This is a genomic window from Endozoicomonas sp. ALE010, from assembly GCF_049310165.1.
Lineage (GTDB): Bacteria > Pseudomonadota > Gammaproteobacteria > Pseudomonadales > Endozoicomonadaceae > Endozoicomonas.
This window is the reverse complement of record NZ_JBLYNV010000002.1, coordinates 173,015-230,685: the sequence shown is the minus strand read 5'-3', so window position 1 is coordinate 230,685 and position 57,671 is coordinate 173,015. Positions and strand designations below refer to the sequence as shown.

Genomic DNA, 57,671 nt, shown 5'->3' with positions numbered 1-57,671 from the left:
CTGGTCGGCCTGTAGAAACAGTAAGCCCACAAGCTTCCGTCAAAGCAGATACACCTGTTCAGGAAATTACCGTAACCACAACAGCACAAGATGTCACTCACGCCATCAACCCAGACCGGGCCTTACTTCACCGGCCAGCACAAGATGACATCATCGACCAAGAAACGGCCTACTGTTACGTGCTAGTGGCACACCGGAGGTATCAACAACAGGAAACAGGTCATAATGGCAGCTCAGCCCCCTCAGCAAACGGTGGAGAACCGCTGATGAGCAACCCTGCTTCCACCAATGATACTGAACAGCCCGAGCTTGAACTGTCTGACTTGCTGGAAACGTTGATGAGCAATATGGCTGCCATCAATGAAACTGAAAAGGCCAGGCGTGAATTGTATGACTTGTCGGTAAATTTCTATCGTGATCCTTCAGAAGCTAAATTTCGCCAGTTTGAAAAGCTTACAGACCTCCATTTTGATCATCTCGACACGGGTGAAGGATGCCTGAAGCATAAGCTTCCTTTTGTAATTGCCCTGATATCTGAAAAAAACAACTGGCCAATTCAATCAGCTAAATGTGGTGCGCTGGCCTCTGAGATTATCGAAGGGAGTTCTGAACTGGCCAAATGGATTAACAGTAACAGAGTGTGCCCCGAAAAGCTTGATTTTTGGTGGTCAGGTTTCTTTGCAACCGGAGAAGAGAAATATCTTGAGAAAATACTAAAGGTTATTGGACCAACAACAAGCCAGACAAAAAACGTAATCAAGGCAACGAAAGGGGCTGCAGAATGGTCTCTCAAAACATATTGTGAGGACCATCAGGCAGTACAGGATTTTGCTCGTCGAATGAGAGACGATAGCTCACTTTCAGACTATCAAAGAGAATATTTGCGCTTTATCACTGGAAGAGGATATTTGCAATCTATCACTGATTTACTACCCAGGTGTAATATCCTCTAGGAGGCTGACCGAGAATAGCGGGTCTTGGGTTCTTTTAAACCATTGCTTTGTGGTTATCCATCACAGGAAACTATTTCTGACAACTGATGTCCAAGGGAGCTAAATACGATAGCATCGATAGGAAACAACCTTGGACACAAGACTGACCGCCAGCAGAACGGCCACGCCGCCTGATCCTGCCAGTATCGGAACTGACCAGCAAAGCACCGACCTCATTAAAAGATGGTCCACTGCTGGCCGACCTGTAGCAATAGTGCGCCCACTCGTTTCTGTCAAAGCAGATACACCCGTTCATGCAATGACCGGAACCACAACAGCACTAGATGTCACCATCGACCACGAAACGGCCTACCGTTGGGTGCTAACGGCACTCCGGATGAGTGAACAACGGGCAACAGGTTATAATGGAAGCTCAGCCCCCTCAGCAAGCGGTGGAGAACCGCTGATGAGCAACCCGGCTGCCATCAATGATACCGAACGGTCTGACTTGTTGGTAACGTCGGTGATTGATTTACCCCCCAGGTGTAATATCCTTTAGTCCCCTTTTTTATCTGACAAAAGTCGTTCAGGCTTTATTTTTCCCATGGATTGGGAGTAACCTGCTACAGCATAAAATTAGAATTTCTTATAGCCATTATAAGAACACAACATGGCAGGTTGTTTGAGCGCCCGGCAATTCCTTACTTCCATATCGCCGGGTGCTTGCACTGGATGAAGCAGGAGCACCATGCAGTTTCAGGTTATTCTTCCCATTTTGGGCATTTTGTTAATTTTGTTCAGTACGTCCAGCCTTCCTCCGATTGTCGTGGCACTGCTTTATCAAGAGCAGGAAATGTCCATTTTCATCTATACCTTCCTATTGACACTAATGCTGGGCGTTCTCCTCTGGTTCCCTTTCCGGCATATCAAGGATGAGTTGCGCACTCGTGAAGGGTTTCTGGTCACGGCGCTGCTCTGGATTGTTCTGGGTGCAGTGGGCTCACTGCCATTTCTATTGATGGAAAGCCCGGCACTCAGTATCACTGACGCACTGTTTGAGTCCATGTCCGGCTTAACAACCACGGGAGCCACTATTCTGACCGGCATTGAGCATCTGCCCCGCTCTATTCTGTTTTACCGCCAGCAGCTGCAATGGCTTGGTGGCATGGGGATTATTGTGCTGGCAGTGGCCATTCTGCCGATGCTGGGGATCGGCGGTATGCAGCTGTATCGAACAGAGACTCCCGGACCGGTTAAAGATTCAAAACTAACGCCCAGAATTACCGAGACCGCCAAAGCACTCTGGTTTCTTTACCTTTTTCTAACGGCCGCCTGTGCCCTGGCGTACTGGTTAGCGGGGATGAACCTGTTTGACGCGATCTGCCACAGTTTCACCACCATCGCCATCGGCGGTTTTTCTACTTACGACGCCAGCATGGGCCACTTCAACTCCCCCATGATTATCTCTGTGGCCATCTTTTTCATGCTGATTGCCGGGATCAATTTCGCCCTGCATTTTACCGCCTGGCGCAATAAGTTATTGACCCACTATATTCAGGATCCGGAAGTTAAGTGGTTTCTGGCCATTTTGGGTGTTGTTGGCGCAATCACCGTTACCACGCTCTATCTTTCTGATACTTATCCCCTTGCCAAGTCCTTCCGCTATGGTCTGTTTGAAGTGGTATCCGTAGCCACAACCACTGGCTACACCTCATCCTCCAGCTTTTCTGCCTGGCCAACGTTTCTGCCCCTGCTGTTGTTTTTTACCAGTTTTATGGGGGGGTGTGCAGGCTCTACCGCAGGTGGAATGAAAGTCATCAGGGTTGTTCTGATTGCCAAACAGGGAATGAGAGAACTTCGTCGTTTAGTTCACCCTAATGCGGTCTTAACCATCAAGATTGGTGGCAAACCCGTGAGCCCAAGGGTGGGTGAAGCGGTATGGGGGTTCTTTGCCACTTATATTTTGATGTTTGTTCTTCTCTTTCTGGCTTTACTGGCAGCGGGTTTAGACTTTACTACGGCATTTTCAACCATTGCTTCCTGCCTGAATAATCTCGGACCCGCGCTCGGCGAAGCAGCGTTCAGTTACCAGGGCCTGCCCGATGCCGCAAAGTGGATTCTTGCGTTTGCCATGCTACTGGGACGCCTGGAAATTTTTACACTTCTGGTGTTGTTTACTCCAACCTTCTGGCGTTATTAATGCCATTACAGCGGCCGGAACAAAGGTAACATATTCTAAATAAAGCAGCGGTTAAGGAGTTGTCCCGAAATAATTTCGACATTTTGAGCTCGATCTCCGTTCATCCTGAGTGCTGAGCTTGTCGAAGTATCGAAGGGTGATAGGCACAATACATGAGGCCGGAGTTCACGCCCTTCGACAGGCTCAGGACGAACGGAGTTTTGAACTCAGAAATGTGCAAATTATTCTGGGGCAATTCCTAACCGAAGGCAGCATCAATAAGAACCATGAAGAAGAGTTTCCGGTTGGAATGCAGAGGATTATAGTCCTTCCATCAGGCTCTCACCCCCCAGAACCCTGAGCCATTGAGATTCATCCAATGGATTCAAAAAATCAGCAATCTCAGACTCGTTAAACCTTACCACGCCTGATTTGAGCTTATTATCGTCTCCCTTATTTGAATAAATAAGACTGATATCTGTTTGACAGGAAACATCCCTGAAGACCAAATCCTGACGCAAGGGAGCGACATTATTGTTGTCAGGTGTCTGGGTACTATGATCTGTTAAGCCCGAAGGGCTCAATACTTTATGCGTTACCTGGTTTGGCTTAACACGGGTATGAGCAACGCTTGACGCCTTTTGCGCGATCACGGATTTCTTGTCCGATTGCCGTACGTCAGAAACAGGATTATTACCAGAACGCTGCCTTTTGGGATGGGCTACTTTCCGACTTGTTACAGTTTTGCCTTTTAACTCGCTTTCAGCATTGGATTTTTTGCGCTTTCTGGGGTGATACTTGTAATCAGGATACTTTTTTTTGTGTTCATCCTTTTCTAATGTGGCTTCCTTAACAAAACGCTCCTTCTCCTTCTCTGACATTTTTTTCCAATCTTCGGCCACCAGTTTGGAGAATTCACTTTGATGGCATAATGGCTTTACTTCCTTTGCCCTCATGCTGCGAAAAATAAAAAATGCATTCCTGGGCCTGGGTACGTGATTGTGCTTTGATTTTACAGAGGCAGTTATTTCCACCTTTTTTCTATTATTAGTTTCAGGCTCCCTCGCAGGATAAGAAAACGGCGCACCAACTGGACCAGAATTCGTTACATGCACTGTTAAAAAACCTCTTTCTTTAAAATCGGCTTGGACAACTTTTTGAGCTATTAAGTTCCCAATAGACACCCTTAATGTTTACCCACATTGTTCACAACTTATCCACAGCTTAAACTTAATCGCACAAACCGGTATACTCCCTCTCTATTTTTACAGTCGAATCCTGCGAGTGATCACTCATAGGGAAACCTGCGCCAGGTGAATAAACCGGTCATCGATAATTGCTCGCAACACAACGCTCAATGTTCAAAAAACGACCCGTTTACATTTGAGCCTCCAAGAGGTAGAAAAGTGACTTCCCAGAGCACACCAGATATCTATACATTCCAGGGGCTGATCCTCGCCCTGCAACAATTCTGGGCCCAACAGGGCTGCGTTATCATGCAACCACTGGATATGGAAGTGGGTGCGGGTACTTTCCATCCAGCCACTTTTCTGCGAGCCATCGGCCCGGAAAACTGGAACTCGGCTTATGTTCAGCCCAGCCGTCGCCCAACCGATGGCCGTTATGGTGAAAACCCCAACCGCCTGCAACATTATTACCAGTTCCAGGTGGTGATGAAGCCATCCCCCGATAATATTCAGGAGCTGTACCTGGAATCTCTCCGGCAACTGGGCATTGATCCACTGGTTCATGACATTCGTTTTGTCGAAGATAACTGGGAGTCGCCCACACTGGGTGCCTGGGGTCTTGGCTGGGAAGTCTGGATGAACGGTATGGAAGTCACCCAGTTCACCTATTTCCAGCAGGTTGGCGGTATTGAGTGTTACCCGGTTACCGGCGAGATCACCTACGGTCTTGAGCGCCTGGCCATGTATATCCAGAATGTCGATAACGTGTATGACCTGGTCTGGACGGTGGGTCCACAGGGTCCGGTCACTTATGGCGATGTGTTCCATCAGCAGGAAGTTGAAATGTCCACCTTCAACTTTGAGCACGCTGACACGGAAGAGCTGTTCAAACAGTTCGATTTCTTTGAACGCGAATCCCGGAAGCTGGTTGATACCGGCCTGCCTCTGCCAGCTTATGAGTACGTTCTGAAAGCTTCACACACCTTTAACCTGCTGGATGCCCGCCACGCGATTTCGGTGACGGAACGCCAGCGTTTTATCCTGCGCGTCAGAACGCTGGCCAGGGCGGTCGCCAAAGCATACTTCGATAAGCGTCGTGAGCTTGGTTTCCCCCTTGCGAATGACAGCATTCGTGATGAAGTTCTGGCATCTCTTGCCAAAGAAACCGCGCAGGAGGAAAAATAATGAGCACTTCCCTGAATAAAGCACATAAAGAAGACTTCCTGATTGAGCTGGGCACGGAAGAGCTGCCACCAAAGGCATTAAAAAGCCTGTCTGACGCGTTTACCCGGGGCATCCTTTCCGGTCTTGAGCAGGCCCAGATCACATTTACCGATTATGAGTCGTTTGCCGCCCCCCGTCGTCTGGCTCTGCTGATCAAAGGTCTGGATACCGCACAGCCTGATCAACAGCTTGAGCGCAAGGGGCCTGCAGTCAAAGCCGCCTATGATGCCGAAGGCAACCCAAGCAAGGCAGCCCTTGGTTTTGCCCGTTCTAACGGTGTTAATTTTGAAGACCTGGAACAGGAAGAAACACCGAAAGGTGCATGGCTGGTCTACCGTTCGATCAAACCGGGTCAGGCCAGCAAAGATTTGCTGCCGGAAATTATTACCCAGTCTCTGAATAACCTGCCCATTCCCAAACGTATGCGCTGGGGTGCCAGTCGTACCGAGTTTGTCCGTCCCGTTCACTGGCTGCTGATGCTGCTGGGCGATCAGATTATTGACGGTGAAATTCTCGGCCTGAAAGCCGGTAACACAACCCGTGGTCACCGCTTCCACGGGAACCGGGAAATCACCATCAACAACCCGGCTGACTATGCACAGGTTCTCCATGAGCAGGGCAAAGTGATTGCCAACTTTGCAACCCGTCGCGACATTATCCGTGAGCAGGTTGAACAGATGGCTGCCACGATTCATGGTCATTCGGTGATTGATCCGGACCTTCTGGATGAAGTCACCGCGCTCAATGAATGGCCAGTCGCTCTCTGTGGCCGTTTTGATGATGACTTCCTGGCCGTTCCATCGGAAGCACTGATCTCTTCCATGAAAGGCCATCAGAAATATTTCCATGTGGAAAACAGTGCAGGGAAACTCCTGCCGCACTTTATTACCGTGGCCAATATTGACAGTGCCGAACCTCACCTTGTTGTGGCAGGTAATGAGAAAGTCATTCGTCCGCGTCTTGCCGATGCCAAGTTCTTCTACGACACTGACCGTAAACACACACAAGACGATCGTCGTGAAAAACTGAAACCCATTGTCTTCCAGGCACAACTGGGTTCAGTGTTTGCCAAAACAGAACGTATCGCACGACTTGCGTCTTACATTGCGCAAACGGAAGGTGGTGATGCCTGGCTGGCTGAACGTGCCGGTCAACTGTGCAAGTCTGACCTGGTGTCTGAAATGGTGCTGGAGTTTCCCGAGCTGCAGGGCATCATGGGTCAGTACTATGCCGACAACGACGGTGAAAATCCCGAAGTCAGCAAAACGCTGTATGAACAGTACATGCCCCGCTTTGCCGGTGACCAGCTACCTTCAACACTGATTGGCTGTGCCGTTGCCATTGCCGATAAGGTTGACACCATTACCGGTATTTTCGGTATCAATCAGCTGCCAACCGGCAGTAAAGACCCTTTCGCACTGCGTCGTGCCAGCATCGGTGTGCTGCGAATCATTGTTGAGAAGAAACTCAATCTTGATCTGGAAGCATTGATCGATCAGGCAATTCTCGGCTATCAGGAGCAAGGTGTTTCTCTGCCCGCACTGGGTAACCTTAATACGACAGTCGTCAATTACATGCTGGAGCGTTTTGATGCCGCTTACCAGGAAGAAGGCATTGCGGTTGAGGTCATTAACTCCGTCAAGGCATTGCGCCCTACCCGGCCACTGGACTTTGATCGTCGTATAAAAGCCATTACCCGCTTCAATGCCATGGATGAAGCGGATGCCCTGGCTTCTGCCAACAAGCGGGTATCCAATATTCTGGCGAAAGCCGGGGATATCATTATTCCTGACGCACTGGATGAGACACTGCTCAGCGAAGTTTCTGAACGTGAGCTTGCCAACATTGTGTTTGCCAAGAAAGAGGAAATCGCCCCCGCTCTGGCAGAAGGTCGTTACGCGCTGGCCATGGAGAGTCTGGCGGCACTGAAGCAACCGGTTGACCTGTTCTTTGACCAGGTGCTGGTCAATGCTGAAGATGAAGCTATCCGCCTGAACCGCTATGCCCTGCTGAAGCAATTGCGCAGCCTGTTCCTGCAGGTAGCGGATATCTCTTTGTTACAGAAAAGCTAAGCACAACCTGATAAAGTGCGGCACTAGTACATGGTTTCAATGTGAGTGATGGGTGCCTTTATTGACCTCCAAACTCCGCTCGTCTTGAGCGGAGTCGAAAGGCGCAAACTCCATACCCTGAATACTGTGCCAATCACCCATCGTCCGTGCCTCCTGAGCGGAGCCGAAGGACGCTCAGGGTGAGCGGAGATTGTACACATCAAACTCATCGAAATGATGTACTAGCCGCACTTTTTTTATGTGTTTCAGGAGCACTATGACCAGGCTTGTTATTCTGGATCGGGATGGCGTTATCAATGAAGATTCAGACCAGTACATACGGTCTGAACATGAATGGCTTCCTATTCCGGGAAGTATTGAAGCCATTGCCCGTTTGTCATCTGCGGGCTATCGCGTCGTCGTAGCGACCAACCAGTCCGGGTTAGCCCGTGGCTACTTCACTGGCAAAGCGCTCAATGCCATGCACGACAAGCTAATCAGGCTAGTCAAAGAGCAGGGAGGTCATATTGATGGCATCTATTACTGCCCACACGGCCCGGATGACCACTGTCAATGCAGAAAGCCGGCAACAGGGCTTATTGACCAGATTTTTACCGACTACGATGCCAGCCCGGCAGAAACCTGGGTGGTGGGCGATTCACTGCGTGATCTTCAGGCAGGGGTCAGCAGTGGCTGTAAAGTTGCCCTGGTACTGACGGGTAAAGGCGTTAAAACCCACACTAAACTCATCGAACACCCGGAAGCGATTTCTGGTAGCCTATCTGGTAGCAGGGATGTAGCTGTTTATAACAATCTGAACAGCTTTGTAGAAGAACTACTTTCAGAGGGATTTTAATGTCATCAGCTGTCGGTTCTGCAACTACCCGGGCAGTGACCCGGTCAATGGCCACTACCTTTTCTGTTTTAAGGACAACTGTCTTTTATTTGTCGCTGGCAGTCTGGACCGTGTTCTGGGCAATGCTGATGATTCTGTTTATCTACCCTTTCAGGTTTAATCTCCGTCATCGCATTTTTGTCAAAACATGGGCTGTTGTATCAGTATACCTTTGTCGTTTAATTTGCGGAATTCGATGGCGTGTAACCGGAGCAGAGAATATTCCTGATTCTCCCTGTGTCATTATCAGTAACCATCAAAGCACCTGGGAAACGTTTTTCCTGCAAACCTTATTAACTCCCCAGACTCAGGTGATCAAACAGGAGCTACTGAAAATCCCCTTCTTTGGCTGGGCTTTTCAAAAAATCAGGCCCATCGCCATTAATCGTAAGGATGCCCGACAGGCACTTCAGCAGGTCAGAGAGCAGGGCAAAGCGGCACTTGCCCATAACGTCTGGGTCCTTATTTTTCCGGAAGGAACACGCGCATCTCCCGGTGAACCGGGCAAGTTTTCCCGTGGTGGCGCAGGGCTGGCGAAAGCGGCGGCAGTGGATATTCTTCCCATAGCCCATAACGCCGGGGTTTTCTGGCCGAACAGCTCCTGGATAAAACGCCCCGGAACGATTCAGGTAGAGATCGGGCCCGTCATCAAAACAAAATCCCTTTCGGTGGCAGAAGTAAATGATACCACCCGTGACTGGATTACACGTGCGCTGCAAACGATGCAATAACCGACTGCTATTTATCACTCAGTACCTTGGAGCCTGGTTGTAATACCAATCGAACTTTTTAACTCCCGTGATGAGTATGAATATTTGATACGTGCGTTCATTTTGCGATTTCAGAAAAATCCGAAGAAGCTGGTTTTGCCCTGCTATACTCAGCCGGTATCAAGTCTGATGCCATGACAATAATTATAAAATACATGTGCCTGAATTGAGTTTTTCTTTCGCGGTGGCAAACAATGTATGGGACTCACGATCTGTTATTACCACCGAGGATAAATGCTTCACCCCATACTAACGCATCCTGCGTTGCACTGAATGTGCTGAAAGCAGGAAAAAGTGTTCAAAGAATTAATACATGGATAATAATAACGCGCATCTAAAAGTTCATAACCCTTTTTTGGCCCGCCGTCATCAGGCTAATAAATACCACAGAAATAAGACAGCCCCCTATGAGAGGCCAGGCTTTAACAGATCCATAAGATACATACAAAAGCCACAAGGGGCATCCAATGCCACGTCTTATATACCCAGAAGCAAGGGTACCTCAGAAAACAGGAAGGAATTTCAACGTTTTCATCATCGTCCCCCATCCCACTCTCAACCGGGTGCAGGCTATCATCGACAGGGGGAAATTCCCGGTATTAATGAAGGGTTCAGCTCTTTAAGCGCAGGTGATAATGATCATGCCCTCAAATTAGCAGAAGATATATTAAGGAATAATACCAGCTTGAGTCGACGTAACTATCTGCGTGCAAACCTGCTTAAAGCCAGAGCCCTGTTGAATTCAGGGCTGATTAATGATTGCCTGCGATCAATAGAACAGGTAAAACCTCCCCTTAACAAATGGTTACTGATGACAAAAGGCAAAGCACTGCAAGGCAAAAAACTCATGTTTGAAGCGCTGCTTGTTTTTAAGGACATTTATAAAAATCACTCAATTAAGGACAACGATAAAAGAAATAATTATCTTACCCTTGGCATACATTACCAGCGCATGGGAGAGCATCAGGAAGCACTGACAATCTTTATCAAGCTGCGCACTGACCTCTCCGGACATGAAGCCACTCCCTGCAACGACAAGCAAGTAGAACTGGCCCTTGGCTGGCTATACCAGGACATGGGTCTGTATCAGAAGGCGCTGACAATCTTCTGCAAGCTACGTGCCGACCTCTCCGGACATGAAGCCACTCCCTGCAACGACAAAAAAGTAGAACTGGCCCTTGGCCGACTATACCAGAGCATGGGACTACAGCAGAAAGCGCTGACGATCTTTATCAAGCTGCGTACCGACCTCTCCGGGCATGAAGCCACACCTTGCAACGACAAGAAAATCGAACTGACCCTGGGTCGGCAATTCCAGTACATGGGACGATATCAGGAGGCGCTGACGATCTTTATCAAGCTGCGCACTGACCGCTCCGGGAGTGAAGACACACCCTGCAACGACAAAGAAGTTGAACTGGCCCTTGGTCGGCAATTCCAGCTCATGGGACGGTATCAGGAGGCGCTGACGGTCTTTAAGACGCTTCGCACCGATCGTTCCGGACATGAAGACAACCCCTGCCACGACAAGGACGTAGAGTTAGCCCTTGGTCGGCTTTACCAGGACATGGGACTGCATCAGAAGGCACTGGCGATCTTTAAGAAGCTGTACTCCGCCCACGCCGGGCATCCAGGGACTCCCTGCAAAGACAAGGAAGTTGCTCTGGCCCTTGGTCGGCTATACCAGGACATGGGACGGCATCAGGAGGCGCTAATGATGTTTTTGAAGCTGCGTACTGACCGTTCCGGGCATGAAGGCACACCTTGCAACGACAAGGAAGTTGAACTGGCCCTTGCCGTGCAATACGACTGCATGGGATGGTATCAGAAGGCACTGACGATCTTTTACCAGTTGCGCAGCGACCGCTCCGGGCATGAAGACACTCCTTGCAATGACAAGGACATTGAACTGTCCCTTGGTCGGCTATACCAGTACATGGGACGGTATCAGGAGGCACTGACGATCTTTATCAAGCTGCGCACCGACCGCTCCGGACATGAAGGAACGCCTTGCAACGACATGGACATTGAACTGGCCCTTGGTCGGCTATACCACGATATGGGACAGTATCAGAAGGCGCTGAAGACCTTTATCAAACTGCGCATCGCCCGCTCTGGTCATGAAGGCACTCCCTGTAACGACAAGGACATAGAGTTAAGCATTGGCCGACAATACGAGTACATGGGACGGTATCAGGAGGCGCTGACGATCTTTACCACGTTGCGCACCAACTGCGCCGGGCATGAAGACACTCCTTGCAATGACAAGGAAATTGAACTGGCCCTTGGTCGTCTATACCAGCACATGGAACTGCATCAGAAGGCGCTGGCGATCTTTAACCAACTGCGCACCACCCGCTCCGGGCATGAAGGTACTCCCTGCAACGATAAGGACATAGAGCTAACCCTTGGCCGACAATACCAGTACATGGAACGTCATCAGGAGGCATTGACAGTCTATAAGAATCTGCGCACCGACCTCTCCGGACATGAAAGCACTCCCTGCAATGACAAGGACATTGAACTGGCCCTTGGTCGGCAATACCAGAGCATGGGACGATATCAGGAAGCACTGGCGATCTTTATCAAGCTGCGCAACGACCACTCGGGGCATGAAGGCACCCCCTGCAACGACAAGGAAATCGAACTGGCCCTTGGCGACATTCATGTCGATTTAATGAACTGGCGTCAGTTTGACCAAATGCAACTTGATAAAAATGGTTTTGCCGGGCCTGAAGTGGACTTGTGTACCAGCATCCGTTACTTCAGAGAGTGCATTTATTCTGGTCAAAGCAAGGAAATTCCAGGGCTTTTGGCTAAAGCCATTGAGCATGGATGTAATGCAATAGAAAAAAGTCAGTATCTCGATGCATCATCTTTTAGTCAGTTAGGGCACTGCCTTCGTATCGCAGCATTATTACCTGTTGAGAAAACACAGTATTTCTTTTCAAAAGATGAATTGAAAAACCTGGTTTCTGAATATTTTACCGAAGCTAACAAACTGCACCCTTACCGACAGGACCGGCTAAAAACTGAAGACTGGAGGAAAATAGAGCGTACTTTTTTAGCAAGGCTTCCTGTCGGACTTAAGACTGTCCGAGAATAACCTGGGTTCCCAAAAAATTCAGCCATAGGGAACCAGAGCCAAATAAAGATGTCCTAAGGTTTTCAAAGCAGTAAAAACAAGAGATGTTATGAACGTCACTAACGGTGTTTCATGCTCTATATGTCATGACGCAGAAAACTGTGAAATCATCCAACTGAACTGCGGGCATACGTTTGGCCGATCATGTATGCGACTATGGTTATATACTTCTGACCAAAGGCACTGTCTGCTGTGTGAACAACCATTAACTGATTATGATTTGCAGCGGATAAATTATATTCCGTTGTCTGAACGTGTGGTTGCTGTTTCGACCGCAGCCACTAGCATTTTTAAACAACATTGCCCACAAGCTATTATGCGTGGCTTACATATACTCACGTCTGCAACACGTGTGGCTTGTGCCGGGCTTCTTATAGGTTATATTTCCACTGCTGATAAAGATCGCCAGGCTGAGCTCTTAGACGCTTTGCCGAATGCCATTGGTCATACTTTGGCTACTTATGTGACTGTCTGCACTATCCTGGCTCTCGGTTCTGCTGTTGGTTCTTTCGGATCTGCGGGGGGAGTTTCTAAAGTTTTCGGAACTGCTGTCGGGATGACTTCCGGAGCTTTAACATCGGCTTGTGCCTGTGACATATATAGCGATACCAATGGCATCCGGTTCCCCACCACACTTCGCAACGCCATTATAGCTTTAGGGGGGCTCATTGCAGGTACCAGTGCTTTTACCGCCTATGGTATAAAACCGATCAACCGATAAACAGGCCTGACCACAAGGCAAACCACTACCTTCCCGCAGCTACCAGTCCCCCCAAAACTGGTATGACAGTGATTTTTTTATTCCATATATTTTTCAACAAGCTGAATCATAATATGGATTGCCTTGATATGGACCTCCTGAATCCGATCCGCATAACCAAAGTGAGGCACACGAATTTCAACATCCGCCATCCCCGCCATCTGGCCGCCATCTTTGCCTGACAGCAGAATAACCTTCATCCCTTTTGCCCTGGCCGCTGCTACCGCCTTGATAATATTCCCGGAATTACCACTGGTGCTGATGCCAAGCAGTACGTCCCCTTCCCTGCCTACCGCTTCAACGTAACGTGAGAAGACATACTCATAACCAAAGTCGTTGGATACACAGGAGATATGACTGGGATCGGAAATGGCAATAGCCGCATAGCCAGGGCGATTATCGCGGAAACGTCCGGTCAACTCCTCAGCAAAGTGCATGGCGTCACAGTGGGAACCGCCATTGCCACAGGACAGTACCTTGCCACCAGCTTTAAAGCTCTCAGACAATAACCGGGCAGCAAGATCAATGGATTCAAGATTGGCGTCATCATCCAGGAATCGGCTCAGTACAACCCTCGCCTCTTCCAACTCCTGTCGAATCATTGCTTTACATTCTGGAGACATTAGCAGAGCACCTGAGAATCAAAAAAGTAAAAAAAGTGCCGGTTAAAACCGGCACGACTGAACTGGATTAAATATCGAGATTGGCAACATTCAATGCATTGCTTTCGATAAACTCTCTGCGGGGTTCGACATGATCCCCCATCAGCGTATTGAAGATCTGGTCTGCGGCAATCGCGTCTTCAATGGTGACCTTCAGCATTCTGCGGACATCCGGATCCATGGTGGTCTCCCACAGCTGATCCGGGTTCATCTCACCCAGTCCCTTATAACGCTGGATGTAATGGCGTTTGGTGGATTCACTCATCAGCCACTCAAGGGCTTCCTCAAAGGAAGCGACATCCCTCTTTCGCTCCCCTTTCTGGACAAAGGCACCCTCCTCGATCAATCCCTGCAATTTATGACCGAGGGAAACGATCTTGCCATAGTTGGCAGATGAGAAGAAATCCGCATTCCAGCGATAGTGGCTATCGACACCGTGGGCAATAATCGTCACCTTGGGCAACCAGACATTGAGCTCCCGATCTTCCTCTACCGAGAAGGTCATGGTACTGCCGGCGTCTTTCAGGTTCTCAATTCTCTCGCTCAGTTGGGCAACCCAGGACTCCATTATGCTCTTATCAGCCAGGCTCTCCGCCGTCACTTCGGGCATGTAAATCATTTCACGGAGCACCGAGACGGGGTAAATACGGGACAGCTTATCGGCCACTTTATGGACATCTCTGAACTCTTTCACCAGTTCTTCAAGGGGCTGATCGCTGATCCCGGGAGCATTTTCGTTAACATGCAGGCTGGCATTTTCCAGTGCTGACTGGGTCAGGTAACCATCCAGCGCACCATCATCTTTCAGGTACTGCTCCTGCTTGCCACGCTTAACCTTATAAAGTGGCGGCTGAGCAATATAGATGTAGCCATTTTCAATCAGCTCAGGCATCTGCCGGAAGAAGAAAGTCAATAGCAGTGTACGGATGTGCGATCCATCCACATCCGCATCGGTCATGATAATGATGTTATGGTAGCGGAGCTTGTCAATATTGAACTCCGTACGACCAATACCACACCCAAGGGCTGTAATCAGGGTTCCGACTTCCTGGGAGGAGAGCATCTTGTCAAAGCGGGCTTTCTCAACGTTCAGGATTTTACCCTTGAGAGGCAGGATCGCCTGAGTCTTCCGGTTGCGGCCCTGCTTGGCGGATCCGCCCGCCGAGTCACCCTCTACTATATAGAGTTCAGAAAGTGCCGGGTCTTTCTCCTGGCAGTCCGCCAGTTTGCCTGGCAAGCCGGCAATGTCCAGGGCACCTTTACGGCGGGTCATTTCACGGGCCTTACGGGCGGCTTCACGGGCCCTGGCAGCGTCCAGCATCTTACCGACAACCGCTTTGGCTTCCTGGGGGTTTTCTACCAGGTAGTCCGCCAGGTATTTGCCCATTTCTTGCTCTACTGCGGTTTTTACCTCGGAGGACACCAGCTTGTCTTTGGTCTGGGAGGAGAATTTAGGGTCCGGCACTTTGACAGAGATGATTGCCGTCAAACCTTCACGGGCATCATCACCAGACGTAGCCACCTTGGCCGTCTTCTGGAAACCTTCCCGTTCGATATAGCCATTCAGGCTTCGGGTCAGCGCCGCACGGAAGCCCGCCAGGTGCGTTCCACCATCGCGCTGAGGGATATTGTTGGTAAAGCAGAATACCCCTTCCTGGAAGCTGTCATTCCACTGCATGGCCACTTCTACACCAATACCGTCATCCCGGGTGATTTCAAAGTGGAAGACTTTATTGATGGTGCTTTTATTCTGGTTCAGGTGCTCAACAAAGGCCTTCAGACCACCATCGTATTTGAAGTCATCAACCTTGCCGGTGCGCTCATCCGTCAGCTGGATATAGACACCCGAATTCAGGAACGAGAGTTCACGCAGGCGCTTGGCCAGAATGTCGTAACTGAACTGAATATTTGAGAAGGTCTCCGGGGAAGGAATAAAGTGCAGTTCCGTACCGGTGACATCCGTTTCACCAATAATCGTTAATGGCTCTTCCGGAACCCCTTGATGGTACACCTGCTGATGAACCTTGCCATGTCGGCGGATGGTCAGTTTCAGCTGACTGGACAAGGCATTAACCACTGACACACCCACACCGTGCAAACCGCCGGATACCTTATAGGTGTTGTCATCAAATTTACCACCGGCATGAAGCACCGTCATGATTACTTCAGCGGCAGAAACGCCCTCTTCCTCATGAATATCCACAGGGATACCACGGCCATTATCCTTAACCGTGATGGACTCATCCGGGTGGATAATGACCGAAATCTTGTCACAGTGCCCCGCCAGCGCCTCATCGATGGAGTTATCAACCACCTCAAACACCATATGGTGCAGACCGGTACCATCATCGGTATCACCAATGTACATCCCCGGGCGCTTGCGGACAGCATCCAGGCCCTTGAGGACCTTAATATTGGATGCGTCGTAGTTTTGTTCACTCATGCTCTATCTCCAAAGACTCAGCCCGGCGAATACTTTGCTGACCAGGGTTCTCATGTGATGTAACAGTAACCTGCCCATGTTTCACGTGAAACATTTTCAATTCCGTTTCAGGCAACCAGCAATGTTCCAGTGCCTCCTTCTCAACACAGGTGATGAAGGTCTGGCAGTCCATTTTTTGAAACAATCGACAAAGCTTTTGTCGATTAGGGGTATCCAGTTCTGATGGCAGGTCATCGACCAGGAAGATGCACTGTTTGTCTTGCAGCGCTTTGTATAGAAAGCCCTGAGCGAGTTTCAGTGCACAGACCACCAGTTTTAATTGACCTCGTGAGAGGATATCAACCGCACTGCCTTTGCCAATCCGAATCCTTAAATCTGCCCGTTGCGGCCCGGCATGGGTATAGCCCGATTGGACATCCCGTGCCAGTCCGCTACTGAGTACTTCATGCAGCTCTCTCTCCCTATCCCAGCCTCGGTAATATTGGATAGAAAGATTATCCAGATCGGCCAATTCCGAAAGCACCTCATTGAAGACGGGCGTCAGTCTCTGGATATAATCGCCGCGTAACACGTCGATGGCATTGGCTGCTTTGGCAAACTCTATGTTCCACGAACTCAATTCAGAACCGTTTATTCTACCATGACGGAGCAGACTGTTCCGCTGTTTCAGCGCCTTCTGCATGCGTTTCCATAGCGGGAAAAAGTCATGATGTTTCACGTGAAACACGCCCCAATCGATAAAATTCCTTCTCAGCTTTGGGGAGCCTTCAAGCAAACGGAAGGTGTCCGGATTAATCACCTGTAAGGGCAGTAACCTGGCCAGCTCAGAGGTGGACTTCAGGTTCTCTCCGGACACCCGTATCTGCAGTGTTTCATCCCGAAGGTTTCTGGAAACACCAATCGGTATGGATCCCGATGGCACACCGATTCGACCAAACACCGTGCAGACCTCGGCATCACGATTGATCACCGGTTTAATTCGGGAGGTCCGAAATGATCGGGCGACCCCGAGAAGATGTATGGCCTCAAGCACGCTGGTTTTACCACTGCCATTGAGCCCGTAGAGCACGTTTACAGAAGGGGAAGGGGTAAGCGAAACAGAGGAGAGGTTTCTGATATCGGTTATGGAGAGCTGTTGAATCATATTCTGTTTATTTCCGAACCTGAGTAGCCCGGAAGCCGGATCAGGGCGAGTGTCTGATGCCACAACATCAGACACTGACTACTTCTGCCGACAGGCTGTTACAGCCTCATAGGCATAACAACATAGGTGGAGTCACCAGACTCAGACTCCTCAAGCAGCGCACTGCTGTTCGGGTCGGAGAGGGTCATCTTGATGGCCTCACCAGAAAGCACAGAAAGCACATCCAACAGGTAGCTGACGTTAAACCCGATCTCCATGGAGTCACCATGATAAGCCAGGCTCAACTCTTCTTCGGCTTCCTCCTGCTCCGGGTTGTTAGCCATTACCTTAAGCTGACCATCGGAAAGAATCAGGCGGATACCCCGGTATTTCTCATTGGACAGAATAGACGCACGCTGGAATGCCTGACGCAGTTCCTGGCGATCACCAATAATGATTTTATTGCCGCCTTTGGGAATTACCCGCTCATAGTCAGGGAACTTACCGTCCACCAGTTTGGAGGTGAACATAAAGTCGCCGGTTTTGGCTCTGATATGATTCGCACCCAGGGTAATATGAACACTCTCTTCCCCTTCGGTGAGCAGACGCGCCATCTCAAGAATACCTTTACGGGGCACGATGACCTGATGCTTGTCCTGCTGGTTGATATCGGCATCCACGCTGCACATGGCCAGACGATGACCATCGGTAGCCACCGCACGGAGACAGTTCTGGCTGACTTCGAGCAGCATGCCGTTCAGGTAGTAACGAACATCCTGCTGGGCCATGGCAAAGCCGGTACGATCAATCAGGCGACGAAGACGTGACTGGCCAATGGTAAAGGATACCGATCCGGCCTCCTCTTCAATACTGGGAAACTCATTGGCCGGTAGCGTGGAGAGGGTAAACCGGGACCGGCCAGCCTTTACCTTGACCTTCAGATCATCCTGATGCACTTCAATCAGGGTGTTTTCAGGCAGGGACTTACAGATATCCATCAGTTTTCTGGCCGGTACCGTAATCTCTCCGGCCTCCGCAACATCTTCCAGGGCGACACGGCCAACCAGTTCGACTTCCAGGTCAGTACCGGTTAACGAGAGCTGGTTTCCATCGACTACCATCAACACATTGGACAATACCGGCAGCGTCTGTCTGCGCTCAACCACACCGGCAACCAGCTGAAGTGGCTTAAGCAATGCTTCCCGATTAATGGTAAATTTCATCGCTTTCCTTTCTCTTGATATAAAAAGGTATTCACCTTTTTATGAGGTTGAATAAGGTGGAATTAACTTGTCAGTGAGCGCAACAGGTTTTTGTAATCGCTTTTGATCTCGTTATCCACTTCGACCAGTTCTTTTACTTTACGGCAAGCGTGAAGAACGGTGGTATGATCACGTCCGCCATAGGCATCACCAATCTCGGGTAAACTATGACTGGTCAACTCTTTGGAGAGTGCCATGGCGATTTGCCTTGGCCTTGCCACAGAACGACTGCGACGCTTGGAAAGAATATCCGCCACTTTGATCTTGTAGTACTCAGCAACCGTCCTCTGGATATTATCTATACTGACCTGTTTGTCCTGTAAAGCCAACAGGTCTTTCAGGGACTCGCGGATCAGATCAATATCAATACGGCGTCCCATAAAGTGCGCACTGGCGATCACCCGCTTCAGGGCACCTTCGAGTTCACGCACATTGGAACGGATTCTCTGGGCAATAAAGAAGGCGGCTTCATGGGGCAGTTCCACTTTCTGCTGTTCTGCCTTTTTCATCAGAATGGCGACACGGGTTTCCAGTTCGGGCGGCTCCACGGCTACCGTTAAACCCCAGCCAAATCGGGACTTCAGCCGCTCTTCAACGCCGCTGATCTCCTTTGGGTAACGGTCACAGGTCAGAATCATCTGCTGACCACCTTCCAGCAACGCATTGAAGGTGTGGAAAAACTCTTCCTGTGAACGCTCTTTACCGGCAAAAAACTGGATATCATCAATCAGTAGCGCATCAACAGAACGATAGTACTTTTTAAAGTCATTAATGGCATTCAGCTGCAGTGCTTTCACCATATCCGCAACAAAGCGCTCGGAGTGTAAATAAACAACTCTGGCATTACGGTTCTGCTTGACCAGGAAGTTACCCACCGCATGCATCAAGTGAGTTTTACCCAGACCAACACCGCCGTACAAGAACAGCGGATTGTAGGAAGCACCGGGGTTTTCTGCTACCTGCCGAGCAGCCGCCAGGGCCAGCTGGTTTGATTTACCCTCAACAAAGGTTTCAAAAGTGAACCCAGTGTTCAGCGAACTGTGATGCTTGATAGACCCTTCAACTTCAACCTGCCGCACCGGGACAGGCTCTTCAGGCGTAGCACTCACCGACTCTTTCAGCGGGTTTACCTTGATCTGGGCGGGCTCTTCTGTCTGCCTGCTGTCATCTTCCTGAAAACCGGAGTCTGATACCAGATCCGGCTCAGGGGTATTGTCCTGCGCGACCGTTAAAGCCGACACCAGCTCATGGGTGACCACAGAACGCTCAATAGCGGCATGTTTCAGCGGGTTCTCAATGGGTTTCTCAGAAACGGTCACCGTTGCCGCAGGCTGAATCTCTCTGGGTGGCACTTCCCTGAGCTGAGGCTCTCTTGGCCGTGCAGATCGCTTGCTCAGTGAGGGGGGCCGACGATTGGACACCGCCAACGCGACGGCTGGAGAGTCCCCATCGGACAGTTCATCCAGAATCTCTTCGATTCTTGGCAAAAACTTCTCTTTCACCCAGTCGGCAACAAACCGGTTGGGAGCCAGTAAACACAAATCGTGTTCGTCCCCCATCACTTTCAAAGGGCGAATCCAGGTATTGAATTGCTGAGAAGACAGCTCATCCTGCAGGATATCGATACATTTTTGCCACAGCTCAAGGGGCACAGGCACTCTCCTACTCTCCTACTCTCCCGCTCTCCCACCCATCTCCGGATATAGATAAGGATCAGAATCAGGATCAGGATCAGGATTTAATACGGGTATCACTGAAGCCGGTCAGACAGCCTGCTGAAGACCTTCAGGTATGAAATAACGATTGGATAGACAAAAGGGAATTGTATCCTTTCTGGCAAAAGTTATCCACACCTGCAAAACAGGACAACAGATCATCCGCCAGGAATAATATCCTTATAATTCAATAAGTTGAAAATAAAACAGCCATAATGCGGAGGAAAATATTGCTTGCTACTCCCTGTGGGTAGGTCCGTTTATGAATGGCAATAAACCTTATGATTTTCCTGTGGGTAAATTGAATAACAAGCGAGCTGTGGATAACAGTCATAATTATCCACAAGCCATCAAGACCAAAACAACAACATACCTCCGGGATTTCTACAAAAAAGCACACATCCTCAAAGGCAGACGATAACTGGCATAAACGGAGTTATCCACAGAAAAAACCTCCCTAAATAATTACATTAAAATCAAAAACACATCACATAAGAGATAACTTATCTATTTATATATCTGTGAATCGCTGCCTGGTGATTAACATTATTTGATCTTTTGTACTAACTTGAACAGGGTGTTCCAAAGCCATACCAACAAAATAAAATTCATTCATTATGTTAGATCCGCTATCAAGGCTAACGGCTGTGCTGGATGCACAAATGCCCATGGCTAACAATGAGGTCACAGGGCACTTGGCTAGCCAGGGTGCTTTCGGGCGATGTGTGAAGGATGCCAGTCAAACAGAAAAGAAACTGCCCGAGCAGTCCGTGGCCAATATAAACTCGACTGCCCGGGAAGGTAGAAATGGATTCAGGCAGATCTCAAAGGGAACCGTTTTTCAGCTGAACCGGTACAAGATAAATCCTTTGTTAGAAATGGAATTTATGCCGACATACGGGGGATTTAAGGCAATCGGGTACTATTGTTGCCTGGATAGGAATCAATTGCAGAGTAAAATCAGTCTGTTCCGTAAAATGATTCCAAAGTTGACCCTGGAAATCGGTCAAATTGCCAGGAACAAAAACTTGTCAATGTTGTCTGAGAGGATTCAGCGTTTGTGTTTTAACTGCATATTCGTGCAGGATGCGTTGAGTTTGGATCCATCGATGAGGAACAACTGCAAGCTCCACAGATTGGAACAGCAGATGTGCCATTATGACGATCAGCTTGTGGAGTGTTTGCTCAGTTACCAGCCAGATACTCCTGATGAACAGCAAGAGCTGTTTATTATGTGTATCTGGTATCTGAGCCTGCTGGTAATTTCTGATAGAGGTCGAAGTGCTAACACTCTGGTTATCAACCGCAAGGTGGTCGCTCTTTTGGACGATGGCCTAATTCGGGAGATTGATAAAGAGAGAGCCCGGCTGCGTATGTCCTGCCTCTATTCGGCCGATGATCCCACCATGGACGATCAGAGATTGTCGAAGATTCTGTTTGGCCAAATCATGACTTCGTTGGGGAACATCCGCTGTTACAGTCTTGATATTGCCAAATGTGAAAAGCTGTATGACATTGTTGAACAACTGGTTACCTCAGACCCGATATTCCGCCTGGAACAGGATGCTGAGGATTTGCCCACTCAATGGCAGCAGATAAAAGCGCATTTGCTTGAATTAACCACCACCACGATCCAGAACGTCAAGGGCATAAGAAAGGATTTTATGGGCGTTGGCGAATTCGATGAGACCTGTACGCTCGAGTATGCGTTCTACTGTCTTGGTTTTTGGCAAAGCGGATTCTGCTCGCCGGACATTGGCCTGATCGCTTTGCAGACTCTGTACCAGAACCGCTCGCTGCCATCCGTCAAAGAACTATTGGTAAATTCGCAGAAAGCGGCCTGTAACGATGGCCAGGATAATCCGGCGCTGTATGCCCTTATGGAGTTTCTGATCAATTATGCCTGTGAGGATAGTGTTGCCAGAGTCGAGAATGATGACCTGAGATATTACCTGAAAAGCCTGATCTTTTATCTGGATGGACAGCTCGACAAGGCCATTGCTCAGGCCCGGTTATCCCGTTTGCCAGAGGCTTTCTGGCTGCTTGGCTCACTCCAGATGAGTAAAGAAAATGCGAATACTGAAGAAGCCATTGCCAGTATTGAATCAGCCATTATGCGTGGTGTGGAAGCGGGCAAGCTGAAGCTGGCTCTGCTGTTGTTAAAATCCAGGGAACCGGACCTGTTGAAAATTTCCGGTTTACTCAATGATGTGCTGGAACACTATGGCAGTTTAGGTGCAGTCAAGCTGCAGAGTGAGCTGGCCGAGGTCCGCGACAGCCTGGAGTTAAGTGCTGAAGCCAGTTCAGTGGTGAATTCCCCTGCATTGAACGATGACTGGCTGCTGAGTGATGACATGCCAAAACGGTCATCGGCTGTAGCCCCCAGAAATAAAAACAAAGGCAAGCGGTCCAAATATAAAAGAGCGGGCTCCAGGGGCGGCAAAGAGCGTTCAGCAGCCGACAGCCACAAAACAGGCAGGGCAAATAAAGCAGCTGGTGCTGAAAACCGGCCGGCAGTGGATATTGCCCAGGCCGTTGTTCCGCAACGTCAAACCCAATGGCTTACCCAATACGATATGGCGATCCTGAGTCTGTCGGTTACCCATGCCATATCCTGCCGGGGGTACGACCAGGCCTATGAGTTGCTCCTGGCAGCCAATGAAAAGGTCAACTGGGATTTTCAGCAAGCCACCATCGCCCGGCTGGATTTGTGGCGCCTGCGGGAGCTGGCCAATAACCGCCAGTATTTGCAGTTGTTAAGTCAATCAGTGCAGGCAGGGGAGCAGATCATTGAATTCTCGGTAATCCCCCAGCAAAGCCCCCTGCTTGGCCAGTTCGGGCTGGCCCGGAGTGAGTGCATTCCCCTGACCGCCGACATCAGAGTAGCCCGTGATGCACTGCGTCATCTGGTGATCGATAAATCCTTAAACTGGCTCTGTTTTCTCCATGCAGAACCGTTGGCTCTGGAGAATCACAAACGGCGATGGCAAGATCATCCGCTGGAGACGGCCAAACAGCAGTTAACAGATTTTGAGCACAGTCTGTCCATGGCATTTACCACCGCTTCCTATCTGTCGATGCTTGGGCATCTCTACGGAGATATTGCCCGGGACCGGGACCCTGCTGATGGTACCGAAGAGATCCGGCGGATCAGGGCATTGTCGGCCGCGTTTTACGAGGCTGCCAACAAGTTCAATGAATGGCGCAACCGCCTGAAAAATGATGGTGTATTAAACAGCCGGATCGCTAAGGCCACCCCTTTGGGCAACCTGCAGAAAATTCGTGCAATGCAGGGCAGAACCTGCCGGGAAAAAATTGAAAACCAGCTTTACGGCGATGATCATCAACCCGGGACGGAAAGAGCGAAGGAAGTGTAGGGAGAAACAACGGGTAGTAATGCGGTGCTTCTTGACAAATGCAAATTGACGCTAACCCTGCAATTACTTAGAATGCCCGTCTTTTGTAAGTCCATTAAGACGAGTAACCACGATGAAAAGAACTTTCCAGCCAAGCAACCTGAAGCGCAAGCGTAACCACGGCTTCCGTGCGCGCATGGCTACCAAGAACGGCCGTGCGGTAATCAACCGTCGTCGAGCTAAGGGACGCAAGCGTCTGTCAGCCTGATCAACCGCCTGTGGCTAAGAGAGCATCAGTGTGAGCTTATCTTTTAGCCGTGCATCACGGCTACGCTCCTCGGCTGATTTCAAACAGGTATTTGATACAACGGATATCAAGGTATCCAGCAGACAGCTTCTGATACTGGCAAAAGCCAATGAGCTTGGCCGGGCAAGACTGGGACTGGTGGTTGCCAAAAAAAATATTCGTACTGCCGTTGGCCGAAACCGGGCCAAACGTCATATCCGGGAAACCTTTCGTCTGCAACAGGATGAAGTTGGTAACCTGGATATTGTCGTTCTGGTCCGGAAAGGTTTCAGTGATCTGAATGACAGTGACCTGAACCTGCTACTCAACCAGCAGTGGCAAAGGTTGAAACGAAGGCTGCACGAATGGGAAGCGTCGGCATCACGTTGATATCCAACCTGAAGAAAATGCCAGAGTTAACAGGAAGCCCCGGGGTTTTTCCTGTTCGGCTCGACCAGGCTCAGAAAGCTTTCTTATAAAACAGCCGCAGTTGAGTGTCGACTGTCTGAGGCTGTTGCCCGCACAGGGCATGTTAATAAGCAATAAGGCTTTGATCTGGCTAAAGGCTTGCTATAGAGCCAAGGGTTTTCTATAGGACTAAGGGCGCCGACAAAATGAAGGCATTTATGGGCAGATTAGCAACTATCCCCCGATCATTGCTGACCGGACTGATCAGGATATACCGCTATGCGCTAAGTCCTCTGATGCCCAGCCGGTGCCGCTTTTACCCCTCTTGCTCTGCCTACGGCCTGGAAGCCTTAAATCGTCATGGTTTTCTGACTGGTAGCAAGCTTATCTTGCTCCGACTACTGAGGTGCCACCCCTGGCATCCAGGAGGATTTGACCCGGTACCGGAAAAAGATTCTGGTGATCATCGGACACAATCAGACAATCATATTCATTCACCTGAATGTGTGGCCCGGAACTCATGGATTTCCAAAGAACACTCCTGATCGGCGCTATTGCTGTAGTTGGTGTTTTAACACTGCAGCAATGGAATGAAGACTATCCCGGTACGCCGAAGTCGGCATCCGTCGCTCACTCCGTATCCAGCAGTCAAGCTGGTTCCGATCTGCCGTCGCTGACTGATGGCAACACTATTCCCGCCACCGACGATGGTGCGGTAAAACCTTCTGCCCAGCTTATCAGCGTCAAGACCAATACCATTGATGCGCTGATTGACCCTGCCGGTGGCGATATCATCAGCCTGACCCTGCCGCAATACCCGGCATGGTTGCCGGAAGAAGGTGAGCCAACGGTGCCTTTCCAGCTTCTGGTGAACAGCCCGGACTGTCAGGGAGAAACCACCTGTGTCTTCACTGCACAGAGTGCGCTGGCAAAAACCGATGGCCCGGACGCGAACAACCTTCGCGGGGTTTACCAGGTAACGCAGGCCAATTACACGCTTGAGGATGGTGAGAACACGTTGACCGTTGATCTCCATAAAACCATGGATGGCGTCGACATTACCAAAACCTTCACCTTCTATCGTGACCGCTACGATGTTGCTGTTCATTACCAGGTGATCAATAACAGCAATAAGGTGTGGCGTGATCAGTTTTATGCCCAGCTGAAGCGGGATAATTCAGAAGATCCAAGTCAGCTTAACTCCAAAGCGCCAATGAATACTTACCTGGGCGCAGCGGTTCGTTCGAATGATGAGCCGTACACCAAGCTGCCATTTGATGATTTTTCTGATAAGGCATTTGCAGAGCGGGTTCAGGGTGGTTATGCCGCCATGCTCCAGCACTACTTTGTCAGTGCCTGGGTTCCTGATCAACAGAAAGCCCATCAGTATTACACCAAGCAGAACAAAGATGGCTACAACTTCGTCGGCTTCTATGACGATGCCATGGTGGCTCAGCCCGGTGAAACCATTGAGACCGGTGCCACTTTGTATGTTGGTCCAAAGAACCAGGAAAACCTGAAGTCTTTGTCCGATGGTCTTGAGCTGACCGTTGACTACGGCATGCTCTGGTTCCTGGCGCAGCCACTGTTTACCATCCTGAAGTGGATTCACTCGCTGGTTGGTAACTGGGGCTGGTCCATCATTCTGCTGACGGTACTGGTCAAGGCGGTATTCTATCCATTGAATGCCACCAGCTTCCGCTCCATGGCGAAAATGCGCAAACTGGGGCCCAAGCTTCAGGAGATGAAAGAGAAGTATGGCGATGATCGCCAGAAAATGTCTCAGGCCATGATGGAGCTGTACAAGAAGGAGAAGGTCAACCCGATGGGGGGCTGTCTGCCGATTCTGGTCCAGATGCCGGTGTTCATTGCCCTGTACTGGACTCTGCTGGAGTCGGTGGAGTTGCGTCAGGCTCCATGGCTGGGCTGGATTCACGACCTGTCCCAGATGGATCCGTACTTTATCCTGCCGCTGATCATGGGGGCTTCGATGTTCATTCAGCAGATGCTGAACCCGACACCGCCAGATCCTGTGCAGGCTAAAGTGATGAAGATGATGCCGGTGATCTTCACCTTCTTCTTCCTGTTCTTCCCGGCGGGTCTGGTTCTGTACTGGGTGACCAACAACGTGCTGTCGATTATCCAGCAGTACATTATTACCCGCAAAATCGAACAAGAAGGCTAAGCCTTTTGCCAAGCAGCTTTCCCGGTTAAAGCTGCTTCGCTCCCCTCTCTTCTCCTCACCTTCGCTTTGATAAAACCCTCTTCTGAAAAGTGCCTGCCCATAGGCATGCTGATGCGGTAAAAAATAGCGCCTGAATTTTCTACAGTTGCCGGGGGCTGAACCGATAAACAGTTAGTAACTTGGCCTTCCCACGTTGGGCTAACTGGATAAGATCAGCAACATGATTAAAAAACTGATAAGCACAGCCATAGTAAGCAGTGTTATCGGGAGCGCATCAGCCAATCCTGAGCTGGGGTATATGACCATTGGTACTGATCAGTACCAACTACTCAATGCGACCATTGCCATTGATGCTCTGCCGTCAGAACTTACCAATAAGAAGCTGAAGGTAAAGCTTGGCTCTATTACCGAATTTTCCCGGCATAATATTGAGTATGACAAGCAGGTCTCCAGTCTGCGCTTTAAAGTGGCCAAAGATAGTGATGGCAAGCCGCTGATCAAGGTTCGCTCTGTTCGGGAAATTACCACCAACAAACTGAAGGCTGTGATCAAGTTGACGGTGGGAAGTCAGAAAATATATGGCATCTATGATTTCAAGTTAACGCCCGGTAACAAACAGCAAGTTACCTTAAATCTGCTTAACGCTGACCATAAGCCTGAACAGCCGATTACCACCGCCAAAGCCCGACAGCCCTACACTTCGGTTCAGCCATTACCCTCTGAGACCAGTATTACCGCGTCAGACGCCGATGTTTTTACGATGTCTTCCGGCGGGCATTACCGGGTCAAGGCGGGGCAAAGCATCAGTGGCATTGCCATGGAGTTGCTGCCCCGGTATCCGGAAGTGGCCAACTGGCGAACCCTGATGAACCAGCTGGCCTCTCTGAATCCAGAGGCCTTCATTAATGGTGATATCAATAAACTGCGGGTTAATACGCGGTTGCAACTGCCAGGAACGCTCCAGGGAAACAATCAGGTATCATGGGCTTCGGTAAAAACATCTGATACAGCCAAGCCTTCGGGCAAAACCAACGTTGCCCACAGTCAACACGGGCAAGCACCTTCGACGGTCAGCCACTCGTTAAACTCAACCATTATCATCAAAGACCTGCCAGAAGGCCTTGCCGGCAAAGACAACCTCAAGGTTCAGTTGGGCTCAATTACCGACTATTACCGACAAGGCATCGATTATAATCAGCAGGTTGCGGGTCTTCAGTTTGATATAACGGCGAATAGCAACAGAGAAACGGTGCTCAGGGCTCGCTCGACCCGTAACATCAATGCCAGGCAACTGACGGCTGTGGTCAGGTTTTCGGCGGGAAGAAAAAAGGCCTATGGCATTTATGAAATTCGTCCCGGCAACAACGGGCGACACATTGCTTTTAACCTGTTAGATATCAAGGGCGGGAAAAAGCCACAAGTTGTCAAGAATAGCGCCCCGGCAAAAACACCCGATGACACCGCTAAAAAGCAGGCGTTGGCGGCATTAAGCAGCAAACTGAAGTCCTACGAACAGGAACCGAACCACTCTTCCGACCAATCGTTTCATCAGGATACCTCACCGTCAAAGACCTCCGGTGATGTTGCCAAAACGCAGGCATTGGCAGCATTGCGTAAGAAACTGGATGGATACAGGCAGGCCAGGGAAAACCGTCCATCCGGGACAGCAGATAACGTATTGACCGGAAGAATCAACCGTAACGATGCTCAACCCTCTTCAATGGCAGGGCAGAAAACGTACCGCGTTGCCAAAGGTGAAAGTCTAAGCTCCATCGCCATGAAGCTAAGCAACGCTTATCCGGGCAGCTGGCGAGAGGTCATGAAAGGTCTGGTGAGCAGTAACCCTGGCGCATTTATCGGCGGTGATATTAACAAGCTACGTGTGGGAACCTTGTTAAACCTCCCTGACGCCGGTCATCCTGATCGTCTTGATAAAGCCATGCCCCGTGGCAATTTGATGGCAGGACAGAAAACGTATCGGGTTGCCAAAGGTGACACGCTAAGCACTATCGCCATGAGGCTGAGCAAGGCTGACCGGAGCTCAATGGGCTGGCGCTGGGTAATGAAAGGTCTGGTGAGAAATAACCTTGATGCATTTATCGGCGGTGATATCAACAAGATACCCGCTGGAACCCTGTTAAACCTCCCTGATGCCCGTCAAAATGATCATCTTTACAGAGTTGCGGCTGGCGACAATGTCAGTACGATTGCCTGGAGAATGAAGTATAAATATCCCCATCCCACTGGATGGCGAGGGGTGATGCAACAGATCGTTTATATGAACCCCGGGGCTTTCACTGACGGTAATCCAAACAGGCTTCGGGCGAATGAAATACTGATCATGCCTGATGCCGGTGTGGTTGAGATTGAGGCGGAAAATCAGGAGTTGGCTGAACAGCAGCCAGAAATAAAGAGATCCAACGCTGATAATCACCGTAAGCGGCAGGAATTACGGCAGAAGTTGGCCGAAATAGCCAAAAAGAGGGCCGCTGCCGCTCAGCAGTCATCAGCAGCACAGGCAACCGATACGAAAAGCAGTCAGCCGAAAAAAGCACATCAGGCGTTAGCAAAGCAAGAGCGGAGGTTCTCTCCCACTTCGGAGCAAGCAGAAGCGCAGACAACAAATACCGATATTCACCGTAAGCCGGAAAAAACACATCAGACGTTGGCAAAGCTGAACCGAAAAATGCCATCGACGTTTGCAGAGCAGCCGGTGCAGCAGAAGACAGAAACTATTTATAAGGTCACTGCAAGTCAAAGTCTTGCTGCCATTGCCCATGAGCTGATCCCCGATTATCCACAGTTCGACAGCTGGTATGACTTACTCCAGGAACTGGCAAAGCTAAACCCCTCACTGTTTGTAAATAATGATATTGGTGCGATCAAAAAAGGGACTGTGTTGCAGCTACCAGAGAAACAATCCCCCAAACACACTATGGATCGCACATCCACATCATCCAAACCGGTGGAACGTATGAAAGGGGAACCCCTCAGCGTAAGACAGCCTGAGGAAACCACAGGGAATGTGACCGCCCCTTCATACAATAAAATCAGTAACTCACTGCTATCCAGAACCGGTAAGGCTCCGGTATACAAGGTTCCTGAAGGCTATACCATCAGCATGGTGGCGATTAAACTCTTGCCTCTGTATCCGGACTATGACAACTGGACATCCTTGATGGAGGACCTCTATAAACTCAACCCGGATGCTTTTATCAACAGAGATATCAACAAGCTCCGTGACAACAGCCAGTTGAAATTGCCCCGCAAGATCAGCTCATGATCCTGTACTAAAACAGGCACCGGGCATAGACTATGCCATCGTTTTAGCAGTTACCGATGGCTCGTTATGTCTGATTTCAGCAACCTTCACCAGGATACCATTGTCGCCCAGGCCACAGCCCCCGGTCGGGGAGGCGTGGGTATTATTCGGGTGTCGGGTCCTGATGCCCTGCGTGTGGCAAGAGAAGTACTGACGCTGGAGCCTAAACCGCGCTTTGCCCACTACACCCCATTTCATGATGCCTGTGGCCAGATTCTGGATGAAGGCATCGCGCTTTATTTTCCCAACCCCAACTCCTTTACCGGTGAGGATGTGCTTGAGCTTCAGGGCCATGGTGGCCCCATCATCCTTGATATGCTGCTGAAACGCATTCTTGCCCTGGGCGTCCGTCAGGCAAACCCCGGAGAGTTCTCCGAGCGGGCTTTTCTGAATGACAAACTGGATCTTGCCCAGGCTGAGGCCATTGCTGACCTGATCGACAGCACTTCAGAGCAGGCGGCACGTTCCGCCTTACGCTCACTGCAAGGCGCTTTCTCACAACGGGTCAATGCACTGGTGGAGTCGTTGATCGAACTGAGAATCTATGTTGAGGCCGCTATTGATTTCCCGGAAGAGGAAATTGACTTCCTGAACGATGGCAAAGTCACCGGTGAGCTGGCCAGTATCACGCAACAGCTTGGTGAGGTTATCCGTGAAGCGGGCCAGGGCGCGATTCTCAGGGATGGCATGACCGTAGTGATTGCCGGTCGGCCCAATGCCGGAAAATCCAGCCTGATGAATGTTCTGGCCGGCCGGGACACGGCTATTGTCACCGATATTGCCGGCACTACCCGGGATGTATTGAAAGAGCATATCAATATCGATGGCATGCCACTGCATGTGATTGATACCGCCGGTCTGCGTGAAACCGAAGACCGGGTGGAACAGATTGGTGTCGAGCGGGCTTTTAAAGCCATTGAAGAAGCTGACCGGGTGTTGCTGATGGTGGATGGATCATCAACCGAGGCAACCCATGCTCATGATATCTGGCCAGAGTTTGCCGACCGTTTGCCCGTTCAGGAGAAACTGACCATCATTCGCAATAAAATCGACCTTACCGGTGAACAGCCCGGGTTTTCAGAAGTGGATGGTGTTCCGGTTATACGACTTTGTGCCTGTAATGACCAGAAAAGCGAGCACGGGGTTGATGCTCTCAGGGAGCACCTGAAAGCCTGCATGGGATTTGAAGGGGCGATGGAAGGTAGCTTTTCTGCCCGGCGTCGTCACCTGGAGGCATTGCGACAGGCGGGAGAGTACATTGAGAACGGTCGACAGCAACTGGAGCACCTTGGAGCCGGTGAGCTGCTCGCTGAAGACCTTCGCCTTGCTCAGAAATCCCTGGGAGAAATTACCGGAACCTTTTCCAGTGATGATCTGCTGGGGCGCATCTTTTCGTCCTTTTGTATCGGGAAATAACCTATAAATACCGGGGTTGGCAAACTGAATGATCCACATTTTTCATAATGTGGATTCAGCAAGCGGCTAAATCGGATTTATTGTCTTTGCAGGAAAGAATTTTAAACTGTTTACCGGTCAGAGGATGTGAAAAGAAATATCGCTGATATTGATACCATGTACCCTGACCACTGCCAGGCAACAAGCCCGTCTGGTAACCAGGCAGGAGAAACAACGACAGAGGGGGTTTCGGTTGTTCCTCCGGAACAGGTGTCGCCTTTACTGGCATTGCCAAATGAGCTCCTGATTAAAATTTCTGACTACCTGTCTTTCGTTGATGTTAGCCACCTGGCTACAACCAGCAAGCGTTTAATTACACTTTTCAACACAGCAGAAAAACTGAAAAAACTGGCCGCTCAATATTATGGCTCTGCCTCTGATGCCTATAGAAAAATGATTGAAAACAGGGATATACCTGCTGTTCCGGGCAATGAAATTTATGACCCTTTATTACGGCTTGCTTATCATCGATACGTAAGCAATAAATACCTGGCTTCTCTGGAAAGTAATACCCTGCAAACCTCCGTGGCGACGCTGAATGGGCATACCTCCGGGGTGATCTCAGTCACGTTATTGTCTGATGGGCGGTTGGCTTCCTGTGCTGGCCAGACCATAAAGGTATGGGATCCAGGCAAGCCCCACGGGCAGCAATGCGTCATGACGCTCCATGGGCATACCTCCCTGCTGAGCTCTGTCATAGCATTGGCCGATGGGCGGCTGGCTTCCTGCTCTGAAGACACAACCGTAAAGGTGTGGGATCTGAGCAAACCCGACGACCAGCAATGCGTGGCGACGCTCAACGGGCATACCAGGGAGGTAGATTCAGTTACGCAATTGCCCGATGGGCGACTGGTTTCCTGTTCTCATGATGGGACTATTAAGGTGTGGGACCTGAGCAAACCCAACGGCCAGGAATGTGTGACGACGCTGAATGGGCATACCGATTGGGTAACCTGTGTTACGACATTGCCCGATGGGCGGCTGGCTTCCTGCTCTCTTGACGAGACCATTAAGTTGTGGGACCTGGGCAAGCCCGCCGGTGAGGCATGTGTGGCAACGCTGAATGCGCTCCGCTGGATGTTCATAATCACGCCATTGCCCGATGGGCGGCTGGCTTTCTGTTCTCATGAGGGGCCTATTAAGGTGAGGGACCTGAGCAAGCCCAACGGCCAGGAATGTGTGGTGACGCTGAATGGGCATACCGATTGGGTGAAGTCAATTGCGCTATTGCCCGATGGACGGCTGGCTTCCTGTGGTGATGATCAGACTATTAAGGTGTGGGATCTGAGCAAGCCCAACGGCCAGCAATGTGTGGCGACACTGAAAGAGCATAGCAAAGACGTGTTCTTTGTTACGCCATTGCCCGGTGGGCGACTGGCTTCCTGCTCTCTTGACGAGACCATAAAGTTGTGGGACCTGGGCAAACCAGACGAGCTGCAATGCATGGTAACGCTGAATGGGCAGCCGACTTCCTGCTCCCCCCCGCGAAAAAGAAGAAAAATCGTTTAATGATGTAAAAATTACCGGTGGTATCTGAAGTGAAAGTTGCCGCGCAATGGCCTGCCTTGAGTCCTGATCATGCTTTCGGGACCGGATTCCTGCATTCACTAATTCATTTATTTATTGAGTTAACGACGTTTTTATCGTCGGGTAGGGAAGTGGATAGAGATTTACTTTTTATCAGGGCCCAGTGATATTACCTGAATTCAGGCTGCTGATTTTTGCATTTCGAGAAAGAACTTTAGAACTGTTCACCGGTCAGAAATGGTGTGAAAAGAAATATCGCTAATATTGATAATATTCCACCTAACCACTATCAGGGAAGCAACCCGTCTGATAACCAGTCAATAGAAAAAACTACGAAGGGGGTTTCGGTTGTTCCTCCGGAACAGGTGTCGCCTTTACTGGCATTGCCAAATGAGCTCCTGATTAAAATTTCCGACTACCTGTCTTTCGTTGATGTTAGCCACCTGGCTACAACCAGCAAGCGTTTGATTACACTTTTCAACACAGAAGAAAAACTGAAAAAACTGGCCCTTCAATATTATGGCTCTGACCTTGAAGCCTATAGAAACCTGATTGAAGACAGGGATATACATATACCTGCTGTTCCGAACAATGAAATTTATGACCCGGTATTACGGCTTGCTTATCATCGATGCTTAAGCAATCAATACCTGGCTTCTCTGGAAAATAATACCTGGCAAGCCTGGGTGGCGTCGAAAAGGTATACCGTCGAAATGAACTCATGCACCGCATTGGCCGATCAACGACCGGCTTCCTGCCTACGGCTTGCTGATCATCGAAACACAAGTAATAAATACCTGAAGTCTCTGGGAATTAATACCCAAAAAACCTGCGTGGCGACACTTAAGGGGCACACTGACAGGGTGAGCTCAGTCACGGCATTGGCCGATGGGCGGCTGGTTTCCTGCTCTTTTGACAAGACCCTGAAGCTGTGGGATCTGAACCAGCCCGACGGGCAGCAATGCGTGGTGACACTCAATGGACATAGTGACAGGGTGAACTCAGTCACGACATTGCACGACGGTCGGCTGGTTTCCTGCTCTGATGACAAGACCCTGAAGGTGTGGGATCTGAACCAGCCCGACGGGCTGCAATGCGTGGCGACGCTGAATGGGCATACTGGCAGGGTGAAATCAATCACGACACTGGCCGATGGGCGATTGGCTTCCTGTGCTACTGACAGGAGCGTAAAGATCTGGGATCTGAACAAGCCCGACGGGCAACAATGCGTGGCGACGCTGGAAAGTCATAAGTCATGGGTATATTCAGTGACGCAATTGCCTGATGGGCTGCTGGTTTCCTCCTCTGAGGACAATACCGTAAAAGTGTGGGATCTGAGCAATTTCCGGGGGCCTCCATGCGTGGCAACGTTGAATGGGCATACTAACAGGGTGAATTCAGTCGCGCCACTGGCCGGTAAGCAGCTGGTTTCCTGCTCTTCTGACCAGACCGTCAAGGTATGGGATCTGAGCAATCTTTACGGGCAACCCTGCGTGGCGACGCTGCGTGAGCATAACGGTGTGGTGGACTCAGTCACGTTATTGCCCGATGGGCGGCTGGCTTCCTGCTCTTTTGACAATACCGTAAGGGTATGGGATCTGAGCTTGCCCGACGGAGAGCCGTGCGTGGCGACGCTGCATGGACATACCGACTGGGTGGTCTTTGTTACGTCATTGCCCGGTGAGCGGCTGGCTTCCTGCTCTGCTGACAATACCGTAAAGGTATGGGATCTGAGAGAGTCCAACGGGTAGTACATGGTTTCAATGAGTTTGACGGGTTGTCGTGCCTCCGCACACCGTTCGTCCCAAGCCTGTCGAAGGACCCATAGGGCCTAAAGGCGGAAACTCCGGTCTCTGATAGATCGTGCCAAGCACCCTTCGACTCCGCTCAGGGTGAACGGAGATTGTACACGTCAAACTCATTGAAACCATGTAATAGGGTAGCCATGCGTGGCGGCGTAGAATGTGCACATCGGCAGGATGAACAAAGTCATGGATGGCTGGCTCCTTGTTCCTCCTCATACAAAGAAGAAAAATCGTTTAATGATGTAAAAAATAGCAGTGGTATCTTAATGAAAGTTGCCACGCAATGGCCTGCCTCGAGCCCTTATTCTTCTGTCTTCAGGAGCAGATTCATGCACTCATTAATTCATTTATTAATTAACGAATTTTTTATAGTCGGGTCAGGAGGTGAATAGGGCTTTACTCTTTATCAGGGCGGAGTGATATAACCTGAATTCACGCAGACTGATTATTATATTTCCGGGAAAAGAACTTTAGAGCTATTCACTGGTCAGAGACTGCATGGCTAATAATATCGCTGATAGTGCTAACGGTTCTTCCCCTCATTATCCCCGGGAAACATATCCATCGGGCAACCAGACAGGGGAAAAAACCACTGCGGGGATTTCGGTTGTTCATCCAGAACAGGTGTCTTCTTTAATGGTATTGCCAAATGAACTCCTGGTTAAAATTTCTAACGACCTGTCTTTCGTTGATGTTAGAAGCCTGGCTTTAACAAATAAGCGTTTAATGACACTGTTCAACACAGAAGAAAAACTGAAAAAACTGGCCATTCAATATTATGGCTCTGCCTTTGAAGGCTATAGAAAAATAATTGGAAACAGGCATATACCCGCTGTTCCAGGCAATAAAATTCATGACCGTTTATTACGGCTTGCCTATTACCGATTCGTCAGCAATCAATACTTTGCTGATCTGGGAAGCAAAGCCTGGAGAGCCTGTGTGGCCGTTCTGAGAGGGCATAACAGGAGTGTGAACTCAGTTACGGCATTGGCCAATGGTTTGCTGGCTTCCGGTGCTGATGACCGGGCCGTGAAGTTGTGGGATCTGGGCAGGTCAGGTCGGCGCAAATGCGTGGTGACGCTAATTGGGCATACTCAAAGGGTGAACTCAGTCACGTTATTGCCTGATGGACGGCTGGCTTCCTGTTCTGATGACGGGACTGTAAAGGTGTGGGATCTAAGCAAGCCAGACGGCGAGCAATGTGTGGCGACGCTGTATGGGCATAACGAATGGGTGCAGTTAGTCACGGTATTGCCTGATGGGCGGCTGGCTTCCTGCTCTGTTGATAAAACCATAAAGGTCTGGGATTTGGGCAAGCCCGACAGCCAGCGATGCGTGGCGACGCTGTATGGGCATACCGGCTGGGTGGAGTCAGTCACGGTATTGCCCGGTGGGCGGCTGGCTTCCTGCGCTCATGACGGGACCGTAAAGGTGTGGGATCTGGGCAAGCTCGACGGTCAGCAATGCGTAGCGACGTTGATAGGGCATTCTGGCTGGGTGGTGTCAGTCACGGTATTGGCCGATGGGCGGCTAGCCTCCTGTTCATCTTTTGACAATACCGTAAAGGTGTGGGATCTGGGCAAGCCCGACGGCCAGCAATGCGTGGCGACGCTGAATGGGCATACCGGCATAGTGTTGTCAGTCACGCAATTGCCCGATGGGCGTCTGGCTTCCTGCTCGGGTCCTGGTGATCTGAGCGTAAGAGTGTGGGATCTGAGCAAGCCAGACGGTCAGCAATGCGTGGCAATACTGAAGGGGCATACCGCATGTGTGAAATCCGTCACGGCATTGCCTGATGGGGGGCTGGCTTCCTGTTCTCTTGACGGGACCATAAGGGTGTGGCGTCTGAACAAACCCGAAGAGAAGCGACGGAGGGTGACACCCCATGGAAAACACAACCGGTTGAACTCAGCCAAGACCGATGGGCGGCTGGATTCCTGCTCACCTCCCACGAAAAAGAAGAGAATTCGTTGATTGATAATGTAAAAACAAGCTGTCGTATATCAGCAACCTGACAAACTGAGCCCGCAACGAAATGTCAACAGGCTCTTGATGCCTTATCAGTACTCGACCCGGTAGCTCAGGTTATAGGCTCGACCTTCAGCCTTGTGTGCACTGATACCGCTATAGGTTGTCCTGGCCCACTGGCTGTATACGGTCTCGTAGTCCTTTTTCAACAGGTTGGTTATTCCTGCTTTAAGGGTGCCCATGGGAAGGTCGTAGGAAACCAGAAGGTCAACGGTTGTGTATCCATCAATTTTAAGGTCTGTCACCGTCTGGCTGGAAGAGCTGTAACTTTTCCCCTTGTCATAATCCAGGAAGGTCATGGATTGCAGGCGGACATTAAGATCTCCCTGATCATAAGCGACAAACGTTGTAAATTTCTCCGGTGAGACATCCGCCGCTTGCAGATCCAGCCACTCCCCTATTTCCTGGTAATAGCTGCGTCCTTCATTAAAGGCGTAAGTACCCCCGAGGTACCAGTAATCATTCAGGAAATATTCAATAGCGCCCTCAATGCCGTAGACTTTTCTTTTTTGATCCAGCAGGTCTACATTGTAGTCTTCATTAAAGGCAATGGTTTTGTCCGATTCGTTGTAGAAGACGGAGACATTGGCAAAGATATTGTCAAAGCTGCCCCGCCATCCAAGCTCGAAACTATCCGTCTTGATGGCATCGAGGTTTGCTTCAGAAATATTGGTTCGCGGGAGCGGCAGGCTATTAGGAAGACGACTAACCGGGGAGACCGTATCACGCAGAATTCTCGACGCATCGGGTACATCAAAACCCTGTGAGTAATTAGCGAACAGCTCATTACTTTGATTCAGATGGAAGACGAAGCCAAGATTAAACAGCGTATCGTCGTATTTTCTAACGGCACCTTCCAGTGGAGTTTTTGTTATCCCTAATTGTTGTGCAATCCAAGTTTCAGCGAGAGGCATATGATCACTGATATCCAGCCTTGCACGCTCATACCTGATACCGCCATTCAGCGTCAGCTGTGAGGTTAAATCATAGGAGGTTTGCAAATAAAGCCCAAGGGTTTTGGTTTCAACATCAGGACCATATTCATACTCTGGGCCTGTGGGCTCAATAACTCTGCCACCACTGGCTATATATTTTGCTAAATCATGCAGCTGCCCTCTTTGCTCGCCATCGTCCACATCATAATCAAGGCCGTAGGAAAGCTTGAGCTGATTATTCAGCGAACGGTCAAGGTTCAGTTTTACTCCAAAAACCTCAGCGGTAGACGTCGATTGGTTTATAAATGTACCTACTCCTCGAATGACGTTGGGATAGGGAAAGAATCGGGCTTCACGCCCACGATAGTAGGTCTGTGCCTGAAGGTTATTGCCCAGAAAATCGTCGTCTTTATAAACAAGGTCAATAGACTGTCGCTGACTGTAAGGCTGTTTTTCCAGCTCAAGTCCTTTCAGGGCTGCGGGTGAGTCGGCAATATTGCCACCAGGTACGGATGAAATATCGGGTGCAAAATCAGAATCCATCTGGTCATCAAAGAATTGCAGCGTTGCCTCCAGTCGCTGCTGGTCGGTCAGGTCATACCCAAGTTTAATCAGCGCATCTTTGCTATCGGTATCCATGCGGCTGACCTGGGATGGATCAGGGTTAACCCGGTTACCGTCTGCATCAAAAATACCGCCACGACTTTCATAGGTGCCACTGAGCAGGTAGTCAAAGGCACCGGAGCGGCCACTGATATTCTGGTTAAGTGTCCAGTTGGTCAGTTCATCACCGGATACTTTGAATCCTGCTTCCGAAGCAAACTGCAACTCATCGGTTTCAGGCTTACGGGTAATGACATTGATAATCCCGCCAGTAGCGCCAGCACCATAAATTGCACTGGCACCGGAGATAATCTCGATACGTTCAATATTTTCTGGCCGGATAGAGTTCAGTTGTCGGCTGATCTGACGGTTCTCCGTTTGAGCAATGCCATCGATCAGGACCAATACTTTCCGGCCGCGGAGGCTTTGGGTTCTGTCTGTCACCGTTTGCGTGCTGGGTCCAAACCCTGGAATCACCTGTTCAAGAACATCCGCCAGCTTCTGTCCCGGCTGGGACTGCTGAATAATCTCCTGCTGGCCGATTACCTGAACCGTACCAGAAATATTGGAAACGCTGGATTCTGAACGGGAGGCGGTAACCACTATCTGGTCCAGGGTGGTCACCGCTGTCTCTGAAGCTGCTGTCGCCTGAGCGGCGGTAACCAGAGAAATCGCCGCCATGAGTGGCAAAGGTATTTTTTTACTCTTCATTTTTCAACTTTTCCATGAGTAATGATTGTCATTCTTATTAAATCCTTATAGTTATGCAGGACCTGCTTCCTGCAGGCCTCTTTACTTCTTTTATTAAATTAACGACGCTTGATGTATTTTCCGCTGAGCAGCAGAAGAATGAAGTAAATACCACCGGCACCGGAAACCAGAAGGCCTGAGGGTATTTCAAAGGGAGCGATAACGGTTCGTGATAACCAGTCACTGCTGACCAGTAACAATGCCCCGGTAATGGCCGCGGCAGGAATAAGATGGCGGTGACTGGACATACCGGTCACTCTGCAGATATGGGGAGCCATCAGTCCGACAAAGGACACCCCGCCTACGGCAGCCACACTGAAAGCACTGAGCAACGCGACGATTACCAGCAGCAGCGCAATGGTTACGGATACACGAATACCGAGCAGTGTGGGCAGATAAGCACCAAGCTGAAGAATATCGAGCCTGCGCCACATCATCCACAAAATGGGAAGCAGGATGATAACGGCTGAAAACAGGGGATAGGTGCGTTCATCCGTCACGGCATAGGTGCTGCCGGACAGCCAGATCAGCACTTCACTGGACTGGTTGCTGCCCAGAACCAGCACCATACTGATCAGGGTGGTGGCAACCGCCGAAAGGCACAGACCGCCCAGGGCAAATAATAGTGGATTGAAACCGGTCAGACGGCTCAGGGTCAGCAACAGGATCAACGCAATACCACTGCCGGATATGGCTAACAGCATTAAACCAAAACTGTCTATTCCCGGGTAGAGGACGGCACCCAGAACAATAAATAAAACAGCGGTTGTCGTTAATCCCGATACGTCCGGGCTGGTCAGTGGGTTTCGGGTTAATGTTTGTAACACGAGACCGGAAACCCCAAGTGCCGCACCCGCAAACGCAGCGCTCATGACCCTGGGCCAGCGCAGATGCATAAACGTCATCTCTATCTGGCTGAACAGGCTCAATCCCATCAATATCAGACACAGTAAGGACAGAACTGCCAGAGTGCGGTTCGGATTCATAGAGAACAGTGCGCGTATACCTGTTTCTCCCGGCGTTGTCCCCAGTGCACCGACCCGGTTTCTCCGCGTCAGTAGAAAAATCATAAACGGGGCTCCAACAATGGTGGTCATGACGCCAGCGGGAAAGCTGTAATGGGAGTCCGAGACCATTATCGGGATCAATCGTGCGGCGATATCAGCACTGAGCAGCAACAATGCCCCCACCACCGAAGCCAGCAGCAGTCGCGACCATACCGGCTGACAGCCCAGGCCCCGGGCAATATGAGGTGCGATCAGGCCAACAAAACTGATCATCCCTACCTGACTGACAACGGTAGAAGACAGGATCACGGCAATCAGCAACGAAAAGCCAACGGTATGTCGTACATTTACCCCAAGGGTTTGGGCCTGTTCTGCCCCCAGGGTAATCAGGTCAAGTTGCCGGGCAAAGAATAACGCGATAAGGGTGAACAGCAGGATTATTGGCCAGCTGTGCTGAACCGCCTGAAAATCGAACTGGGAGAGATTACCGGCCCCCCAGGTATACAACCCATCCAGACGGTTTTCGAAAAACATCAGCATGCCAGCACTGATAGCACCAAAAGAGAGGGTGATTGCCATCCCCACCAGCACCAGGTTAACCGGTGAATTGCTGATGGCACTGGCCAGACGGAAGACCAGTAATGTGGTGATTATTGCGCCGGTAAATGCCACCACGACCGGGTATTGCCCGGTAATATCCGGCAGCAATACCGATCCCATCACAATCGCAACCATGGCCCCGGCATTAACGCCCAGGGTTGCAGGGCTGGCAAAGGGATTCCTGGTTGCGCCCTGAATCAGTACTCCGGCCGCGCCCAGGGCTGCACCACAGAGTAAAGCCATCAGGGTTCTGGGCAGTAACAACCAGGTAACAATGGTTGCATTGAGGGGCTGATGCTCGCGGATACTTCCGCCCGGTACTGACGATGGAAAAAATGGCATATCGACCAGCAAACTGGCGTCAATGCCTGATGGGCCGGTCATTAATGATATTGCCACGGCCACCACATACAGCAGAAATACCGACAGGAAGACGCTGGTTGCTTTAAAGGGTACGGAGTAATTCATCATGCCTCCGGTGCCAGTTGTGACACGATTGCCGTTGCCATGCGGGTTGCGGACAACGGTCCTCCGAAGGACCACAGTGCTGGCAAATAGTGAACCCGCCCTTCCCTGACCGCCGGGATAGCCTGCCATACCGGAGAACGGGTCATGACCGGAAGGTCATCAGGCTGACTACCGATAATAAGCAGGCTGGCATCACCAATGGTGGTCAGCTTTAACAGGTCAACATGGGTAAAGTCCCGCCCTGGCAGAGCGCTGTGCCAGCTATTCACCAGACCCAGCTCATTAACGATGGCCCCCGCCATGGACGCATCGGCATAGACCCTGAGCCCAAGCCCCATTCCCACAAATTTACCAACGACCACTGGCTGTCCGGCCATACCGGCTTGCTGGATACGACGTCGTGCCAAGTCCATTAACTGTTCCATTTCCCGTAGCTTTTCCTCCGCCAGAGTCGTTTGATCGGTCAGCCGGGCGACAGAGCGAAAGACACTCTGCATCCTGTGGTAGTAGTTTGAAGGGTTGTCTGTTGTGGGATACTGGGTAAACAGCACCGTGGGAGCAATGGCTTCCAGCTCTGCAATAATTCGATTGTGTCGCCATTGGTAGCCCAGTATTAAATCCGGCTTGAGCACAGCAATGGCCTCAAGTGATGGTTCGGATCTTAAGCCCAGCTCCTGAACCCCGTCTGGCATTATCGGACTATTGGATTGCCACTCCTTATACCCTTTGATTGACGTGACCCCCGCAGGTGTAATGCCCAGGGTCAGCAACATTTCCGCCTGGGTCCAATTAAGGGCGGCAATCTTATCGTATCTTTTTTCGCCGGAATCGAAAGATGATGCCCCGGCTGACTGAGCCGCAGTGGCGAGTAGCAACAATAAGGTAAAAGCAGCGTGCAGCCTGGCATTGAAAGATACTGACATTCAGGCAACTTCCTTGTCTGATACACTCGGCAACGGCTCTGGTGAACTGTTCGCTGATGGCAAAAACAGGTGGTGATCATAACCTTCTGGCTGAACTCTGGTGGTTTTAACACCAAACACATCAGCAATAACGTCCGTGTCGATTACCCGGTCCGCCCTGCCCTGTCGTACCAGCTCTCCCTGGTTCATCAACACCACATCATCGCTGAATTGCAGCGCCTGATTAAGGTCGTGAAGAACCCAGACGACTGTCGTATTTTGCTCAAGGTTCAACGTCCGGACGATATCGAGCAGCTGGAGTTGATGGGCAATATCAAGCCATGAGGTGGGCTCATCCAGCAATAAAATTCCGGTCTCCTGGGCCAGTACCATTGCCAGCCATACCCGCTGCATTTCTCCCCCGGACAGGTGATCGACCCGTTCCTTGGCGAAGTCCACCATATCTACCCGAGCCAGCGCTGTGTTGATTGCCCGGTGATCACTGGCTTTCATCCGGCCAAAGGGGCCTGCATGGGGGTAACGGCCACAGGCGACCAGTTCAGAAACTGACATTCCCAGGGGCACGGGTGAGTGCTGAGGTAACAGTGCCAGCTTCCGGGCCAGTGCTTTTCTGTGCCATTGCACCAGCGGTTTTCCAGCGTGTAACGCTGCTCCGCTATCGGGCGTGATCAAACCGGAAAGCATCTTTAACAGCGTGCTTTTGCCCGAACCATTAGGTCCGAGAATGGCGGTTATTCTGCCGGGAGCCAACTCAAGGCTGATCGGCTTGATCACCTGCTTGCCATTAACACGGTAACTTGCCTGATTAAGGCAGAGTGTATGATTAGACATCCATTTTTCTTTTTTGATGAACTGTTTCGTTTGTCTCAGGCTGATCCGTTTTCTGCTGGTTTATTGATCAGTTGTTTTGAGATGGTTGCGAATGATATTGATTATCATTTGATCCTTCAAGTAATTTTCTTGTTATCCTGTATTCGAGCCATTGCCCAATCCCTTGCTTCACTCCAATCCAGGGACGCCTTCATGGGAAACGGCATGGCATTTTGCATGTTTTTACTGACCACACGGTCGCCCTCTTGTTCCGAGCCAACCAGCCTGGCGACACCGGAACAATATAAACCCAGCAACTCTCGCTTCTCCTTAAACCAGAGCCCAAGCAATTTACGGGCTACGGGTGAAAATTCACTGTCAGGCTGCGCATGTATTACCATGCTGAAGGGCTCTTTTCTGTCCAGAAGCCCGGATAACTCATGTAACCAATCCTGTGCATCCTGATCCGTTGCCGGAGCATTAAAGCGGATGGTAACCATTGGCCAACCCATCATTTGAATCGCAGACATAATGACTTCCCGTGTTTATGATCAACCCATAAAAAAGTGATCATCAGTGATATGCTGGCAACCAGCACCCCGACCAACTCCTGCTGCCAGCCATTACTGTTCATCGTGCCGGCCAGCAAAGCACCCAGCGTATAGCCAATGGTATGAATCATAGTGAGCATGCCGGTAAGAGCACCCTGCTGACTGCTGGCCTGAGCAGATGCCAATGCCGTATAGGCGGGGGTTAATAAAGCAACCGAAGCGGCGCTGATGGTCAGTCCGCTGGCCAGCCAGAACAGGCGCTCACCGGTCACCATGAACATACTGCCGATCAGCAACAACACACTCCCACACTTCAATGCCATGACCAGATTTCGCTGAACCCACCGGGCAGCGACCAGATGGGCAATAATGGTCGACAGTGCTGCCAGCATCATCAGGATTGACAGTAATCGGGTGGTGGTGACTCCGTCATGAACAATAAGATGAAGTCGGGGACCGGCCAGGTATTGCAGAAACCCAAACAACGTAGTGACTGAGCACGCCAGTAACAGCAACGGCCAGGTCTCTGTCATTAATCCCAATAAGCGCACATTGCCATTACTGGCTGCTGACATCTTGTCATGCCTGACTGATACAACGGGTAAAATGACTAGCAGAATGAAGAGAACCATAGCCAGCAGCGATACGACACCGATGGGAAAAGCACTTCCCCAGCTGATGAATATGGCTGGCACCAGGGGGCCTGATAGCCGACCTACATTAATACTGGCGGTGATGCGGCTGAGCATTCTGGCTCGATTTGACGGACTACTGTCGTCAATTACCCATGCCTGAACTGCCGGGTACAAGCCAGATGCAAGCAGCCCATAGACGATGCGGGCAGAGAACATTAAGAAAATTGCCTGCTGTTGATTCAGCACGTCAGACACTACTCCCTGAATAGACAGGGTCAGCATCAAAAAGCTCAGGGCTATGCCGGCAGTACCCGAGATGATTACAGGTATACGACCATATCTGTCTGATATCCGTCCCCAGATGGGGGCCGATACGATAAACAATCCTGTACCGAGAGCAACCATGGTGCTGAGCACACCATAGCCAATTCCGGTCTCTTCCAGAATGGCTGGCAGGCTGATCAGCAGTGTTGTCTGGCCAGTTCCCAGCAGGAATACCGCGATCAAACGACAGAAGTTATTCCGGGCAGGGTTTTGTCCGAAAGAGCGTTGTCCGAAAGAGCGCTGCCCGGAATGGGTGTCTGTTGAAACGTGATATAACGCATTTTCCGGCATGTTCAATTCTCAATGCTGCACATTTATTATTCAATTTGTTGCAAATGATAATTGTTATCATATAGGATGACAACCCAATCCAGAACGGGATCGATTTTAAAAAGTGAAAATAACAGACCGTTGAAAAGGAAAATGGGTTGGTGAATAAGTTAAGAATTGATGACCAACCCCTATTAAAACTTTTAATAACTAACTCTCAACAACGTTGTTGATGAGAGCGTAATTCGTTGAACCATAAAAACTGAAATAATAATGATGTCCTCAGATTCAATACTGAAATCGTCGGCTGATAAAATAATGTCCGGCATATCCCCCGATAGCGTGGATGCTCAACGGCGAAGTGATGCGGCTATTGTCAGAAACCAGGCTGAAGTGCTGAGCGCTAACTGTTTTTTTAATGCGCTCCTGCGAGAATGGCAAGGCTGGACATTACATAAAGTTAATGAGTTTAAAGTGATAGAGCGTTATCGATCACAATTGAACTCTGCCATCGGGAAGAACATTGACCATGTGATCAATATCCCTGTTCATGATGTATCGCTATTGGTATGTATCAGTCACTTTTCAATAACCGGGCGTCACCAGTTTTTAATGCCAGTCATTTTATCGAGCCCGGCAAAAGCAACGGCTACTCCCATCACTTTTATAGAGGCCGTTCAGTTGCTGGTCAGTGGGGATATTCTCTGGCAGAGCGATCCACAGAGCCGGAGAAACTTCCTGGAACGGGTTCATCACAGTGTTAACAATATTGAAACCAATCTGAGAGTCCGTCAGCCATCATTAGACGCTATTTTTAATGCTCCCGGGGATTTTCAGACTTCAGAACAGTCACTGCTGGCAGGGCACTCTGTCCATCCCTGCCCGAAAAGTTATGATCAATTCAGTCGGGATGATGCCGCCCGGTATATGCCTGAGTTTGGTAGCAGCTTCAAGCTACATTGGTTTGCCATAGACTCCGACCTGCTCGATGCCGACAGTGTTCATACACTGTCGTTCAGTGAACTGACCAGACAACTGGCAGAAGAAGACCAGAACTTTCCAGCTGCATTACTCCATGGAACCCCGGAGCATCAAACGCTCTTGCCTGCCCATCCATGGCAGGCTGAACAGTGGCTGAAAAGTAACTATATACGTCAGTTGATTCAGGAAAAAAAACTGGTTGATTATGGATTAAAGGGCAGTGACTGGAGAGCAACATCATCCGTGCGTTCCCTGCATGCCAGCCACGCGTCTTTCATGTTGAAGTATTCACTCAGCGTAAAACTGACCAACTCTGTGCGCCACCTGTTACCTAAAGAGGTGATTCGCGGCAAAGAGATCCATCAGGTGAAATATCATACGTCCATTGGCACGGAAATGAAGCAGCGCTACCCGGACTTTGAGGTGATCACCGAGCCTGCCCATGGGGCGATCAGGGGACCGGATGGACAGATATTGCCAGAGACCATGATGGTTCTGCGGGAAAATCCATTCAATAACGTTCAAACATTGAGGTCAACCGAGTTACTGGCCAGCCTGACCCAGGATAATCCTGACGGTGCATCAAGGCTGGTTTCACTGATCCGGAAACTGGCTGACAAAGAGCAGCTTCCACCAGAAAAAATAGCTGTTCGCTGGTTTAACCAATACCTGTCAACAGTCGTAGAACCGCTGATGATTGGACAGTCAGACTTTGGTCTTTTATTTGGTGCCCATCAGCAGAACCTGTTGATCACTCTGAAACAGGGTTATCCCCGGAAAGTCTATTTCCGTGATTGCCAGGGAACGGGCTACAGCCATACCGCCCGTGAACTTCTGGCGGAGACGATCTCAGCAGAAACCAGGCAGCAGGAGCATCATGTGGATGGTGAACTGGGCAACTGGTTGTTTACCTATTATCTGATCATCAATTCCACCTTTAGTGTCATCAGTGCCCTTGGGGCCGGGCAAGTCACTTCAGAATCTTCACTGCTGGTGGCCCTTAGAGAGTTTCTGATGAAACTCAGAGCGTCTGATCCCAGAGATACAGGTTGTCTGGACTACATTCTCAACAGTCCTGAACTCTGGTCAAAGGGCAACTTTTATTGCTCTTACTGCGATATGAATGAGAACACCCTGGAAAATCCTCTGGCAGTGTATCACCCGCTAGCTAACCCACTCGTCGGGTTGTCACAGGACGAACTTCTACCTTAATCGCCAAAAATCCGTAAACAGGGACAGCAATGACAACAACAATGAAACTTCCGGGAAAAACACTGCCGGGTATTCTGCATCCGGAGATAACACTGAAGCCTCTCAGCACCAACACACTGTTGATCAATGATGCTACCACTTCACTGCATTTGAGCATCTCTGGCACCGACAGGCTGGTTATTTCTCCGGCCAATAGCTCCGACCTGCAGGACAGGATTCCCGATCATCTTATGGCGGCAGGCCTGGATTATCTGTATGCAAACCATCCAACGCTGGAACAAATTCACTTGTCTCCCCTGATATCTGAACAGCTGGAGTCAGGGTCATGGCTACATGATATTGATCAAACCTCCGGGGAGAGCATCAACGTCAGAACCGGCTTTTACCAGAATCGTACGCTTTGGCATTGGCAAAACAACAATGTACTGACACCAGAAATCTGGACGGAAAACAGCAATGGCATTTCCCACCCGCTGCGACCGTTACAACCTTCCGGTGTCGTTTATCAGCGTTATGATTATCAGAATGATCTCACTATTTCGTTCCGCTCCATTGATCCGGAGGAAGACCTGGCCACTTTTCATCAGTGGATGAATCAGCCGCGAGTTGCTGAGTTCTGGGAACTGGCAAAGAGCAGGGAAGAGCTGCGCAACTACCTGCAAACGCTGCTCAAAGACAGAAAAACCTGGCCCCTGGTAGGCAGCATTAACGGTGAACCTTTTGGTTACTTTGAGCTTTACTGGGCGATGGAAGATCGCATTGCTCCCTATTATGACTGCCAGCCATGGGACCGTGGTTTTCATCTGCTGGTGGGAAACCCGGACTTCTTGGGAAAACGGTTTTCCAACAGCTGGACCAAATCCATAACCCACTTCCTCTATCTGGACGATCCGAGAACCGGCCGATTGGTTGGTGAGCCAAGGGCCGACAATCGGCGTTTATTGAAGTTACTGGCACCTGCCGGTTGGTCGTTTGTCAAAACATTTGATTTCCCCCATAAACGGGCAGCCCTGGTAAACGGTTATCGACGTACGTTTTTCAGGGAGGTACAGCTATGAATCAGGCGGTCACACAGTCTCTACTAAAGAGTCTACTGAAGAGTCCACTGAAGACCAAACCCTCCTCTTTCTGGTTACAGGCTAATCAACGTTTGCTGGCAAAAAGTCTCAGTGAACTGAGCTGGGAAGAAGCAATTTCACCACTGGAGCTTGATAACGGTGATTTCACCCTGGAGCTGCAAAGTGGCACCCGCTATCAGTTTGCAGCCTGGCGAACCGTCTGGGATCAATTGATCATTGACCCGGCCTCCATTATTCGTACCGGATCTGATGGTCAGTGCTCGTCATTTTCGGATGTCAGTCAGTTATTTATTGATGCCCGGACAGAGCTTCATCTCACGTCGGTAATATTGGCAAATTTTCTGGAAGAGCTGGCCAACACCCTGATGGCCGAAGTTCGGGTACAGCAGAACTACCATCAAAAAACTGCCGCTGAGTTGATTGACCTGACCGATGATGAACTCCAATGTTATCTGGATGGTCACCCGAAAGTGACCGTCAGCAAAGGCCGTATCGGTTGGGGGGGCAATGACTATGAGGCCTATGCCACCGAATTTCTGCCGGAGATTCAACTGGAATGGCTGGCCGTCAGCCGAGAGCATTGTCAGCTATCCAAAATAGATGACCTTTCTGAGCAGGCATTATTGTCTGCAGTGCTTGATACGCAGGCTCAGGCTAAGCTTTTAGACGTCTTTCATGGAATGAATTTAACAGCAGACGAGTATTTCCTGCTGCCGGTTCACCCATGGCAATGGCAAAACAAGCTGGTGAATTTATTTGCTGGCGAGATTGCTGCGGATCGTATCGTTCATCTGGGGGCTTTTGGTGACCCGATGTTGCCGCAACAGTCTCTGCGTACGCTATCAAACCGGCAGAGACCCAAACAGTTGAACATTAAGCTGCCGCTCTCGATTTTAAACACCTCCTGCTATCGGGGTATTCCCGGTCACTACATCAAGGCCGGGCCGATGATATCCAGGTGGCTGGCCAATATTGTGAATACTGACCCAACGCTGGCAAACCGGGGCGTCATCATCCTTGAAGAGCCCGCAGGTGCCTTCTACCCCAACCCGATATTTACCCAGGTTGAGGATGCTCCCTATCGTTATCATGAGATGCTGGGCTGCATCTGGCGACAGAGTGTACACGACAAAATCAAGACATCTGAACGTGCTGTCCTGATCTCCACCCTGTTTCAACGGGATGGTTTCAATGAACCGCTCATCCATGAGTACATTCGCCGTTCAGGGCTGTCAGCCAGACAATGGTTGACCCGACTGTTCAATTCGGTGGTCATCCCACTCTACCATTTGCTCTGTAAATACGGTGTTGGCCTGGTGGCCCATGGCCAGAATGTCACGGTGGTTCTTGAGCATCATCAGCCTGTCCGTGTTGCTCTTAAAGATTTTCAGGGGGACTTGCGCCTTATTGATCAGGACTTTCCTGAGCTGGAAAGCCTGAGTGACTATGCCCGCTCAGTGACTACGAGACTGCCCGCTGAATACCTTATTCATGACTTGCAGACTGGGCACTTTGTCAGCGTTCTGCGCTTTATTTCCGCTTGCCTGGCAGAAAAAGGCCTGGCGGAAAAAGGATTTTCTGAGGTGGACTTTTACGGACTCCTTGGTAAACAACTGCAGTTGTATATGAAAGCACATCCGGAACTGAACGGGCGCTTTAAACTGTTTGACCTGTTCCAACCGGAAATGGCCCGTGTTTGCCTGAACAGAGTCCGATTCAAACAGGGTTATGGTGACGCCAGTGAACGTCCACTGCCGGAACTGGGTACACCGCTTAACAACCCATTAGCAACGACATTCAGGGAAGTACGATGAGATTGCAAAAAATCACGGATTGCGAAACCGATATTCTGGAACTGGCCGGACTGGGTGCCGGGCCATTCAATTTGAGCCTGGCCGCCCTGCTGGATAGTCAACCCACCATTTCAACCCGGTTTTTTGACAAAAAAGCAACCTTTGGCTGGCATCCGGGCCTAATGCTTCCGGGGGCTCATATGCAAACTTCCTGTCTGAAAGACCTGGTTACTGCTGTTCAGCCAACAAGCCCATGGTCGTTTATTTCATTTCTGGTCAATAAAGGGCGTTTTTACTCATTTCTCTCCACCGAAAAAATGGTCATCAGTCGTACAGAGTTTGTTGAATACCTGAGCTGGGTGGCAAATAACCTGAGTTCGGTCACGTTTGATACTGAAATTCGGGAAGTCAGCTTTACCGATCATCACTTTGTGCTGAAGTCTGACCATCAATCCTTTAAAGCCAGGAATCTCTGTCTGGGCACCGGCAAATCACCCTATACCCCGGAGTGTACCCGGCGATGGCTCGGCCCGGACTGCTTCCATGCCGGTAGCCTGATGACGCAGGATGTAGATTTAGCCAATAAACGGGTGGCGGTTATTGGTGGCGGACAGACCGGGGCCGAAGTCTTCCTGAACTGTCTGCGAGGCCAATGGGGAAAGGTTGCTCAGGTGAACTGGGTATCCCGGCGAGCGGGCTTTGAACCCCTGGATGAAAGTCCCTTTACCAATGAGTATTTCACCCCGGGCTATGTGGGCCAGTTTCTGTCACTGCCCAGTGATAAAAAACAGAACATCGTCAATTATCAAAAGCTGGCAAGTGATGGAATTACCCCGGCCTATCTGCTGGAACTCTACCGGGAGCTTTATGACCGAACCTATCTTGGCAACGGTGATGTGAGCTGGCAATTGCTGCCGGACCGAACGTTAGCAGATATGTCCTTAACGTCCACAGGCTTTTATGATCTGCGTTTATTCAATGCATTGTCAGAATGCGATGAACAGCTGGCCGCTGACGTGGTTATTCTATGTACTGGCTTTCAGAATGCACTGCCCGAGTATCTGGAACCGATTCGGGAACAGTTAACGATGGATCAGCAAAATCGATTCAAGCTATCCCCAAGTTTTAAAGTGGCCTGGGATGGCCCGGAAGACCGACGGATTTATGCGGTGAATGCCGGTTTACACAGTCACGGCATTGTTGAGCCGCAGTTAAGTCTCACGGCCTGGCGCTCAGCAACCATCATTAATGACTTGATGCACGAAGACGTCTTTCCGGTCAATCAACCACCCGGTTTTATCCACTGGCTGAGTAATACGGATTTTCTGCCCAATGGCAAAGAAGAAAATGGGTAGTCTTTTTTCCACCGGCCTCTATCTACAAGGTTGGTAGAATAGTCCTTGAAATTCAGATTAAAGAAGGGCATGCAGTCTGGTGTAAGAGGCTACCTGAGAATGGACTGCCCTATCGGGCAGCTGCTGCTACATTCATACGGTGGCTATTCTTGGTCAACCTCCCGGGATCTCGGTAAATGCATTCTTTGTTGCCTGTCAGGTTCCCGCTCGATCTGCCAAAAAGACAGGATTTTCCGGTCGCCATCCATAGAGCTGACCTGTATGGAGTGACCGCAAGGACTGAATTTGAAGCTGTCAATGCAACCCTCCGCTTGCAGGCGGCCCTTTTCCTGCCAGATACCCTTTGGAGTTATGCCCAGTACAACCAGATAAGATTTGTCGTTAACATCAAGGCCGGCAAAAAGGGACCCACCGTGATTAAAATCAGGTTCACAGAGTCGTAAATCAGAGTCCGGGGTTTGCCGGACCCATTCACCGTATTTCTTTTGCACCTGGATATCCAGCCTCCCCCGATCGTCAGTACAAATAATCGAGTGTCCGTCCGGGCTGAGCTTCTGGGCAGTAGGAACAGCGGAGTTTGCATACCTGCGAGGATATCCCCTGTCACAAATATAAGTAAACATGTGCTGGCAGTGCCACATTCCGGCCCCGTCCAATTGCCAGATCATTGCAGATCCCTCCTGAAACAGCACAAATACCGAGGAGTCCACATTGAATGTCACCATTGAATTAGGCAAAACCCAGCGGGACTTCTGGAAATAGTCATGATCTTTTATTTCCGCTACCCAACCGTTGTTATCCGTTAAATGCCAGATATCAAAATTATCTTCGCCATGAACAACCAGATACCGGCTATCGGGACTGAAGGTTACGTCCAGCGATATAATATCAACGGGTTGCGGCTGATGTTTGGTGATTCTTAACGCTTCAGACCATCGACCGTTATCACCAAGACTAAAAACAACCACGAAAAAATCCTCTACATTTATATCCATGTCGTCGGAATCTTCCCCGGCATCATTGAAGCATGCAGCAAAATGTTGACTGTCCGGACTGAATTGAATGGTGTCAAAACCACAATAATCCTCTACTCTTTTTCTCGCTTCTGTCAGAGCCATGGTAGGCATGCTAAATTCCAGTTTCCCGTTGGCTAACCAACGGCCATCCTTTCTTTTTCCATAGAAATCGATATATCTTCCACAATTTATGGCAATATGATTACTGTCCGGGCTGAAAATACTGCGACGTCCGATGCAAACACCGTTGTTTTGCCATTGACCATTCAATTGCTGGCCTAAAATCAGGCTCATCCGGTAAGATTCAGAATAAATCAGAGATTTCCCATCAGGTGAAATCTGAAAAGATAAAAAGCTGAAATCAAGGCTTTTTATTCCATAAGGATCGGGAAAAAGCTCAGCGACAGTCATTCGCTTTGTTTCAGTCCATAAGCCTTTCCCATCCCGCTGAATAATCGACAGTAAAGCGTCTTTAGCACCATAGGTTTTAAAAGCAGATCTATCAGAGGGGGGAGGATCAACAGGTATAAAAACAGTATTGCCATGGTATCGATCAATGCTGTTAAAGCATTCGAAGAAACTGCGAGCTTTAATGGTGAATTCCCTGCTCCAGCAACCATCACTTCCCGCCGTCCAGATAGAACACTGAGAGCTGTGACTATCATTAATGAGCAGCCGACTGTGATTCTCATTGAGATAGTATTCACTAATGTTATCTTCCCTGCCAAACGAGTTTTGCAGCACAAATTTAAGTGAGGTGGCATTAATGGTTTCATTGCGTAAATGATCAGCGTGATATGCGCAGATTGCCGGAAAATTTTCAGTACAATACGATTGCCCGGCAATGACTTGTATTTTTGATGTCCGCAGATGATGAATCAGTGGTTGATTGGTAATACTCAGACCCCGGTAAAACAGCTGTTCATTCTTACTCAGATTCCCGTAGCACCGAACAACTTCAAATAATCCATATTCATTCAGGACAGTGTGCATTCTTCTGGAAACAAGTGCCAAATTACACGCGTCCTTAAGCGGTAAATAACCGGTAATTTTCAACAATAATTCCACCGGTAGCGAGGTAATACTCCACCTGTGAAAATGAGCTGATTGTTCAGGAATAACCGGATTCGTTTCACTCAGACAAGGTTCATCTGGTTTTTCCTGTGCAGGAGGCAATGGCAAGATAGACTCTCTCATCAGATCACTCCGGAAAAATCTGATAGAGGTTAGTCCAGAGAAGTCATATCTGAAATAATTCTCAGGACTTTGTCGCTCTAAGGGATTTTGTGAGGGAGCGCCGTACCGGGGAGTACGGTCGACTGAGCAAAACTCACTTAGAGCGGCAAAGGACAAACGGGAGCAAGTTTCTGAAATATCCGGGTTAGCCTGACATCAGTTATGTCTGGGCATCATGGTGCGGTTCCTCTTTTTCGCCGTGCGTTCAGGCCATCAGCATCAAACAACACCAGATCATGGGGAATAATGTTCAGTTGAACGTTGGCATTCCCGGCTACCGGGTTTGAATGCTCTGCCACCAGCTGATAACTCCCCTGGCAACAGTCCAGATGAATCTCGCTGCGTATACTTTTGCCCATAAACTGCTGCCGGGTAATCGTTGCCTGTGGAAAAGTATCGGCAGAGGTCTGAGACAGTAAGCCTTCAGATTTATCCACAGCCGAGAGGGCCACCATCTGTGGCCGGATAAACAACTCCAGGCTTGTGCCTGCCTTTTCCACAGAGAGCGGTTGGGTGGATGCCACAACGCCCAGCGGGGTGCTCACATGAAACTCATCTTCAATGGTGGCCGGCAGAACATTTCCGGCCCCCATAAAGTCGGCAATAAAACGGTTATCAGGGTAGTGATAGATATCGAAGGCCGTCCCCTGCTGCATGATTCTGCCCTGCCCCATGACGGCGATGGTATCCGCAAAAGCAAAACCTTCTTCACGACTGTGGGTCACAAACAGTCCGGCGACTTTTTGCTGCTTCAGAATATCCCGTATTTCCCTGACCAGATGCTGACGGACCTGGCTGTCGATATTGGAAAACGGTTCATCCAGCAACAGAATGGAAGGCTCGTTGGCCAGTGCCCTGGCGATGGCCACCCGTTGTTGCTGCCCTCCGGACAGTTCATGTGGATAGCGCTGGTCAAGACCATAAAGATTCACCAGCTGCAGCATATCCTGAACCCGTTGCCTGACCTGTTCGGAGGTCTGTTGGTTCTGGCCGAAGGCACCCTTAAGTCCAAAACTGTTAAGTCCAAAACTGATGTTGTCAAACACCGTCAGGTGGGGAAACAGGGCATAATCCTGAAAGATCATGCCGATGCCCCGCTGCTCTGGCGGTGTTACCCGGGCAGCTGAGCTGACTTCCCGGCCATGCAGTTCAATGGTGCCGGATACCGGTTGAATCAAACCGGCGATCGCTTTTAATAAGGTCGACTTACCACAGCCACTGCGACCCAGCAGGCAGACAATTTCACCATCCTCTATGGCCAGGTTTACCCCGGACAGGACCAGAGGATCGCCAGTGGCGCTGCTTTTTCTGGCTGACCGATCATAAGCACAGGCAAGTTCAGTGATGTTCAGGGCACTCATTGCTGTTCCTGCCTTTCCAGAGAGCGATTAAGCATAATAAGGGGCACCAATCCTACCAGAACCAGCACCAATGCGGCAGGTGCCGCATATTCCAGCTGCTCATCAGACACATATTGGAAGACCCGGGTGGCCAGTGTTTCAAAATTAAAGGGGCGCAGTAGCAGTGTGGCAGGCAGCTCTTTCATACCCTCAATAAATACCAGCAGCAGCCCTGCCAGCATGCCTTTACGGATCAACGGCAGATGCACACGCTTGACCATTTCCCCGGGGTTACACCCCAGGGTTCGGCTGGCCATATCCAGTGAAGGAGACACTCGCCCAAGACTGGACTCAACGCTGCCAACGGCGACAGCGGAGAAACGTACCACGTAGGCAAACACCAGGGTAATGGCAGAACCACTGAGAATAAGCCCAACCGGCGACTGGTGCCAGTGAATCAGCAGTTCGTTGAGCACATTATCCGAGAGCGTCAGAGGGATCAGTACCCCAATGGCCAGAACATTGCCCGGCAGGGCGTAACCGGTGGAGGCCAGGCGAGCAGGGATACGGGACAAGCTCGTGCGCTGTAAACGCTGATAAACGCCCAGGAACAAGGCAATAAAGCAGGCAACAGCAGCTGCGGAACCGGAAACCATCAGACTGTTGATACCATATTCAAACAGAGCACTGCTCCATGAATCATCGAAATAGACAATCAGGTACTCCACCAGCACCAGAGAAGGCAGCAAAAAGCCCAGGGTGACCAGCAGCCAGCACCAGCCGATAGCCAGCCATTTTGACCAGCCAGAAAGCTCGATCAACTCCCGCTGCTCCTGCCCGGTATTTTTCTGGTACAGCTGCTGTTTACGACGGCTGTATTTTTCCATGCTGATCAACAACATGACCACCAGCAACATCATGGCCGAGATTTTTGCCGCCGCATTCAGGCTGCCATAACCTAGCCAGGTGTCGTATACCGCCGTGGTTAATGTGGGCACGGAAAAATAGCTTACTGTGGCAAAATCACCCAGGGCTTCCATGCCCATAAGCGCCAGACCGGTAATGATGGCGGGACGGGCCATGGGCAGGGTTACCCGGAAAAAACTGTGCAGAGGTGAGCAACCTAACAGTCGGCTGGCCAGGGTCTGGCTTTTCGATTGCTCAAGAAACGCGGTTCTTGCCAGCAGATACAGATAGGGATAAAGCACCAGGGCAAGCACTATAATGGCACCGCCCAGGCTGCGTATCTCCGGGAAGGAATAGTCTGCGGCTGACGTCCAACCCGTGAGCGCTCTGAGAAAACGCTGCACTGGTCCGGCAAATTCCAGCAGGTCGGTATAGATATAGGCAATAACGTAGGATGGCATGGCCAGTGGTAATACCAGTAACCACTGGAGCTGATCTCTTGCCGGAATCCGGGCATTGGCCATCACCCAGGCGGCAGGGATCGCCAGAACAGCCCCAAGTCCCCCTACCCCGAGAATCAGAAGAACACTGTTCACGATGTAGGTGGTCAGGACGGTATCCCAAAGATGATCAAATAACTCACCGGCAGGGGTGAAAGCCTCCAGGATCAGGGCGATAACAGGGGAAAAAAGTAAAAGGGCCAGCAGCCAGCTGCCAGCCCTCCAGTAGGTTGGTAAGTTGTGATTCATGCACTAATGAGATCTATAGATCAAATTTTACTTCGTCCAGAAGACGTTGAGCCTTGGTTCGGTTGGCGGCAATGTCTGAAATAGGCAGTGGATCCGCCTTGAATTCTCCCCATGCAGCCACGGTGTCAGACACTGGAACGTTCGGGTTGACCGGGTATTCCATATTGTCCCGGGCATAAATGGACTGAGCCTCTTCACTGGCCAGGTACTCCATCAGCCTGAGGGCATTATCCTTGTTCGGTGCGTACTTTGCCATCACCATGCCACTGATGTTGACATGGGAACCCACCGTCTTCTGGTTCGGGAAGTTAATATAAACGGCATCAGCCCAGGCTTTCTGATCATCATTCTTCATCATCTTGCCAAAGTAGTAGCTGTTGCCCAGAGAGACATCACAAACCCCCTCTTTGATCGCTTTGACCTGGGCCCGGTCATTCCCCTGGGGACGACGGGCCAGGTTGGCTTTTACCCCTTCCAGCCACTGTTTGGTTTGTGCTTCACCGTTATGGGCGATCATCGAGGCGACCAGACCAATGTTGTAGGGGTGCTTGCCGCTGCGGGTACAGATCTTGCCTTTGAACTTGCTGCTGGCCAGGTCTTCGTAGTTGATATCAACGGGCTTGTCGCTGCGTTTGGAGCTGTAAATATTCCGCACCCGCATGGTTAATGAGTACCACTGGTTGTCCGGATCCCTTAAGTGCACAGGGATGTTCTCATTAATGGTTTTACTGTTCACGGGTTGCACCAGTTGGCGATCAACCAGATCAAAAAGACTGATCATGTCGGAAGTCAGTACGACATCTGCCGGGCTGAATTTGCCTTCCCGCTCAATACGCTCCTCCAGTCCTTTCTTGGCAAACACCACGTTCACCTTTACGCCCGTTTCCTGTTCAAAGTCTTTCAGCATGGGCTCTATCAGAAAAGGCTGACGATAAGAGTAGATATTGACCTCTTCAGCAGCCTGGGCCAGCAAAGAAGAACAGGAAATAGCAATAGCGGAAGTAATAGAGAGGAGTTTTTTCATAGCAGTCTGCAAACAAGAATTATTATCGTTTGCGAATTGTACTTATTTTCCCTGACTTCGCAACTGCTTTATTGCGCTGTGGATAAATTCAATGGCGATAAATCCACCGATTACCCGGCAGATCCCATCACAGCGGGTTGTCGGGCAAAGTACCCGGGCGTTATGGAAATGTGGAAATATACACAGATAAGCTATGAACAACGCAGGGAATAACCTTTTTATAAAATTGCCCTGTGGATAAGGTCGTTTTTTTCCACAGTTTAATGACAGGTTAACTAAACCTTGTGACCAGCAACATAACAGGGTTGTTCAATTTATAATGTGTTGAAAATAAAGAGTTTTATACGTTTATCCACAGATTTTATCAACACTAATATCAATAAA

The 57,671-nt window shown here is 50.0% G+C and carries 41 protein-coding genes (1 of these 41 cut by a window edge); 25 read left to right on the top strand and 16 right to left on the bottom strand.

What is annotated here, in order from left to right; genetic code table 11:
• From ACO6UY_RS02055 to ACO6UY_RS02045, 3 genes are all read left to right on the top strand, one after another.
• Positions 1-953, top strand: partial view of a hypothetical protein gene (locus ACO6UY_RS02055; protein WP_422444502.1) — the 3' portion only. 109 nt of this gene lie to the left of the window's left edge; the window shows 953 of its 1,062 coding nt (coding positions 110-1,062); its start codon lies beyond the left edge, outside the window; the stop codon is at positions 951-953.
• 130 nt (positions 954-1,083) lie between these two features.
• The gene (locus ACO6UY_RS02050; RefSeq protein ID WP_422444500.1) at positions 1,084-1,491 is read left to right on the top strand and encodes a hypothetical protein; all 408 of its coding nucleotides are present in this window, start codon (positions 1,084-1,086) and stop codon (positions 1,489-1,491) included.
• Positions 1,492-1,680: 189 nt separating this feature from the next.
• Positions 1,681-3,132 (top strand): TrkH family potassium uptake protein, encoded by a 1,452-nt coding sequence (locus tag ACO6UY_RS02045; RefSeq protein WP_422444498.1) that lies wholly within the window; start codon positions 1,681-1,683, stop codon positions 3,130-3,132.
• 299 nt (positions 3,133-3,431) lie between these two features.
• Here ACO6UY_RS02045 and ACO6UY_RS02040 read toward each other — a convergent pair whose 3' ends face one another.
• Positions 3,432-4,295: an HMG-box domain-containing protein gene (locus ACO6UY_RS02040; RefSeq protein ID WP_422444496.1), complete on the bottom strand. Its 864-nt coding sequence runs from the start codon at positions 4,293-4,295 to the stop codon at positions 3,432-3,434.
• Positions 4,296-4,517: 222 nt separating this feature from the next.
• On the opposite strand from ACO6UY_RS02040, the gene glyQ reads away from it, so the two are divergent.
• The 6 genes from glyQ (at position 4,518) to ACO6UY_RS02010 (ending at position 13,104) form a co-directional block, all read left to right on the top strand.
• On the top strand, positions 4,518-5,483 hold the full coding sequence (glyQ, locus tag ACO6UY_RS02035) for a glycine--tRNA ligase subunit alpha (protein ID WP_422444494.1): 966 nt from the start codon (positions 4,518-4,520) through the stop codon (positions 5,481-5,483).
• The gene (glyS, locus tag ACO6UY_RS02030) at positions 5,483-7,594 is read left to right on the top strand and encodes a glycine--tRNA ligase subunit beta (RefSeq protein ID WP_422444492.1); all 2,112 of its coding nucleotides are present in this window, start codon (positions 5,483-5,485) and stop codon (positions 7,592-7,594) included. The genes glyQ and glyS overlap by 1 nt, the downstream gene beginning before the upstream one ends.
• 256 nt (positions 7,595-7,850) lie before the next feature.
• Positions 7,851-8,429: a D-glycero-beta-D-manno-heptose 1,7-bisphosphate 7-phosphatase gene (gene gmhB, locus ACO6UY_RS02025; protein ID WP_269672172.1), complete on the top strand. Its 579-nt coding sequence runs from the start codon at positions 7,851-7,853 to the stop codon at positions 8,427-8,429.
• Positions 8,429-9,199 carry a lysophospholipid acyltransferase family protein gene (locus tag ACO6UY_RS02020; RefSeq protein ID WP_422444490.1) on the top strand — a complete coding sequence of 257 codons (771 nt, stop codon included), beginning with the start codon at positions 8,429-8,431 and terminating at the stop codon, positions 9,197-9,199. Before gmhB ends, ACO6UY_RS02020 begins: the two co-directional genes overlap by 1 nt.
• A gap of 352 nt (positions 9,200-9,551) precedes the next feature.
• Entirely contained in the window at positions 9,552-12,344 is a 2,793-nt protein-coding gene (locus tag ACO6UY_RS02015; protein ID WP_422488903.1) for a tetratricopeptide repeat protein, read from the top strand.
• Between the two features lie 88 nt (positions 12,345-12,432).
• Positions 12,433-13,104 carry a hypothetical protein gene (locus ACO6UY_RS02010; protein WP_422444482.1) on the top strand — a complete coding sequence of 224 codons (672 nt, stop codon included), beginning with the start codon at positions 12,433-12,435 and terminating at the stop codon, positions 13,102-13,104.
• A gap of 77 nt (positions 13,105-13,181) precedes the next feature.
• Here ACO6UY_RS02010 and lpcA read toward each other — a convergent pair whose 3' ends face one another.
• The 5 genes from lpcA to dnaA form a co-directional block, all read right to left on the bottom strand.
• Entirely contained in the window at positions 13,182-13,766 is a 585-nt protein-coding gene (gene lpcA, locus ACO6UY_RS02005) for a D-sedoheptulose 7-phosphate isomerase (protein WP_422444480.1), read from the bottom strand.
• A 67-nt stretch (positions 13,767-13,833) separates the two neighbouring features.
• Positions 13,834-16,248 carry a DNA topoisomerase (ATP-hydrolyzing) subunit B gene (gene gyrB / locus ACO6UY_RS02000; RefSeq protein WP_422444478.1) on the bottom strand — a complete coding sequence of 805 codons (2,415 nt, stop codon included), beginning with the start codon at positions 16,246-16,248 and terminating at the stop codon, positions 13,834-13,836.
• Complete coding sequence (recF, locus tag ACO6UY_RS01995) at positions 16,241-17,392, bottom strand: DNA replication/repair protein RecF (RefSeq protein WP_422444740.1); 1,152 nt, start codon at positions 17,390-17,392, stop codon at positions 16,241-16,243. The genes gyrB and recF overlap by 8 nt, the downstream gene beginning before the upstream one ends.
• 98 nt (positions 17,393-17,490) lie before the next feature.
• Positions 17,491-18,594, bottom strand: coding sequence for a DNA polymerase III subunit beta (dnaN, locus tag ACO6UY_RS01990; RefSeq protein WP_422444476.1), 1,104 nt, complete (start codon positions 18,592-18,594; stop codon positions 17,491-17,493).
• Positions 18,595-18,656: 62 nt separating this feature from the next.
• The gene (dnaA, locus tag ACO6UY_RS01985) at positions 18,657-20,291 is read right to left on the bottom strand and encodes a chromosomal replication initiator protein DnaA (RefSeq protein WP_422444474.1); all 1,635 of its coding nucleotides are present in this window, start codon (positions 20,289-20,291) and stop codon (positions 18,657-18,659) included.
• Positions 20,292-20,610: 319 nt separating this feature from the next.
• On the opposite strand from dnaA, the gene ACO6UY_RS01980 reads away from it, so the two are divergent.
• The 11 genes from ACO6UY_RS01980 (at position 20,611) to ACO6UY_RS01930 (ending at position 36,666) form a co-directional block, all read left to right on the top strand.
• Complete coding sequence (locus ACO6UY_RS01980; protein WP_422488901.1) at positions 20,611-20,769, top strand: hypothetical protein; 159 nt, start codon at positions 20,611-20,613, stop codon at positions 20,767-20,769.
• 676 nt (positions 20,770-21,445) lie between these two features.
• Positions 21,446-23,725: a hypothetical protein gene (locus ACO6UY_RS01975; RefSeq protein ID WP_422488899.1), complete on the top strand. Its 2,280-nt coding sequence runs from the start codon at positions 21,446-21,448 to the stop codon at positions 23,723-23,725.
• Between the two features lie 112 nt (positions 23,726-23,837).
• Positions 23,838-23,972, top strand: coding sequence for a 50S ribosomal protein L34 (gene rpmH / locus ACO6UY_RS01970; protein WP_081622094.1), 135 nt, complete (start codon positions 23,838-23,840; stop codon positions 23,970-23,972).
• Between the two features lie 30 nt (positions 23,973-24,002).
• Entirely contained in the window at positions 24,003-24,380 is a 378-nt protein-coding gene (rnpA, locus tag ACO6UY_RS01965) for a ribonuclease P protein component (RefSeq protein WP_101748624.1), read from the top strand.
• 236 nt (positions 24,381-24,616) lie between these two features.
• Positions 24,617-24,943: a membrane protein insertion efficiency factor YidD gene (gene yidD / locus ACO6UY_RS01960; protein WP_269672164.1), complete on the top strand. Its 327-nt coding sequence runs from the start codon at positions 24,617-24,619 to the stop codon at positions 24,941-24,943.
• On the top strand, positions 24,919-26,583 hold the full coding sequence (yidC, locus tag ACO6UY_RS01955; protein WP_422444469.1) for a membrane protein insertase YidC: 1,665 nt from the start codon (positions 24,919-24,921) through the stop codon (positions 26,581-26,583). The genes yidD and yidC overlap by 25 nt, the downstream gene beginning before the upstream one ends.
• Positions 26,584-26,803: 220 nt before the next feature.
• On the top strand, positions 26,804-29,866 hold the full coding sequence (locus ACO6UY_RS01950) for a LysM peptidoglycan-binding domain-containing protein (RefSeq protein WP_422444467.1): 3,063 nt from the start codon (positions 26,804-26,806) through the stop codon (positions 29,864-29,866).
• Between the two features lie 66 nt (positions 29,867-29,932).
• A complete protein-coding gene (gene mnmE / locus ACO6UY_RS01945; RefSeq protein WP_422444465.1) occupies positions 29,933-31,321 on the top strand; it encodes a tRNA uridine-5-carboxymethylaminomethyl(34) synthesis GTPase MnmE in 1,389 nt (462 codons plus the stop codon).
• A gap of 126 nt (positions 31,322-31,447) precedes the next feature.
• Positions 31,448-32,869, top strand: a complete 1,422-nt coding sequence (locus ACO6UY_RS01940; RefSeq protein ID WP_422444463.1) for an F-box/WD repeat-containing protein — start codon at positions 31,448-31,450, stop codon at positions 32,867-32,869.
• 260 nt (positions 32,870-33,129) lie between these two features.
• Complete coding sequence (locus tag ACO6UY_RS01935) at positions 33,130-34,638, top strand: F-box/WD repeat-containing protein (RefSeq protein WP_422444461.1); 1,509 nt, start codon at positions 33,130-33,132, stop codon at positions 34,636-34,638.
• 552 nt (positions 34,639-35,190) lie between these two features.
• On the top strand, positions 35,191-36,666 hold the full coding sequence (locus ACO6UY_RS01930) for a WD40 repeat domain-containing protein (protein WP_422488897.1): 1,476 nt from the start codon (positions 35,191-35,193) through the stop codon (positions 36,664-36,666).
• Between the two features lie 86 nt (positions 36,667-36,752).
• On the opposite strand, the gene ACO6UY_RS01925 is transcribed toward ACO6UY_RS01930, so the two are convergent.
• The 6 genes from ACO6UY_RS01925 to ACO6UY_RS01900 all read right to left on the bottom strand — a co-directional run bounded on the left by ACO6UY_RS01925 (position 36,753) and on the right by ACO6UY_RS01900 (position 44,617).
• Positions 36,753-38,969, bottom strand: coding sequence for a TonB-dependent receptor (locus ACO6UY_RS01925; RefSeq protein ID WP_422488896.1), 2,217 nt, complete (start codon positions 38,967-38,969; stop codon positions 36,753-36,755).
• Positions 38,970-39,067: 98 nt separating this feature from the next.
• On the bottom strand, positions 39,068-41,086 hold the full coding sequence (locus ACO6UY_RS01920) for an iron ABC transporter permease (protein ID WP_422488895.1): 2,019 nt from the start codon (positions 41,084-41,086) through the stop codon (positions 39,068-39,070).
• Positions 41,083-42,006, bottom strand: coding sequence for an iron-siderophore ABC transporter substrate-binding protein (locus tag ACO6UY_RS01915; protein ID WP_422488893.1), 924 nt, complete (start codon positions 42,004-42,006; stop codon positions 41,083-41,085). The genes ACO6UY_RS01920 and ACO6UY_RS01915 overlap by 4 nt, the downstream gene beginning before the upstream one ends.
• On the bottom strand, positions 42,007-42,837 hold the full coding sequence (locus ACO6UY_RS01910) for an ABC transporter ATP-binding protein (RefSeq protein WP_422488892.1): 831 nt from the start codon (positions 42,835-42,837) through the stop codon (positions 42,007-42,009).
• Between the two features lie 116 nt (positions 42,838-42,953).
• Positions 42,954-43,346 (bottom strand): hypothetical protein, encoded by a 393-nt coding sequence (locus tag ACO6UY_RS01905; RefSeq protein ID WP_422488890.1) that lies wholly within the window; start codon positions 43,344-43,346, stop codon positions 42,954-42,956.
• A complete protein-coding gene (locus tag ACO6UY_RS01900; protein WP_422488889.1) occupies positions 43,328-44,617 on the bottom strand; it encodes an MFS transporter in 1,290 nt (429 codons plus the stop codon). The genes ACO6UY_RS01905 and ACO6UY_RS01900 overlap by 19 nt, the downstream gene beginning before the upstream one ends.
• Before the next feature lie 252 nt (positions 44,618-44,869).
• Between ACO6UY_RS01900 and ACO6UY_RS01895 the strand changes: the two genes are divergently transcribed.
• Genes ACO6UY_RS01895 through ACO6UY_RS01880 form a run of 4 tightly spaced genes read left to right on the top strand, consistent with a single transcriptional unit; the run spans position 44,870 to position 51,016 of the window.
• Positions 44,870-46,789, top strand: coding sequence for an IucA/IucC family protein (locus tag ACO6UY_RS01895; RefSeq protein ID WP_422488887.1), 1,920 nt, complete (start codon positions 44,870-44,872; stop codon positions 46,787-46,789).
• A gap of 29 nt (positions 46,790-46,818) precedes the next feature.
• Positions 46,819-47,847: a GNAT family N-acetyltransferase gene (locus ACO6UY_RS01890; protein ID WP_422488885.1), complete on the top strand. Its 1,029-nt coding sequence runs from the start codon at positions 46,819-46,821 to the stop codon at positions 47,845-47,847.
• Positions 47,844-49,682: an IucA/IucC family protein gene (locus tag ACO6UY_RS01885; protein WP_422488883.1), complete on the top strand. Its 1,839-nt coding sequence runs from the start codon at positions 47,844-47,846 to the stop codon at positions 49,680-49,682. The genes ACO6UY_RS01890 and ACO6UY_RS01885 overlap by 4 nt, the downstream gene beginning before the upstream one ends.
• Positions 49,679-51,016, top strand: a complete 1,338-nt coding sequence (locus ACO6UY_RS01880) for a lysine N(6)-hydroxylase/L-ornithine N(5)-oxygenase family protein (RefSeq protein WP_422444439.1) — start codon at positions 49,679-49,681, stop codon at positions 51,014-51,016. The genes ACO6UY_RS01885 and ACO6UY_RS01880 overlap by 4 nt, the downstream gene beginning before the upstream one ends.
• Before the next feature lie 143 nt (positions 51,017-51,159).
• On the opposite strand, the gene ACO6UY_RS01875 is transcribed toward ACO6UY_RS01880, so the two are convergent.
• The 4 genes from ACO6UY_RS01875 to ACO6UY_RS01860 all read right to left on the bottom strand — a co-directional run bounded on the left by ACO6UY_RS01875 (position 51,160) and on the right by ACO6UY_RS01860 (position 57,287).
• Positions 51,160-53,229: an F-box-like domain-containing protein gene (locus ACO6UY_RS01875; RefSeq protein WP_422444437.1), complete on the bottom strand. Its 2,070-nt coding sequence runs from the start codon at positions 53,227-53,229 to the stop codon at positions 51,160-51,162.
• Between the two features lie 212 nt (positions 53,230-53,441).
• A complete protein-coding gene (locus ACO6UY_RS01870; RefSeq protein WP_422444435.1) occupies positions 53,442-54,629 on the bottom strand; it encodes an ABC transporter ATP-binding protein in 1,188 nt (395 codons plus the stop codon).
• Positions 54,626-56,263: an ABC transporter permease gene (locus ACO6UY_RS01865; protein WP_422444433.1), complete on the bottom strand. Its 1,638-nt coding sequence runs from the start codon at positions 56,261-56,263 to the stop codon at positions 54,626-54,628. The genes ACO6UY_RS01870 and ACO6UY_RS01865 overlap by 4 nt, the downstream gene beginning before the upstream one ends.
• Before the next feature lie 13 nt (positions 56,264-56,276).
• A complete protein-coding gene (locus ACO6UY_RS01860; RefSeq protein WP_422444431.1) occupies positions 56,277-57,287 on the bottom strand; it encodes a Fe(3+) ABC transporter substrate-binding protein in 1,011 nt (336 codons plus the stop codon).
• A gap of 78 nt (positions 57,288-57,365) precedes the next feature.
• On the opposite strand from ACO6UY_RS01860, the gene ACO6UY_RS01855 reads away from it, so the two are divergent.
• Positions 57,366-57,500 (top strand): hypothetical protein, encoded by a 135-nt coding sequence (locus ACO6UY_RS01855; protein ID WP_422488881.1) that lies wholly within the window; start codon positions 57,366-57,368, stop codon positions 57,498-57,500.
• The last annotated feature ends 171 nt before the right edge of the window (positions 57,501-57,671 follow it).

Coding starts and splice junctions, on each gene's coding strand:
- ACO6UY_RS02020 (WP_422444490.1), top strand. CDS start 8,429: ATGTCATCAGCTGTCGGTTCTGCAACTACCCGGGCAGTGACCCGGTCA.
- ACO6UY_RS01870 (WP_422444435.1), bottom strand. CDS start 54,629: ATGAGTGCCCTGAACATCACTGAACTTGCCTGTGCTTATGATCGGTCA.
- mnmE (WP_422444465.1), top strand. CDS start 29,933: ATGTCTGATTTCAGCAACCTTCACCAGGATACCATTGTCGCCCAGGCC.
- glyS (WP_422444492.1), top strand. CDS start 5,483: ATGAGCACTTCCCTGAATAAAGCACATAAAGAAGACTTCCTGATTGAG.
- ACO6UY_RS01980 (WP_422488901.1), top strand. CDS start 20,611: ATGAATGGCAATAAACCTTATGATTTTCCTGTGGGTAAATTGAATAAC.
- dnaN (WP_422444476.1), bottom strand. CDS start 18,594: ATGAAATTTACCATTAATCGGGAAGCATTGCTTAAGCCACTTCAGCTG.
- ACO6UY_RS01860 (WP_422444431.1), bottom strand. CDS start 57,287: ATGAAAAAACTCCTCTCTATTACTTCCGCTATTGCTATTTCCTGTTCT.
- rpmH (WP_081622094.1), top strand. CDS start 23,838: ATGAAAAGAACTTTCCAGCCAAGCAACCTGAAGCGCAAGCGTAACCAC.
- yidD (WP_269672164.1), top strand. CDS start 24,617: ATGGGCAGATTAGCAACTATCCCCCGATCATTGCTGACCGGACTGATC.
- lpcA (WP_422444480.1), bottom strand. CDS start 13,766: ATGTCTCCAGAATGTAAAGCAATGATTCGACAGGAGTTGGAAGAGGCG.
- ACO6UY_RS01950 (WP_422444467.1), top strand. CDS start 26,804: ATGATTAAAAAACTGATAAGCACAGCCATAGTAAGCAGTGTTATCGGG.
- ACO6UY_RS01920 (WP_422488895.1), bottom strand. CDS start 41,086: ATGATGAATTACTCCGTACCCTTTAAAGCAACCAGCGTCTTCCTGTCG.
- ACO6UY_RS01925 (WP_422488896.1), bottom strand. CDS start 38,969: ATGAAGAGTAAAAAAATACCTTTGCCACTCATGGCGGCGATTTCTCTG.
- ACO6UY_RS01875 (WP_422444437.1), bottom strand. CDS start 53,229: ATGAGAGAGTCTATCTTGCCATTGCCTCCTGCACAGGAAAAACCAGAT.
- ACO6UY_RS01910 (WP_422488892.1), bottom strand. CDS start 42,837: ATGTCTAATCATACACTCTGCCTTAATCAGGCAAGTTACCGTGTTAAT.
- ACO6UY_RS01895 (WP_422488887.1), top strand. CDS start 44,870: ATGATGTCCTCAGATTCAATACTGAAATCGTCGGCTGATAAAATAATG.
- ACO6UY_RS02045 (WP_422444498.1), top strand. CDS start 1,681: ATGCAGTTTCAGGTTATTCTTCCCATTTTGGGCATTTTGTTAATTTTG.
- yidC (WP_422444469.1), top strand. CDS start 24,919: ATGGATTTCCAAAGAACACTCCTGATCGGCGCTATTGCTGTAGTTGGT.
- ACO6UY_RS01900 (WP_422488889.1), bottom strand. CDS start 44,617: ATGCCGGAAAATGCGTTATATCACGTTTCAACAGACACCCATTCCGGG.
- ACO6UY_RS01885 (WP_422488883.1), top strand. CDS start 47,844: ATGAATCAGGCGGTCACACAGTCTCTACTAAAGAGTCTACTGAAGAGT.
- ACO6UY_RS02015 (WP_422488903.1), top strand. CDS start 9,552: ATGGATAATAATAACGCGCATCTAAAAGTTCATAACCCTTTTTTGGCC.
- gmhB (WP_269672172.1), top strand. CDS start 7,851: ATGACCAGGCTTGTTATTCTGGATCGGGATGGCGTTATCAATGAAGAT.
- gyrB (WP_422444478.1), bottom strand. CDS start 16,248: ATGAGTGAACAAAACTACGACGCATCCAATATTAAGGTCCTCAAGGGC.
- ACO6UY_RS01930 (WP_422488897.1), top strand. CDS start 35,191: ATGGCTAATAATATCGCTGATAGTGCTAACGGTTCTTCCCCTCATTAT.
- ACO6UY_RS02010 (WP_422444482.1), top strand. CDS start 12,433: ATGAACGTCACTAACGGTGTTTCATGCTCTATATGTCATGACGCAGAA.
- ACO6UY_RS01905 (WP_422488890.1), bottom strand. CDS start 43,346: ATGTCTGCGATTCAAATGATGGGTTGGCCAATGGTTACCATCCGCTTT.
- recF (WP_422444740.1), bottom strand. CDS start 17,392: ATGATTCAACAGCTCTCCATAACCGATATCAGAAACCTCTCCTCTGTT.
- ACO6UY_RS01880 (WP_422444439.1), top strand. CDS start 49,679: ATGAGATTGCAAAAAATCACGGATTGCGAAACCGATATTCTGGAACTG.
- ACO6UY_RS01915 (WP_422488893.1), bottom strand. CDS start 42,006: ATGTCAGTATCTTTCAATGCCAGGCTGCACGCTGCTTTTACCTTATTG.
- ACO6UY_RS01865 (WP_422444433.1), bottom strand. CDS start 56,263: ATGAATCACAACTTACCAACCTACTGGAGGGCTGGCAGCTGGCTGCTG.
- ACO6UY_RS01890 (WP_422488885.1), top strand. CDS start 46,819: ATGACAACAACAATGAAACTTCCGGGAAAAACACTGCCGGGTATTCTG.